At 47.3% G+C, this 57,671-nt stretch carries 52 protein-coding genes (2 of these 52 cut by a window edge); 33 read left to right on the top strand and 19 right to left on the bottom strand.

Features of this window, described 5'->3' with window-relative positions; translation table 11 throughout:
• The 3 genes in view from WCY20_RS04940 to WCY20_RS04930 are tightly spaced (at most 3 nt apart) and all read right to left on the bottom strand, a layout consistent with a single transcriptional unit that may run on beyond the window.
• A protein-coding gene (locus WCY20_RS04940) for an MATE family efflux transporter (RefSeq protein WP_345977466.1) crosses the window boundary here: on the bottom strand, positions 1 to 1,110 show its 5' portion. Its footprint begins 210 nt before the window's first position; only the first 1,110 of its 1,320 coding nucleotides appear in the window; it begins with the start codon at positions 1,108 to 1,110; the stop codon falls past the left edge of the window.
• A complete protein-coding gene (locus WCY20_RS04935) occupies positions 1,103 to 1,387 on the bottom strand; it encodes a hypothetical protein (RefSeq protein ID WP_345977465.1) in 285 nt (94 codons plus the stop codon). Before WCY20_RS04935 ends, WCY20_RS04940 begins: the two co-directional genes overlap by 8 nt.
• A gap of 3 nt (positions 1,388 to 1,390) precedes the next feature.
• Positions 1,391 to 2,632 (bottom strand): MFS transporter, encoded by a 1,242-nt coding sequence (locus tag WCY20_RS04930; protein WP_345977463.1) that lies wholly within the window; start codon positions 2,630 to 2,632, stop codon positions 1,391 to 1,393.
• 113 nt (positions 2,633 to 2,745) lie between these two features.
• On the opposite strand from WCY20_RS04930, the gene WCY20_RS04925 reads away from it, so the two are divergent.
• The 13 genes from WCY20_RS04925 to WCY20_RS04865 all read left to right on the top strand — a co-directional run bounded on the left by WCY20_RS04925 (position 2,746) and on the right by WCY20_RS04865 (position 16,294).
• A complete protein-coding gene (locus tag WCY20_RS04925; protein WP_345977461.1) occupies positions 2,746 to 3,963 on the top strand; it encodes an argininosuccinate synthase in 1,218 nt (405 codons plus the stop codon).
• Between the two features lie 136 nt (positions 3,964 to 4,099).
• The gene (locus WCY20_RS04920) at positions 4,100 to 4,819 is read left to right on the top strand and encodes a ferredoxin-thioredoxin reductase catalytic domain-containing protein (protein ID WP_345977460.1); all 720 of its coding nucleotides are present in this window, start codon (positions 4,100 to 4,102) and stop codon (positions 4,817 to 4,819) included.
• A gap of 223 nt (positions 4,820 to 5,042) precedes the next feature.
• Positions 5,043 to 5,489 carry a 50S ribosomal protein L9 gene (gene rplI, locus WCY20_RS04915; RefSeq protein WP_345977458.1) on the top strand — a complete coding sequence of 149 codons (447 nt, stop codon included), beginning with the start codon at positions 5,043 to 5,045 and terminating at the stop codon, positions 5,487 to 5,489.
• On the top strand, positions 5,482 to 6,375 hold the full coding sequence (gene era, locus WCY20_RS04910; protein ID WP_345977457.1) for a GTPase Era: 894 nt from the start codon (positions 5,482 to 5,484) through the stop codon (positions 6,373 to 6,375). Before rplI ends, era begins: the two co-directional genes overlap by 8 nt.
• A 378-nt stretch (positions 6,376 to 6,753) precedes the next feature.
• Positions 6,754 to 8,289: a hypothetical protein gene (locus WCY20_RS04905; RefSeq protein WP_345977455.1), complete on the top strand. Its 1,536-nt coding sequence runs from the start codon at positions 6,754 to 6,756 to the stop codon at positions 8,287 to 8,289.
• Entirely contained in the window at positions 8,286 to 8,918 is a 633-nt protein-coding gene (pilO, locus tag WCY20_RS04900) for a type 4a pilus biogenesis protein PilO (protein WP_345977454.1), read from the top strand. Before WCY20_RS04905 ends, pilO begins: the two co-directional genes overlap by 4 nt.
• Positions 8,918 to 9,337 carry a hypothetical protein gene (locus WCY20_RS04895; protein ID WP_345977452.1) on the top strand — a complete coding sequence of 140 codons (420 nt, stop codon included), beginning with the start codon at positions 8,918 to 8,920 and terminating at the stop codon, positions 9,335 to 9,337. Before pilO ends, WCY20_RS04895 begins: the two co-directional genes overlap by 1 nt.
• A 28-nt stretch (positions 9,338 to 9,365) precedes the next feature.
• Positions 9,366 to 11,027 carry a pilus (MSHA type) biogenesis protein MshL gene (mshL, locus tag WCY20_RS04890; RefSeq protein ID WP_345977450.1) on the top strand — a complete coding sequence of 554 codons (1,662 nt, stop codon included), beginning with the start codon at positions 9,366 to 9,368 and terminating at the stop codon, positions 11,025 to 11,027.
• A gap of 28 nt (positions 11,028 to 11,055) precedes the next feature.
• Positions 11,056 to 11,826 (top strand): ATP-binding protein, encoded by a 771-nt coding sequence (locus WCY20_RS04885; protein ID WP_345977449.1) that lies wholly within the window; start codon positions 11,056 to 11,058, stop codon positions 11,824 to 11,826.
• Complete coding sequence (locus tag WCY20_RS04880; RefSeq protein ID WP_345977447.1) at positions 11,819 to 12,754, top strand: CDC27 family protein; 936 nt, start codon at positions 11,819 to 11,821, stop codon at positions 12,752 to 12,754. Before WCY20_RS04885 ends, WCY20_RS04880 begins: the two co-directional genes overlap by 8 nt.
• The gene (locus tag WCY20_RS04875) at positions 12,751 to 13,299 is read left to right on the top strand and encodes a hypothetical protein (RefSeq protein ID WP_345977446.1); all 549 of its coding nucleotides are present in this window, start codon (positions 12,751 to 12,753) and stop codon (positions 13,297 to 13,299) included. Before WCY20_RS04880 ends, WCY20_RS04875 begins: the two co-directional genes overlap by 4 nt.
• Before the next feature lie 8 nt (positions 13,300 to 13,307).
• Positions 13,308 to 15,050: an ATPase, T2SS/T4P/T4SS family gene (locus WCY20_RS04870; protein WP_345977445.1), complete on the top strand. Its 1,743-nt coding sequence runs from the start codon at positions 13,308 to 13,310 to the stop codon at positions 15,048 to 15,050.
• Positions 15,047 to 16,294: a type II secretion system F family protein gene (locus WCY20_RS04865; protein ID WP_345977443.1), complete on the top strand. Its 1,248-nt coding sequence runs from the start codon at positions 15,047 to 15,049 to the stop codon at positions 16,292 to 16,294. Before WCY20_RS04870 ends, WCY20_RS04865 begins: the two co-directional genes overlap by 4 nt.
• A gap of 29 nt (positions 16,295 to 16,323) precedes the next feature.
• On the opposite strand, the gene WCY20_RS04860 is transcribed toward WCY20_RS04865, so the two are convergent.
• Positions 16,324 to 18,426, bottom strand: a complete 2,103-nt coding sequence (locus WCY20_RS04860; protein WP_345977442.1) for an ATP-dependent helicase — start codon at positions 18,424 to 18,426, stop codon at positions 16,324 to 16,326.
• A gap of 156 nt (positions 18,427 to 18,582) precedes the next feature.
• On the opposite strand from WCY20_RS04860, the gene WCY20_RS04855 reads away from it, so the two are divergent.
• The 3 genes from WCY20_RS04855 to WCY20_RS04845 all read left to right on the top strand — a co-directional run bounded on the left by WCY20_RS04855 (position 18,583) and on the right by WCY20_RS04845 (position 23,374).
• Positions 18,583 to 21,225, top strand: coding sequence for a valine--tRNA ligase (locus tag WCY20_RS04855; protein ID WP_345977441.1), 2,643 nt, complete (start codon positions 18,583 to 18,585; stop codon positions 21,223 to 21,225).
• A 2-nt stretch (positions 21,226 to 21,227) separates the two neighbouring features.
• The gene (locus WCY20_RS04850) at positions 21,228 to 22,766 is read left to right on the top strand and encodes a SulP family inorganic anion transporter (protein WP_345977440.1); all 1,539 of its coding nucleotides are present in this window, start codon (positions 21,228 to 21,230) and stop codon (positions 22,764 to 22,766) included.
• 164 nt (positions 22,767 to 22,930) lie between these two features.
• On the top strand, positions 22,931 to 23,374 hold the full coding sequence (locus WCY20_RS04845; protein WP_345977438.1) for a GatB/YqeY domain-containing protein: 444 nt from the start codon (positions 22,931 to 22,933) through the stop codon (positions 23,372 to 23,374).
• Positions 23,375 to 23,418: 44 nt separating this feature from the next.
• On the opposite strand, the gene WCY20_RS04840 is transcribed toward WCY20_RS04845, so the two are convergent.
• Positions 23,419 to 23,685, bottom strand: a complete 267-nt coding sequence (locus WCY20_RS04840; RefSeq protein WP_345977437.1) for a hypothetical protein — start codon at positions 23,683 to 23,685, stop codon at positions 23,419 to 23,421.
• Between the two features lie 293 nt (positions 23,686 to 23,978).
• On the opposite strand from WCY20_RS04840, the gene raiA reads away from it, so the two are divergent.
• Positions 23,979 to 24,536: a ribosome-associated translation inhibitor RaiA gene (gene raiA / locus WCY20_RS04835; protein ID WP_345977436.1), complete on the top strand. Its 558-nt coding sequence runs from the start codon at positions 23,979 to 23,981 to the stop codon at positions 24,534 to 24,536.
• A gap of 299 nt (positions 24,537 to 24,835) precedes the next feature.
• Here the strand turns inward: raiA and WCY20_RS04830 are convergent, their stop codons facing one another.
• Entirely contained in the window at positions 24,836 to 26,287 is a 1,452-nt protein-coding gene (locus WCY20_RS04830) for an acetyl-CoA carboxylase biotin carboxylase subunit (protein ID WP_345977435.1), read from the bottom strand.
• Positions 26,288 to 26,437: 150 nt separating this feature from the next.
• Here WCY20_RS04830 and WCY20_RS04825 point away from each other — a divergent pair, with 150 nt between their 5' ends.
• Entirely contained in the window at positions 26,438 to 27,313 is an 876-nt protein-coding gene (locus WCY20_RS04825) for a GyrI-like domain-containing protein (protein WP_345977434.1), read from the top strand.
• Between the two features lie 105 nt (positions 27,314 to 27,418).
• Here the strand turns inward: WCY20_RS04825 and WCY20_RS04820 are convergent, their stop codons facing one another.
• Genes WCY20_RS04820 through WCY20_RS04800 form a run of 5 tightly spaced genes read right to left on the bottom strand, consistent with a single transcriptional unit; the run spans position 27,419 to position 31,242 of the window.
• On the bottom strand, positions 27,419 to 28,111 hold the full coding sequence (locus WCY20_RS04820) for an OmpA family protein (protein ID WP_345977432.1): 693 nt from the start codon (positions 28,109 to 28,111) through the stop codon (positions 27,419 to 27,421).
• The gene (gene trpC / locus WCY20_RS04815; protein ID WP_345977431.1) at positions 28,108 to 28,902 is read right to left on the bottom strand and encodes an indole-3-glycerol phosphate synthase TrpC; all 795 of its coding nucleotides are present in this window, start codon (positions 28,900 to 28,902) and stop codon (positions 28,108 to 28,110) included. Before trpC ends, WCY20_RS04820 begins: the two co-directional genes overlap by 4 nt.
• On the bottom strand, positions 28,903 to 30,186 hold the full coding sequence (locus tag WCY20_RS04810) for a hypothetical protein (protein WP_345977430.1): 1,284 nt from the start codon (positions 30,184 to 30,186) through the stop codon (positions 28,903 to 28,905).
• The gene (locus WCY20_RS04805; RefSeq protein WP_345977428.1) at positions 30,179 to 30,559 is read right to left on the bottom strand and encodes a YkgJ family cysteine cluster protein; all 381 of its coding nucleotides are present in this window, start codon (positions 30,557 to 30,559) and stop codon (positions 30,179 to 30,181) included. The genes WCY20_RS04810 and WCY20_RS04805 overlap by 8 nt, the downstream gene beginning before the upstream one ends.
• Positions 30,547 to 31,242: a methyltransferase gene (locus WCY20_RS04800; protein ID WP_345977426.1), complete on the bottom strand. Its 696-nt coding sequence runs from the start codon at positions 31,240 to 31,242 to the stop codon at positions 30,547 to 30,549. Before WCY20_RS04800 ends, WCY20_RS04805 begins: the two co-directional genes overlap by 13 nt.
• A gap of 62 nt (positions 31,243 to 31,304) precedes the next feature.
• Between WCY20_RS04800 and kdsB the strand changes: the two genes are divergently transcribed.
• A complete protein-coding gene (kdsB, locus tag WCY20_RS04795) occupies positions 31,305 to 32,030 on the top strand; it encodes a 3-deoxy-manno-octulosonate cytidylyltransferase (protein WP_345977425.1) in 726 nt (241 codons plus the stop codon).
• Positions 32,031 to 32,033: 3 nt separating this feature from the next.
• Positions 32,034 to 32,609 carry a hypothetical protein gene (locus WCY20_RS04790; RefSeq protein ID WP_345977423.1) on the top strand — a complete coding sequence of 192 codons (576 nt, stop codon included), beginning with the start codon at positions 32,034 to 32,036 and terminating at the stop codon, positions 32,607 to 32,609.
• Positions 32,610 to 32,756: 147 nt separating this feature from the next.
• Here WCY20_RS04790 and WCY20_RS04785 read toward each other — a convergent pair whose 3' ends face one another.
• Both WCY20_RS04785 and rpsO read right to left on the bottom strand, forming a co-directional pair.
• Positions 32,757 to 34,133 carry a PKD domain-containing protein gene (locus WCY20_RS04785; RefSeq protein WP_345977421.1) on the bottom strand — a complete coding sequence of 459 codons (1,377 nt, stop codon included), beginning with the start codon at positions 34,131 to 34,133 and terminating at the stop codon, positions 32,757 to 32,759.
• A 374-nt stretch (positions 34,134 to 34,507) separates the two neighbouring features.
• Positions 34,508 to 34,783 carry a 30S ribosomal protein S15 gene (gene rpsO, locus WCY20_RS04780; protein ID WP_345977420.1) on the bottom strand — a complete coding sequence of 92 codons (276 nt, stop codon included), beginning with the start codon at positions 34,781 to 34,783 and terminating at the stop codon, positions 34,508 to 34,510.
• A 229-nt stretch (positions 34,784 to 35,012) separates the two neighbouring features.
• Here rpsO and WCY20_RS04775 point away from each other — a divergent pair, with 229 nt between their 5' ends.
• The 3 genes from WCY20_RS04775 (at position 35,013) to WCY20_RS04765 (ending at position 37,368) form a co-directional block, all read left to right on the top strand.
• Positions 35,013 to 35,417, top strand: coding sequence for an Rrf2 family transcriptional regulator (locus WCY20_RS04775; protein ID WP_345977418.1), 405 nt, complete (start codon positions 35,013 to 35,015; stop codon positions 35,415 to 35,417).
• Positions 35,418 to 35,460: 43 nt separating this feature from the next.
• Positions 35,461 to 36,537, top strand: coding sequence for a phosphoesterase (locus WCY20_RS04770; protein ID WP_345977416.1), 1,077 nt, complete (start codon positions 35,461 to 35,463; stop codon positions 36,535 to 36,537).
• A gap of 192 nt (positions 36,538 to 36,729) precedes the next feature.
• On the top strand, positions 36,730 to 37,368 hold the full coding sequence (locus tag WCY20_RS04765) for a Crp/Fnr family transcriptional regulator (protein ID WP_345977414.1): 639 nt from the start codon (positions 36,730 to 36,732) through the stop codon (positions 37,366 to 37,368).
• A gap of 10 nt (positions 37,369 to 37,378) precedes the next feature.
• Here the strand turns inward: WCY20_RS04765 and WCY20_RS04760 are convergent, their stop codons facing one another.
• From WCY20_RS04760 to pyrH, 6 genes are all read right to left on the bottom strand, one after another.
• Positions 37,379 to 38,818, bottom strand: a complete 1,440-nt coding sequence (locus WCY20_RS04760; protein WP_345977412.1) for an N-acetylmuramoyl-L-alanine amidase — start codon at positions 38,816 to 38,818, stop codon at positions 37,379 to 37,381.
• A 6-nt stretch (positions 38,819 to 38,824) separates the two neighbouring features.
• Positions 38,825 to 39,916, bottom strand: coding sequence for a nitronate monooxygenase (locus WCY20_RS04755; protein WP_345978219.1), 1,092 nt, complete (start codon positions 39,914 to 39,916; stop codon positions 38,825 to 38,827).
• Positions 39,916 to 41,115 (bottom strand): tyrosine--tRNA ligase, encoded by a 1,200-nt coding sequence (gene tyrS, locus WCY20_RS04750; protein ID WP_345977411.1) that lies wholly within the window; start codon positions 41,113 to 41,115, stop codon positions 39,916 to 39,918. The genes WCY20_RS04755 and tyrS overlap by 1 nt, the downstream gene beginning before the upstream one ends.
• Before the next feature lie 11 nt (positions 41,116 to 41,126).
• A complete protein-coding gene (locus WCY20_RS04745) occupies positions 41,127 to 43,280 on the bottom strand; it encodes a RelA/SpoT family protein (RefSeq protein WP_345977409.1) in 2,154 nt (717 codons plus the stop codon).
• 145 nt (positions 43,281 to 43,425) lie between these two features.
• Positions 43,426 to 43,641 (bottom strand): DNA-directed RNA polymerase subunit omega, encoded by a 216-nt coding sequence (locus tag WCY20_RS04740; protein WP_345977408.1) that lies wholly within the window; start codon positions 43,639 to 43,641, stop codon positions 43,426 to 43,428.
• 9 nt (positions 43,642 to 43,650) lie between these two features.
• Positions 43,651 to 44,361, bottom strand: a complete 711-nt coding sequence (gene pyrH, locus WCY20_RS04735; RefSeq protein WP_345977406.1) for a UMP kinase — start codon at positions 44,359 to 44,361, stop codon at positions 43,651 to 43,653.
• A gap of 505 nt (positions 44,362 to 44,866) precedes the next feature.
• Between pyrH and WCY20_RS04730 the strand changes: the two genes are divergently transcribed.
• From WCY20_RS04730 to edd, 10 genes are all read left to right on the top strand, one after another.
• Positions 44,867 to 45,871, top strand: coding sequence for a hypothetical protein (locus tag WCY20_RS04730; protein WP_345977404.1), 1,005 nt, complete (start codon positions 44,867 to 44,869; stop codon positions 45,869 to 45,871).
• A 293-nt stretch (positions 45,872 to 46,164) separates the two neighbouring features.
• The gene (locus WCY20_RS04725; RefSeq protein ID WP_345977403.1) at positions 46,165 to 47,841 is read left to right on the top strand and encodes a Na/Pi symporter; all 1,677 of its coding nucleotides are present in this window, start codon (positions 46,165 to 46,167) and stop codon (positions 47,839 to 47,841) included.
• Between the two features lie 211 nt (positions 47,842 to 48,052).
• Entirely contained in the window at positions 48,053 to 48,841 is a 789-nt protein-coding gene (locus tag WCY20_RS04720) for an HAD-IIB family hydrolase (RefSeq protein ID WP_345977402.1), read from the top strand.
• On the top strand, positions 48,831 to 50,150 hold the full coding sequence (locus tag WCY20_RS04715; RefSeq protein ID WP_345977401.1) for a DUF4147 domain-containing protein: 1,320 nt from the start codon (positions 48,831 to 48,833) through the stop codon (positions 50,148 to 50,150). The genes WCY20_RS04720 and WCY20_RS04715 overlap by 11 nt, the downstream gene beginning before the upstream one ends.
• The gene (locus WCY20_RS04710; RefSeq protein WP_345977399.1) at positions 50,143 to 51,354 is read left to right on the top strand and encodes a glycosyl transferase; all 1,212 of its coding nucleotides are present in this window, start codon (positions 50,143 to 50,145) and stop codon (positions 51,352 to 51,354) included. The genes WCY20_RS04715 and WCY20_RS04710 overlap by 8 nt, the downstream gene beginning before the upstream one ends.
• Entirely contained in the window at positions 51,351 to 53,069 is a 1,719-nt protein-coding gene (locus WCY20_RS04705) for a sugar phosphorylase (protein ID WP_345977397.1), read from the top strand. Before WCY20_RS04710 ends, WCY20_RS04705 begins: the two co-directional genes overlap by 4 nt.
• A gap of 31 nt (positions 53,070 to 53,100) precedes the next feature.
• Positions 53,101 to 53,931 carry a UTP--glucose-1-phosphate uridylyltransferase GalU gene (galU, locus tag WCY20_RS04700; RefSeq protein ID WP_345977396.1) on the top strand — a complete coding sequence of 277 codons (831 nt, stop codon included), beginning with the start codon at positions 53,101 to 53,103 and terminating at the stop codon, positions 53,929 to 53,931.
• Between the two features lie 28 nt (positions 53,932 to 53,959).
• Positions 53,960 to 55,423 carry a glucose-6-phosphate dehydrogenase gene (zwf, locus tag WCY20_RS04695; RefSeq protein WP_345977394.1) on the top strand — a complete coding sequence of 488 codons (1,464 nt, stop codon included), beginning with the start codon at positions 53,960 to 53,962 and terminating at the stop codon, positions 55,421 to 55,423.
• Positions 55,416 to 56,111, top strand: a complete 696-nt coding sequence (gene pgl / locus WCY20_RS04690; RefSeq protein WP_345977393.1) for a 6-phosphogluconolactonase — start codon at positions 55,416 to 55,418, stop codon at positions 56,109 to 56,111. Before zwf ends, pgl begins: the two co-directional genes overlap by 8 nt.
• Positions 56,108 to 57,671 carry the 5' portion of a phosphogluconate dehydratase gene (gene edd / locus WCY20_RS04685; protein ID WP_345977391.1) on the top strand. It continues 266 nt past the right edge of the window, so the window shows 1,564 of its 1,830 coding nt (coding positions 1-1,564); it begins with the start codon at positions 56,108 to 56,110; its stop codon lies off the right edge, out of view. The genes pgl and edd overlap by 4 nt, the downstream gene beginning before the upstream one ends.

The following is a 57,671-nucleotide window of genomic DNA, read 5'->3' as shown; positions in this document are numbered from 1 at the left end:
GCCGTTGATGACAAAAGTCATTGCCAGCGGCACCTGTGAGATACCGACAAGCTGCAGGTAGATCGATGCCGATGCGATCGTTGCGCTGTCCTGCGTAAAAAATCCGATGAAAAAGGCGGGAAAAAGGGCCATCACCAGACCGAGAAAACCCATCAGAAAGATCGCGACTTTGGTCGCATAGAGTCCCGTCTGATAGGCTGCCTCATATTTCTTAGCTCCGAGATTCTGGCCAACAAGGGCTGTTGCGGCAATAGCAAAGCCGAAACCCGGCATAAAGGCAAGCCCTTCAATGCGAAGCCCGACCTGATACCCCGCAATGGCCGCGGTGCCGTACGCTGTGATCACACCCACGAACAGGATAAAAGAGCTGACACTGATCAGACGCTCCAGCGAGGCGTGTTTGCCCACATGCAGTGCCCGGATCAGATCGGCTTTCGTAAAATGGTATATCAGATGCAGTTTGGCATCTTTGCGCGCCAAAAGAAAGAGATAGATCAACAGATTAAAGCCGTAAGCGATTATCGTGGCATACGCTGCTCCGGCAATGCCCATCGCGTCAAAACCGCCGTGGCCAAAGATCAGCAGATAGTTAAAGAGCAGATTAATCATGGCAGAGAAGATCTTGATATAGAGCGAGGAGGTCGTATCGCCCGCTGCCGAAAGCGCATTGTACATCAGTGCATCAAGAAAGATAAGCGGCAAGCCCAGCATAAGAATCCCGAAATAGTCCCGGCCGAATTCCGCCAACTCCGCTTCAGCACCCATCCACAGGTAGAAATTCTCGGCATTCAGAAAACCGAAGAGGCTGATCGGCAGCGAGAGCAACAGGGCAAAGAGGCCCAGGGAGTATAGAAGCGCAGAAGCGCGGTGGCGGCGCCTCTCACCGATCAGCCTGGCTATGACGGCATTGCCCCCGACAATATAGAGCGTCATGACTACATTAATGACCATCATAAACTGCATGCTCATCCCCACTGCCGCCAGGGCAGCGACATTGAGCATGCCCACCATGATCATATCGATCAGCAGCTGTAAAATATCAAGCAGATGTTTAAAAGCGGCAGGAAGTGCGAGCCCTAAGACCTCGCGAAGGTGGGTACGCTTACTCAAAGTATTTGGCGACCTCTTTCATCCCTTCGATGAGCGCCTCTTCACTCTCGTAAACCAGTTCAATGCGGTTATTTGGCACTTCGCCCAGAGGATCAATGTCAAATATCAGGACATAGGAGGCAATGGGGACTTCCTGTTTTTTCTCCATCTTTGCCCACTCCAGTGAGACCTGTGCCAATTCACCGTGTACATCTACCGTAGCGGCCGGGTAAAGCCGGGTCAGCTGCGTCAGATCGATACGTTTGCCCTGTGCTTCATAGATCATATTTTTTTTCATCGTTTATAGCTCCAATTCCGGCGATATTTTATCATCTTCAAAAGCAGTTTCACGAATATTGAAATTGTTTTTGATCCAGATGAAATAGAGTGCCGCCGCGGCAAAACTGCTGCCGAGCAGCATCGTGATCACCGAGAGAGAAACACCGGCCTCCACCAAAAAACCGATACCCAGCGAGACAACCGCAACGGTCAATAAGAACATCATATCGTTATAGGCGACCACACGGCCGTAATACGCTTTGTCGGTATGGTGCTGCAGCAATGTATAGGTATAGGACCAAAGCGTGGTCGTTGCAAACCCGACAAAGACCGAGGCAAGAAGCGAAAGGTAGAAGTTCTCTATCACCAGTGCCCAGACAATGATGCTGAGCGCCTGATAGAAGAGAAGATAGACAAGGCTCCTGTTGTTGACCCACTTTCCGATGAGTATCGGACCGAAGACCAGGCCGACGGCACGAAGGGAGTGCAGCAGCCCTATACCCAAGGCAACGGCAACCGCTTGCGCATAGTAGCGCTCCACCATCAGTGCGACCAGGGCATCAAAGGCAGTGAACCCGACAAAGGCGTGCAAGAAGATAAGATGTTTAATATGCGGTTCATTTTTTAAATAGGTAAAGCTCTCTTTGAACATTCGGAAAAAACCGCTGCTCTCTTTGAGCTTTGTCTCAGGAAAGAGAAGCGTCATCAGCAGAAAAAACGCGACGGTAAAAAGCAGTGCATCGAGTAAGAATGCGATCTTTACGCCCACAATGTAGACAACAAACCCGCTGACAGCCATCCCGAAAGTGTAGGAGAAAGACCAGATAACCGAGTGGATCTCATTGGCCTGTTTGAGCTTTTCATCATTCAATATCCGTGGCAGCAGCGACATTTCCAGCGTGAAATAAAAACTCGACGCGCCCATACGTATAAAGACCAATAAAAACAGCAGCCATAGCAGAGAAACATTATCAACCAGCATCAGCGGCAGCGTCGCGACTATCTCCAAGACCATCAGCAGTGCCATCAGCCGCTTGGGTGCGATCTTGTCGATCAAGACACCGCTGAAAGGCGCCTGCAGCACCCCCGGAAGAAAATGCAGTGCAGCCGTCATCGCGATGATACTTGCCGAGACATTGAGCTCGATCAAAAGGGTATAGATCGCAACATTGGAAAACCACGCCGCAAAATAGGCGATCAACTGAATCAATGAGAGGCGTCTGAGCAACGGCTCATCACGTAAAAGGGAAATATATCTGTTCATGAGCGCAAGCATAGCAAAGATGCATAAAAATGCTTCTTTATATTAACCTTTTTATTACCTTGTTTAAGGTAATATTGCGCAATTTATTTTACAACTCCCATGAAGGTTTTTAGATGAAAAAAGAAGTTAAAAAAGTTGTACTCGCCTACTCCGGCGGACTAGATACAAGTGTTATCCTCAAATGGCTGCAAGATGAGTATCAGTGTGAAGTCGTTACCTTTACCGCTGACCTTGGTCAAGGCGAAGAGGTCGAACCGGCCCGTGTCAAAGCACTTGAACTCGGTATCAAGCCCGAAAACATTTTCATCGACGACCTTCGTGAAGAGTTCGTAAAGGATTATGTCTTCCCGATGTTCCGTGCCAATACGATCTATGAGGGTGAGTACCTGTTGGGCACTTCCATCGCCCGTCCTCTGATCGCAAAACGCCAGGCCGAGATCGCCAGGATCACAGGTGCTGACGGCGTCAGCCACGGTGCGACCGGTAAAGGAAACGATCAGGTCCGCTTCGAGATGGGTTACCTGGGCCAGGATGCGACACTGACGATCATCGCGCCGTGGCGTGAATGGGATCTGAACTCCCGCGAAAAGCTGCTGGCCTATGCTGCGGAACACGGCATCAAGATCGAGAAAAAAGGTAAAAAATCCCCTTACTCTATGGATGCGAACCTCCTACACATCTCTTACGAAGGCGGTATCCTTGAAGATCCTAATGCCGAGCCGGAAGAGAGCATGTGGCTATGGTCAAATTCACCTGAAAACGCACCGAATGAACCGGAGTACATTGAGATCGGTTACCAAAACGGCGATCCGATAACACTAAACGGCGAAGCACTATCACCGGCGACGATGCTAAAAACCCTCAATGAGCTTGGTGGCAAACACGGTATCGGCCGTGTCGATATCGTCGAAAACCGTTTCGTCGGGATGAAAGCACGCGGCTGTTACGAAACACCGGGCGGGACCATCATGCTGAAAGCCCACCGCGCTATCGAATCGATCACGCTTGACCGTGAGGCAGCCCACCTTAAAGACGAGATGATGCCGCGTTATGCGAAACTGATCTACAACGGATTCTGGTTCTCGCCGGAACGTGAAATGCTTCAAGCCGCTATTGACAGCACGCAGACCTATGTCAACGGAACCGTCCGCCTTAAACTCTACAAAGGTAATGTTATTGTGGTCGGCCGGAAATCTGACGATTCACTCTTCAGTGCAGAGTATTCGACCTTCGAAGAGGATGAAGTCTACAACCAAAAAGATGCCGAAGGCTTTATCAAGCTTAATGCACTGCGCTTCGTCATCGCCGGCAAAACACGCAATAAAAAATAGTACCTTGCCCAGTATTCACTGGGCAATCTATCATCTTAAAGAACTCTGCTCCTGCTCTACCCATAATATTAAAAATCTTAATTCCTGATTTACAATTAACGAGCTATTATTCTTATAATTTATCTAAAGGTTTATCATGAGCACCATCAAAATCGATCCTGAATCACAAGAGTTTAAAGAGACCCTCGAAAAAACGATCCGCTTTACCGACAAGGTCGTCAAACAGTTCGGCTGGGCCTACAACCCCGATCCCGAGATCAACCAGGGTATTCAGTTCGGCCTGACACGTAACAAAATGATGCACGGCAAGCGCTACTGCCCCTGTTTTTTTGTCACAGGTGAACCGGATGACCGTGTCTGTCCATGCACGCCGGCTATTGAAAAAGAGATTCCGGAAGATGGTGTCTGTCACTGCCAGATCTTCTGTACACCCGAATACGCTGCAGCCCAGGCACAAAGCGAAACTATCGAAGAGGTCGTTCATCAACATTCGCGTGGCCTAAGCAAAAAAGAGTGTGCCATTCTTGTTGATAAAGACGAGCTCGACGGTGATGAAGTGATGGCTCTTCTTGAAGCACGTGAGCTGGGTATGGTTGATTTTAAACTTGTCGATGTACGTGAGCCGATGGAGTGGCAGATGGGCCATATCAAAGGTGCCGACAAGCTCATCCCGACCAGCAGTTTTTTCCAGGCATTGGAAGAGGCCAAACTCTCTCATGATGAGAACATCATCCTCTACTGCCATGTAGGCAGCCGCAGTGCACATTGTGCCCGTATCTTGAGCGATATGGGGTATAAAAAGGTCGGCAACATCACCTATGGAATCGTGTCATATCCCGGTGAAAAAGAGGCGTAATTGCCACCTAAAAAAGCATAAAATGGTGCCCTTCTTTGGTTGATGCACTGGCTTTTTTCAGGAAAAGCGGATGTATCAACCTCAAAAAACGCTCTCTTGATAGGCAGACGATATACCCAAGCGGGCCTTGTCTCTATCTCTTGCAAGCCACTTATTTATCGTTATCTCCTTTTTTACCTTCACTTGCTACAATATTACACAGAAATAAAATTTAGGAATATTGATGCAAGTACTACTGATCAAAGATGTTAAAGGGCTAGGTAAAGCAGGTGAAGTGAAAGAGGTCAAAGACGGTTACGGTAAAAATTTTTTAGTCGGCAAAGGCTTTGCAAAAGTTGCCACTAACGAAGTACTGAAAAAACATGCTTCAAACGAACGCAAAAAGGCAGAAGATGAAGCCAAAGAGATCGAAGAGCTGAAAGCACTTGCACAGAAACTGGACAAACTCAAAGTGACTGTTACAAAAAAGCTTGGCAGCAGCGGGAGTCTTTTCGGCGCAGTAACAAAAGACGAGATCGTACAGGCACTGCAAGAGCAGCATAACATTGAGATCGATAAAAAACATATCAACCATAAAGAGACCATCAAGGCAACAGGGAGTTATGATCTTGACTTCAAGCTTGGCCATGCCATGCATGCAACGATTCATCTAGAGGTAATCGGTGAGTAATACAGCAGAACACAAGGTCGGATTTGTCGCTCTCGTAGGGCGTCCGAATGCCGGGAAAAGCACCATGCTCAACTGGATCCTGGGTGAAAAGATCGCTATGGTATCACAAAAAGCCAATGCGACACGCAGAAGACTCAACGCAATCGTCATGCATCATGACGATCAGATCATCTTTGTTGACACACCCGGTCTGCATGAAAAAGAGAAGATGCTGAACCAGTATATGCTTGAAGAGGCACTCAAAGCGATAGGCGATTGTGATCTTGTTGTATATTTAGCACCGGCAAGCGATTCCATTAAACATTACCAGCACTTTTTAGAGGTCGACGGTAAAAACCGAAAGCATATTATCGCCCTCTCCAAGATTGATCAAGTCTCCCAGCAGGAGCTGTTAGAACGTATTGGTGAATACAATCAGTTTGCCTCAAAATTTGAAGCCTTGATACCGATGTCTGTGACAAAGAATGTCGGTAAAAACGATTTGCTTGACGTTATTGTCAAGCACCTTGACACTTCGCCTTATCTTTATGATCCGGAAGACCTCACAACAGAGATGATGCGTGATATCTACAGAGAGTTTATCCGCGAAGCAATCTTTGACAATATCAGTGATGAGATCCCTTATGAATCTGATGTCGTCATCGACAAGATCGAAGAGGACAAACGTGTTGAACACATTCGTGCCACGATCATTATCGAAAAAGAGAGTCAAAAGGGGATTATTATCGGTAAGGGAGGAGCGGCCATCAAACGTATCGGTCGAGACGCCCGAGCAAAAATTGAAAGACTCGGCGGCAAACCTGTCTATTTGGATCTATTCGTCTCTGTAAAAAAAGGATGGACTAACGACAAAGAGTTTTTACAGACACTCGGCTACAATCTTTAAAAAATCATGAGAAGACATACTTCTCATGTCTGTTAACATATCTGTTAATTTATTACTTTATTATGTTTAATAATAAACTGTTATATAGCTTCAAATAACTCTTGGCACAATAACATCACACTTCACAAATAGGCTATTTAGGCGTTTTGCGCGAAATTTGGACAAATTTGTTTATATATATCTTTTTTTAATAACATAAGAATATCTTTAAGTTTAAAATGGTTAAAATGGATTCAGTCACAGTCATTTAATAGGATTTCAATTTATTAGATAGACTGTTATTTCATTAATCTGTTTATATTTTATTATAGACGTGGAAAAGTTCAGTTTTAATTTATTTGAAGCTGAGCGCATAAATCATTCTTAGGATATAGTGCGATGAATAAAACGCAACAACCGACATTTACCAGTGTCCTTTCTCTAAATCCTTACAAAGAGACATATTATATTGGTTCATCCGGAAAATTAGAACAAGTTACCTCCATAAACTTCTCTAAAACCCAATATGCGATGTCTTTTTTAAATACCAACGATTTTCTCACTGCATTAATTGGCGTAAGTAAAAACATCCCGGACGAGGATTTGTCTTTTGCCATAGAGAGCAAGATCTATGAAGAGCTCGCACTTGATATGGCTGTTGAATATAATATTCAATTTATCGAATCAGGCCAACAATTAGATGACAAAGAACGTTATTTTCATGTCTTCATTGTTGATCCACTCACAATGGATGAAACGTTTGAAAACATCGTTGATAAGATCAAATACATTGATCAGATCGTACCGGTACCGCTTCTGCTTAAAGGACTGTACCAACGCGAAATCGTAACCGAAGTCGGCGTCCACTGTTATATCTATTTTCAAGACAATGACGCCTTTTTTACCATCTACAATGATCGAGAGTTTGTCTATACAAAATCATTGAAATATTCAATTAAGATGATGCATGAACGGTTTTGTGAACTTTATGGTGAGCAGATCGCCTATCCGCTCTTTATTGAACTTCTTTCAGGTGCCGGTCTCAGCTCTGACAACAGAGAATATCAACGCGATCTGATCAAATTGTTCGGCGAACTCTTTCTACATATCAATGATGTTCTAACCTATGCCAAGAGGGCATTTGAGCTGGAGTCTATCGACCAAGTCTATATCGGTTCGCAAATCGGTTCAATTGCAGGTCTTGATGAATATTCTCAAACCTACCTAGGCTTAATTTCAAAACCATTTGACTTTGACTACGGGTTTGATACGAATGGCCGGTATGTGGACCAGATACATCAATTGGTACACCTTTACACCATGACCGAAAGTGAAGAGCGGTACGAATGCAACTTCTCCCTTTATCCGAGACCGCCGAAATTTTTACAGCGAAACAGCGGTAAACTGATTGCAGTAGCCGGAGTGGCCCTGCTTGTTGCCTTTGCCTACCCGGTAGTCTTTTGGAGCATGACCTTCGCAGAAGAACTCAACAAAGCAATTTTGGATAGTGAATATGCTGAAGTGCATAATATTAAAACAACACGTGAAGCTACGATCAATCTCAAAACTGTAGAAAAAAATGCCGTTACCAAACTGGTTGAGGCGGAACAGACTGAATTAGATCGTCAAATGAATACCTTGTCCAAGATTCATGAAGTGAAAGTCAACTATCCTATGAAAGCAAAACTGACCACAGAATTTGCTGCAGACCTGAATAAATATCAGGTAAAATTACAGAAGCTCGCATATCATGAAACTGAGAATTTCAAAGGCTTCACTTTTTATATGATCTCTAAAAAAGATAAAGATATCACACGTCTGTTGGAGTATTTAACAGCCAAGAAAACGTCTCGTTTTCACTTCATGCTCGAAGAGATCCATTATGATGAAGAGAAAAAACATTACCTAAGTGAGATGAAGGCGGTGATAAAATGAGTGCTATATTAGAGAAGTATCTTTATGACATAGATCAAAGTTTTGCTCAGAAAAGTGACAAAGACATTAAAATGATCTATGCGATGGTTTTTGTCGTCCTTGTCACATTCTCCTATCTTGTCTTTTGGGAAAGCTCAGAACAGGGCTATAAAGATGCGTTAGCAGCTTCCCAGGCCGTACAGGCGAAAATAGATACAGATAGACAGTATTTGTTGATGCACCCGGAGAGTGAGATTGTTCGTTTGGATCAAGAGATCACTCAGCTCAACAATGAACTGGTTTCATTGAAAAGTGAAAATGCGTACATCAAGACAGAGATCGAAAAAATCCCTGAACTTTTTTATGACGAAGAGATTTGGGGTGAATTTATAGATTCTATTGCAGAAAATGCAAAAAAACATAAAGTTAAACTCAATTACTTTGCCAATAGATTGGCTGAGGATAAAACAAAATTCGGTCATGTCCTGAATATTGATATACAAGCTATAGGCCAATACCAAGATATGATCAGATTCATTAACGCCATAGAGAAGAGCAAGCTGGTAGTTGATCTTCACGATCTTAATCTTGAAGCGACAACGAAATTGAATTTAGATCTTAATTTATCAGTATGGGGGATCACATATTAATGAAAAAATTACTTTTATTATCACTACTGCCCTTAATACCGATTTCCTTGGTAGCGAGCACTGCGGACCATGAGACTATTAACAAGCAGATCATCGAGATAAAACCTCCTCGAAAAGGAGTAAGCAGTGTCGATGTTTTACGCGTCAAGAGTCCTTTTATTTTGTTACACAAGAGTAAAAATGGCGTTAAAACCACCTATGCTGTTAAACGAGAGGTCAAATTACCGCCGCTTAAACTTGAGTCCTGCATTAATAAAAATGTAAAGATCAATGGTAAATGGTACAAAGAAGGTGATAGAGTACGTCAATACACTATTGTCAATGTGTCGGCTACTGAAGCACTGCTTAAAAGCAAAACCAAAGAGCTGAGACTCTATCTGAATCAAAAAAACGACAAGATTCAATTCAAAGTAAACTAGAGCAATCTGGATAAAAGGAAGATCAAAAATGAAAAACTTAAATAAAAAACTGATTTCGTTCGCAGCCTCTGTTGTCTTGGCGACAGCGATGCAAGCAGACTGTACCTATGAGCTTTTTAGCATTTCATCTGCAAAAGGGACGACGATTGGTGAGTATGTCGATCAACTGACAACGGCTTGTGAGTACAGTCTTGTTGTTGCAGACAAAGAAACTGAAAAGATGATGGACAAGAAATTAAATAAAACCCATATCAAAAACCTTACTATTGACGAAGTTTTTGGGATTTTATTAACAGAAAACAATCTGAACTTCAGTATAGAGAATGGGATTTTGAGAATTTCCTATCTTAAAACAAAAACCTACAATATCGACTACATACTTTCGTCACGTAAAAGCCAAGGCTCCACGGATGTCATGCTAAGTTCAAGTTCTTCTCAAATCGGTCAAGGCAACTTGATGGGAAGCACATCCGGTATGACTGGATCTTCAGGCTCAACTCCGGATCCAATGAGTGCCAATAGCAGTGCCGGTGCAAATAAATCGGGAATTTCAATTGAATCGTCGGACGAGGTAAAATTCTGGGAAGAATTGGATCTTGAACTGCAACGCGTTCTTAACCGCCCTGAAGATGCTTATCAGGCTGAGGCACCTATCATTAACAGAAATGCCGGGCTGGTTACTATCTCTGCTACAGGCCGTCAGCAACAGCGTATAGATGAATATCTTAAAAAGCTGCAGAACAAGGTTCAAAGACAAGTCCTTATCGATGTAAATATGCTTGCTGTACTTTTTGATGACAAGTCATCTACCGGTATCGACTGGTCACAGCTCTATGCGCTTCAAAATTTTCAACTCGCTGTTGATTCAGTAAGTACAAACGGTAAATGGAGCGGAACATACACTCCGGTCGGGAATCTTGAGAGTATTGACACTCTCGCAAACAGAGCAGCAACTCTGGTTCAAATATCCGGCGGAGGTTCGATTACAGAAGTCATTAAATTCTTAAAAGAGCAAGGTGAAGTACGCTCGATTTCTAATCCGAAAGTACTCACCCTTAACAACCAACCTGCCCTTATTACTGTAGGTACAGAATACTTTTATATGATTGAACAGTCTCAGAACCAACAAGGTGCCGGTGGCGGTGTCGTCGCCACAACACAAAACAATATCGTCAACTCTGTTTTCGCCGGTGTTCTTTTGGATATCACCCCAGAGATCGCTGAAGATGGTTCTATTACAATCAAAGTCAACCCATCACTGAGTCAAACCCGGGTTCAGGTTTCAAGTGCTTCAGCAGAGCAAGAAAATCGCACCATGCCGCCTGACCTTGACCGTCGACAACTCTCAACTGTCGTAACAGTCAAAGATGGTAATCGTATTATTTTGGGTGGGCTGATCGGTTCACGTGAGAACTTCCAAACAAATAAAGTTCCATTGCTCGGCGACATTCCTGGTCTTGGCTATTTCTTTAAATATGAAGAAAAAATCCGCCAGGTCGAAGAGCTCGTTATTGTCATCGAACCGCATATCGTCAAACCACAAGGCAATACCTTGGAATTGCAAGATTTGGGATACACTTCAATGACAAAAGAAGAAGCTGGTTTAAAAGCAACATTTAGCGAAGATAGCGATGTCACACCAGATGCAGAAAAAGCACCTGAGAGTAAAGAGGCAGATGAGCAGCTCTAAAACCTTCCGCAATTGTAAAGACGTTTTTATGGACATTGTCGATGCAAAAGACTATGTCCAGCTTGACCGCAATGCCGCTGTCTATCATGGGCTTAAAGAGGCTGTAAAAAAGCCTCTGAAAATGATTCTTGTTTTTGGAAAACCGGGAACAGGGAAAAGTATGATGCTTAATAAGCTCTACAAAGAACTTTCTCCACAACAAAAAGTTACCTATATCCAGACACCCATTATTGACGAAAGCGAATTTTTCAAGGTCATGGCCTATGAGGTTTTTCAATTCAATTCACCATCTCCTCTTAATTTCACTCAGTTTATTGAGATTTCGAATTATTATGCAATGGAGACGACACCCATTGTAATTCTTGATGAGGCACAACTTTATTCGGAATCACTCATGGAGAAGATACGATTAATATCAGACTCCAGAAAGGTCAAATTCATTTTTGCATTACACAAAACTGAGAAAGAAGACCTAATAGCCAAGGAACATTTCAAAACACGTATTTGGGAGAGCCAAGAGTTACAAAATGCCACGCCGTCTGAGTTGACTATTTATATCCAGAAGAAACTCTTACGGGCCAACTATTTTGATATAGCCAATATGTTTACTGAAAAGAGTGTACGCCATATCCACCAATTCACCGATGGCAACTACCGTGACACGAATAAGTTACTTTATTCACTCTTTGAGATCTGCAGTTGGTACGAAGAGAACAGACCTTCTAAATTGAACTTCACATCCATGCCGACAAAACTGATAGAGATGGCTGCCATTCATATAGGGTTTATCGATGCTTGATGTATTAGAACTTGAAAAAAGATGGTTTCGTTACCGCTTAAAAAAAATATTGCCGTTGCTCATAACCGCTGTAATATTATTAACGGTCGGTACTGCAACTTCTTATCTTTATATTGCCTATCCCGACATGATAAAGAATCTCGTCGAAAACGAGCAGTCTGTAGTACAGAAAACACGTCCTATTGTAGAAACGAATATTACAATCAAGAGTGTTCCTCCTAAGAGATTATCGATAGATGATGAACAAAACATTCTAAGACCTTCTCTTAATTTTATGTACAACATTGAAGATCAGGTCATTAACTATACGAACACTGAAGTCATTAAAACTGCTTCTGCCGCTAAAGAAATAAAGACACAACAATCTGTTAAAGCCAAAAGCACACCAAAATCAGCCGTACAAACAGAGAAAAAGACAACAAGCGTGCCGAAGCAGCATACCAAAGTTGCCAAAGTACAGAAAAAGCAACCTACTGCGAAAAAAGTCGTCAAGGTAGCAGAACCTGTAAAAGAGGTCGTCAAGGTAGTTGAACCTGTAAAAGAGGTTGTTCTTGTTAAAGAGAATACGATTGTTGCCAAAAAAGAGCCTGAAACACTTTTCGTTCAAATCGATCACAAACAGATATCCGATAACGAGCTTAACAGCGTAATCAAACGTTTTGAAAAGCAGAACAAACCGGCTTTGAGCCTCTTTATAGCTAAAAAATATTACGAGCAAGGCAATTATAAAGAAGCCTATAACTATGCCTTGAAAACAAATAATCTTAACCCTGATATTGAAGACAGTATTCTTATATTTTGTAGATCCTTGGTAAAATTAGGCAGAAAAGAGGAAGCGGTCACAACATTACAGGCCTATTTACAAAAAACATATTCCGTTCAAGCGTCAATATTACTCAATGAAATTCAACTAGGAAAATTTAAATGATTAAACTAACATTTCTGTTCTTTGTCTCTTCTATGCTTTTACAGGCAGATACTAAACTCGAGACCTACAAACTCTATCAAGATGCAAAATATGAAGAAGCTTGTCAGAAGGGTGAGGGTATCCTCGAAGAGTATAAAGATGATGAAGAGTTTATCTCGCTCTATGCTTTTGCCTGTCTTAACGCCGATCACCTTGATAAACTCTCTATGCCGATCACTGCATTAAAAAAATCGAAGGAAGCGCGGGCCAATGCCGCTTACTTTTCTGTTATTCTGATGCAGAAAAAGCTTCTTATGTATTCACTTAGCGACCGATATGACTTGAAGCCTGTCAAACTTCCGACAACAGATTATGTTCTCTCAACAGTCTTTGACCTTTATGCAAAAGACACCAGTCCAAAAGACAGACGCCGTTATAACTATAGAGATCCTAATGATGCAAAAAAAAGTTATCGTCTTTTTGTCACAAAAAGCGCGCCTTCGCCTAAGATGGTTATAGAAGAATATTATGATAAGATTATGACACAACGTCATATCTATTGGTAGGATACAAAATGGATAGAGTTACCCATGACTTATTGGCACAAGGGCATATCTCAGAAGAGCAGATTGAACGTCTGCATCGTGTTGGGGTAAAAGATGATACCCTCCTCGAGACACTAACTAAAGTCGGTGCCGTTTCTGCAAACTTTGTTAAACGGTTTATTGTTGAACAGGTCCGTTCGGGACATTATGAGATTGCTATTATCAAGCAGTATCATTTTTTGGATGAACAAGCTGTTATGCAGTATCTCGGTGAAGTGATGGAGATACAATTTCTTGATCTTGACTCTATTGATATGGATTACAGGCTGGCCGACAGGATCCCGTTATCACAATTAAAACGTTTTAATGCTATTCCCATCAAAGAAAATGACCTATCGGTTACAGTTGCATTTGCAGACCCTCTGAATATCGAAGCACAAGAGGCGCTTCAACGCCTTTTTCCACGCAAGCCGATCGAAATTGCAGTCGCTACAGAGAAACAGATTCAGGCTTATCTCTTTAAAATTGAGCTGAAAGACAGTGTTAAAGAACTGGTTGTCAATATCCGGAATGAGTTAAACTCCATCGGGACTGACCAAAATAAAGATCAGGCACAAGCCTCATCCATCTTACAGCTTATAGATGTCATCTTAAAAGCTTGTATCAAAAACCGTGCGAGTGATATCCACATCGAACCTACCGAAAACAACTGTACCGTGCGCGGTCGTGTTGATGGCAAGCTCTCTGAGATATTCATCTTTGACAAAGATATCTATCCGCCACTCGCATCACGTCTGAAGATCCTGGCAAATCTTGATATTGCGGAAAGAAGAAAGCCGCAAGACGGCCGTTTTTCAGCACAAGTAGGTGATAGGGAATACGATTTCCGTTTCTCAACCTTGCCGATTATGTACGGTGAATCAATTGTTATGCGTGTACTCGACAAAGAGAAAGCGATGATACGTCTTGAAGATGCCGGTATGGATGAAGCTGGTTATCAAAAACTCCATAATGCCCTTAAAATGCCATATGGTATTATCCTTGTCACCGGACCGACGGGTAGCGGTAAAACAACGACCCTCTATGGTGCGCTCAACGAGCTGCGCAGTGTTGAAGAAAAAGTTATTACGGTCGAAGACCCTGTGGAATACCGGATGAACCTAATTCAGCAGGTCCAGGTGCAGGCCAGTGTCGGTCTCAGTTTTGCCGATGCGCTACGTTCAATTCTGCGTCAGGATCCGGACAAGATCATGATCGGGGAGATCCGTGACCAGGAGACACTTGAAATTGCTATTAAAGCAGCTTTGACAGGTCACTTGGTTATCTCTACCCTGCATACGAATGATGCCATCAGTGCGATACCGAGGATGGTTGATATGGGTATTGAGCCTTACCTCATCAGCGGTTCACTGGTTGCCGTTCAAGCGCAGCGTCTTATTCGTAAGATTTGTCCTTACTGCAAGACAGAAGATAATCTGCCACTCTCGGTCACAGAACAATATAAAAAATACTTGCCGGAAGGTACTGTTTTTTATAAGGGGGCAGGATGCCGAGAATGCAATGGCGTCGGATACATGGGCCGGGAGATGATCTCGGAGGTTCTGCCTATTTCGGAAGAGCTGTCAAGTATGATTGCGCGCAGTGCTTCGAAAGATGAGATAACAGAGCAAGCGGTCAAAGAGGGTTTTGAACAGATGTTTGCGAATGGTATGAAAAAAGTTGTTAGCGGCGCAACGACTATTGAAGAAATTTTAAGGGTGGCAAAAGTATGAAACATTTTACAGTAACGGTACTTGCTCGCGGGAAAAAAACAGAGCATAGATTATACGCTGAAGGCAAGAAAGAAGCCCACTATATGGCCAAGGTCAAATTTCCGGGCATATTAGTAAAAGTTGAAGAGAGTTCGCCCCCGCTGGAAGAGCAGTTTGCCCAGTTCAAAGCCAATCTTTTTAAAAATGCTAAAAAGAAAAAACTCAAACCGGATTCTCAAATAGCTGCGATCAACCAGTTGGCGGTTATGACCAATGCGGGTATTTCGATACATGATTCACTTGCGGAACTTGCCGATGCGACAGAAGATAAAACACTCAAAGAGATTCTGAGTAAATGTGGTGAGGATATTAATGCCGGTTCAAGTCTCTATAATGCAATGAACAACTTCCGATCTCAACTTGGCGGTCTTACGCTAGCGATGGTCGAGCTCGGTGAAAAGACAGGTAACATGGCTGAGGCATTGGCAAAACTTGCTGTCATGCTCGAAGAGATCCGTATGAATGTAATCAAATTTAAAAAAGCAATGGCCTATCCGCGTAATGTTATGATCGCAATGGCTGTTGCATTTAGTATATTGCTTTCTTTTGTTGTGCCTCAGTTTAAAGAGATCTTCGAACAACTTGGGGCGAATCTACCATTGCCGACAAGAATATTGATGTTCCTTTCTGATATGCTGACACAGTACGGTCTTTTTGTTTTGGCAGGCATTGCTGTTATCTATCTCGTCATTAAATATATGATTGATCATAATAGAGAGTTCCGATACGGTTTTCATCAATTTCTTCTAAGACTGTATTTAATAAAAGGCATTATTCTCTATTCAACACTAAACCGTTTTACTCTCGTCTTCTCTGAACTGGTCCGTTCCGGTATTCCGATAGCTGAAGCGCTTGATACCGCCATTAACATGACGGACAACCTCCCCTTAAAAGAGAAATTGACAACAGTGCGTAGTGCTGTTGAAAAGGGAAGTACATTGCACGAGGGTCTTGAAGAAACGGGGCTTTTTGAGAACATGATCATTTCAATGGTCTCGGCAGGTGAGCAATCAGGCCAGTTGGATACGATGCTCAACAAAGTAACAGAGTATTATAAAATGCGATTTGACAAAATCATCGACGGTCTGCAAGAAGCGATTGAGCCGGTTATGCTCGGTATTATTGCGGTGATGGTATTGATGCTTGCACTCGGTATTTTCTTGCCAATGTGGAGCTTGGGTGATGCGGCAATGGGACGTGGTTAGAAACACGTTCCCTTGAAAGGCAGTGGTTTCTACTCTGCTTTAGCCGCTTCTTCTTTCTCTTTACGCTTCTCTTCTTTGATCAGCATCTTTTTATAAACTTCGTCTTCTTGCATCATGCCCGCTTCATAAAGAAACTGCGAAGCGACAAAATCACTTTTTTTGATCTTGTCATATTTGGCAAAACTGAGGTACAAGACATCTTTTGCCCGTGTTACAGCCACATAAAAAAGACGGCGCTCCTCATCCAGACTGCCGCCGCGTACCATCAGCTTGCGGTTTGGAAAACGCCCGTCCATCAGGTCGATGACATAGACCTCTTTATACTCCAAACCTTTTGAAGCATGAATACTTAAGAGATGCACACCCTCCCCTTGGGTCAGATCCTGAGAGCCCAGTATCATCGCATTTAAAAACCGTTCATGTTCACTATAGGGACGTGTCAGCTCCACCAGTATCTGCGATTTATTGTGGATGCGCTCTGTCGACTCTTTTTTCTGCCGCTCATCAATAGTGCCGTCTGCCTGGAGAGCACGTTTGGAACTCAGTACATCGACGATGCCGTGATAAAACTCTGAGGTGCGGATCTTGCTGACAATGGTTTTTGGCTGTTTTAGTCCGTGGATCGACCGCAGCAGCTGCGTGAAATGGAAGAGGAACTTTGCCCCGTCTTTGGTAAGTTTGGGATGTTTGAGCACCGGGTTTTTAAGAAACTTCGCATCGAACCCCATGGCACCGAATCGTCCGGCTGAACCCAGCTCCAGGAAGTCGTCAAAGAGTCCCAGCTGCTGATTGAGCTTACGTTTTTCAAACGGGTTACTGATACTGGTATCCGGAGAGAATATCCCGTATAGAAGCGATCCCGAGCCCACATTCTGCAGGGCAATAAACAGTTCTTTGGCAATAGCGCTCCCGATACCCTTAGCAAATTCAAAAAGATGGATAAAGGCCATCATATCATTTTCATTGATCATCAATGTGTAGATATCTAAAATAGCTTTGATCTCTTTAGCATCAAAAAAACTGGTACCGCCGCGTCTTCGGCAGGCGACACCCTGCTCCCGCATTGCTGCTTCGATCCCGTCGGCTGTAGAGTTATTACGAAAGATGACCGCGATCTCTTCCCGGTCGGTCGAAGAGCTCTTGATCATCTCGGTGATGCCGTGATACTGATCAAAGAGTTCATCATAGACCAAAAGTTTCGGCGGCTGTGCTGCATTCTGGCGCGTCACTTCCAGCTCTTTGGGATAGATACGTTCGTTATGCGCAATCACACGGTTGGCAAGTGAAAGGATCGGCACCGTTGAACGGTAGTTTTTACGCAGCGTATGCACCTTCGCCTCTTCGTATTTCTTTGTAAACGAGCCGATGATCCCGATATCGGCGCCGTTGAAGGCGTAGATGCTCTGGTCGTAATCCCCCACGCAAAAGAGCGACGGCGGTTTCATCGCATCGACTAGGGAACCCTGAAGTGCGTTGGTATCCTGGTACTCGTCGATCAGTACCTCTTTGTACCCCAACTCCTTTTGTTCACATATGTTCCGCATCTGGATCAATAGGTCGTTGAAGTTTAAAAAACCGTACTGCAACTTCAGCTCTTCAAACTCATCCACCACGTCGGCGTAGATGAGTGCATAAATACGGTGATCGGGCTGTTTTTTGGTGATCCATGTCTCGAAGTCCTCGCTCATCTCCGTGTTTTGATAAAAGGAGTAGAGGTCATAAAGATAGTTTGCCCCGTAAGGCTCGCTCTCGCTGTTGAGATGCGAGAAAGAGCGCTTTTCAAAGACACTGCGAAAAAGGGTTTTGAGCTCGCGCTGCTGTTTCAATACCACCTTGCCGTTAAAGCGTTTCAGCCATCGATAGCTGATAGCATGGAAGGTACCCGCGTCGATCTTGCCGGCGGTCTGCTTGCCGAAATACTGGGCCACCCGCTCGACCATTTCGGCGGCCGCCTTGTTGGTAAAGGTCAGCAGCAGTATCTCTTCGGGTTTCACCCCGTTGGCCAGTAGATGTCCGATACGCCCGACGATCGTCGATGTCTTGCCTGTACCGGCCGAAGCGATGATGAGATTTTGGCCGTATGGCGTTGTTGCTGCCTTGTATTGATCCTCATTTAAACGTGAAAGTGGCAACAGGTTTCCTTTTTAAATCGTGAGATATTTCTGAGTGCAAGAGAAAATTCAAGACGGTAATGCGGTCAGTTATTTAGTCGAATTTTACCTCTTATTGGCTATGATTCGCCTAAATTTTACGAACTGAAAATATCATTTTGACAAAGGCGACCCCGTATGGCAGAAGAGACGAAACAAGCACCGACGACCTACGATCCGAAGACAATAGAAGAGCGCTATTACAAGATCTGGGAAGAGCGCGGATATTTTGAAATCGACGGCAACAAGAGTATCCAGCAGGAGAACAAAAACTTTGCGATCATGATGCCGCCGCCGAACGTCACCGGACGTCTGCATATCGGCCACTCACTCACCTTCACCCTTCAGGACATCATCACCCGTTACAAACGCATGGATGGCTACCGCACCCTCTGGCAGCCGGGAACAGACCATGCCGGTATCGCGACGCAAAACGTTGTGGAAAAGCAGCTTCTTGCCGAAGGAACGACAAAAGAGGAGCTCGGACGCGAGAAGTTTCTTGAGCGCGTCTGGAAGTGGAAAGAGGAGTCCGGCGGGATCATGGTCGGCCAGCTTCGAAAGATGGGTGTCTCCCCTGCCTGGAGCCGTGAGCGTTTTACCATGGACGAGGGGCTGAAAAACGCTGTTAAAGAGTCTTTTGTCCATCTCTATAACGAGGGGCTGATCGTCCGCGGCAACTACATGGTCAACTGGTGTACCCATGACGGCGCCCTCTCTGATATCGAGGTCGAACACGAAGAGCATGCCGGCAAGTTCTACCATATGAACTACCAGCTCGCCGACGGTTCGGGCCACATCACCGTGGCGACAACGCGTCCGGAGACCTACTTCGGCGACAGTGCTGTCATGGTCCATCCTGATGATGCACGCTATAAAGAGCTCGTCGGCAAAAAGGTCAAGCTGCCGCTGCTCGATCGCGAGATCACGGTCATCGCCGACGAACACGTCGATATGGAGTTCGGTACCGGTATTGTCAAGGTCACCCCTGCCCACGACCAAAATGACTACGAGGTCGGCAAACGCCACGACCTCGAGTTCATCACCGTCTTCGACGAAAAAGGGATCCTCAACGACTTCGCCGGCGAGTTCAAGGGACTCGAACGTCTCGAAGCGCGCGACATCATCGTCAAACGTCTTGAGGAAGAGGGCTTCATCGAGAAGATCGAAGACCACGTCCACCAGGTCGGCCACTGCTACCGCTGCCACAACGTCGTCGAGCCGTACATCTCCAAACAGTGGTTTGTCCGCTCCGAGGTCGCCAAGAAATCGATAGAGAAGACCAACAGCGGCGAAGCGCAGTTCTTTCCGCCGCACTGGATCAACTCCTACAACGCCTGGATGGGTGATCTTCGTGACTGGTGTATCTCCCGTCAACTCTGGTGGGGCCACCGTATCCCGGTCTTCTACTGCGACGACTGCGGCCACGAATGGGCTTCCCAGGAAGACGCACCGGCTGCCTGTCCGAAATGTGCAAGCAAGAACTTTACGCAGGATCCTGATGTGCTTGACACCTGGTTCTCCTCGGCACTTTGGCCGTTTTCGACACTGGGCTGGGGCAACGGAGACAGCGAGATGGACCGCACTTTCAGTTCCCAGGATCTGAAGGATTTCTATCCGAACTCCCTGCTGATTACCGGTTTCGATATCCTCTTCTTCTGGGTTGCCAGAATGATGATGATGGGCGAGACCTTTATGGAGAAACTGCCGTTCAACCACATCTACCTGCATGCCCTGGTACGTGACGAGCATGGCCAGAAGATGTCAAAATCCAAGGGCAATGTCATCGATCCGCTTGATATGGTCGAAAAGTACAGCGCCGATGCCCTTCGCTTCACTCTTGCCATCTCAGCCGCACAGGGCCGTGATATCCGTATGAGCCAGGAGAAGCTTGAACAGAGCCGCAACTTTACCAACAAACTCTACAACGCCTCGAAATTCCTGCAGATGAATGTCGAGACCTTTGCCGATCTTGCCGACACCGAAGTGAGTACACCGCTTGGCCGTTACATGCTGAGCCGCTACAATGTCGCTGTCGCCGAAACACGCGAGTTCATCGACGAATACCGCTTCAACGATGCGGCGACAACACTTTACCGCTTTTTGTGGAACGAGTTCTGTGACTGGGGTATCGAACTGAGTAAGGCGAGTAAGGAAAGTATCCCGGAACTCGGTGCTATCTTTAAAGAGTCGATGAAACTGCTTCACCCGTTCATGCCGTTTATGACGGAATACCTCTACCACAGTCTTTCCGGCAGCTCACTCGAAAATGGAGAGTCGATCATGATTACAAAGTACCCGACCAGTACTACAGTACATGATAATAATATCGAAGACCAGTTTGATATCATCATGGACACTATTATTGCAATCCGCCGTGCAAAAGTTCTCGTCGATATGGGTAATCAGCGCATAGAGAAAGCTTTTGTCAAAATTGATCCTTCTGCAGAAAATATGATGGCCCCATTCATAGAAAAATTGGCCAAAGTAGAAACAATTACATTTACGAATGAAAAAGTTCAAGATGCTGTTGGTGATGTTGGAAAGTATGTTGAAGTCTTCATTCCTACTGAGTCCATAGACCTGGAACCGATCATCAACCGTTTAACAAAACAGAGTGAGAAACTTGATAAAGAAATTGCCAAATTGAAAGGCATGCTAAGTAACAAGAAATTTGTTGACAATGCACCTGAGGCAGTTATCGCACAAAATGAAGCTGCATTGGAAGATGCACAATCTAAACAGCAGAAAATCATCGATCAGCTCGATTCACTACAAGGCTAGTTTTGTTCAATATCGCCAACTACTCCTCCAAAAATATCAAAAACGATATCCTTTCCGGGCTTGTCGTCGCCGTTGCCCTCGTTCCCGAAGCGATCGCCTTCTCGTTCATCGCCGACGTCAGCCCGATTGTCGGTCTCTACACCGCCTTCATCCTGGGTCTCATCACCGCGCTGATCGGCGGTAAACCGGGGATGATCTCGGGGGCGACAGGCTCCGTTGCCGTTGTACTCGTCGCGCTCAGCCTTCAGGCCAGTACCATGCTGAGCACGCAGGGGCTTAGCGGCGATGACCTCGCCTTTGGCGTGCTGCAGTATATCACCCTTACGGCCGTTCTTGCCGGCCTGCTGCAGGTCATGGCGGGTGTTTTCAAAATGGGCAAATTCATCCGCCTCGTTCCCCAGCCGGCGATGTACGGTTTTGTCAACGGTCTTGCCATTGTTATCGCTTTGGCACAGTTCAAGTTCTTTGAGGGCCAGGGCACCGAGATGTACCTGCTGGTCATCTCGACCATGCTGATCATGTACTTCCTGCCGAAGTACACCAAGGCTATCCCGGCCGGTCTGATTGCCATCATCGCACTTACCCTGCTGGTCTACTACGGTAACATCAACACCATCACCGTCGGCAACCTCACAGACCTGAGCCAGTTCAAGGGCCAGCTACCCTCTTTCCACATTCCGGACACAGTCTTGAGCCTCGACGCCATCATGATGGTACTTCCGTACGCCGTTATCGTCGCACTGGTCGGGCTTATCGAATCGCTTCTGACTCTCTCCGTGCTTGACGAGATGAGTGACTCCCGCGGTTCCGGCAATAAGGAGTGTATCGCACTGGGCAGCGGGAACATCACCTGCGGTTTTTTCGGCGGTATGCCGGGGTGTGCGATGATCGGCCAGTCCATCATCAACTACACCTCAGGCGGTCTCGGACGTCTCTCCGGCATTACGGCCGCCGTCGGCCTGATGCTGCTCGTCGCAACACTGACTGATCTGCTCAATGTCATCCCCGTTGCCGTTCTGGTCGGGATCATGTTCATGGTGAGCATCGGGACCTTTGAATGGAGCAGCGCCAGCCATATTAAACACATGCCAAAAAGTGACGCTTTTGTCATGATTGTCGTCACGGTCATTACCATCTTTTCCGACCTCGCCGTCGCCGTTATCTCAGGCGTTATCATCTCGGCATTGGTCTTTGCCTGGAAACATGCCCGTATCTTCTCGAAGACAAACGTCGAAGCGGACGGTACCAAGGTCTACGAACTTGACGGTCCCCTCTTCTTCGGTTCGGTGACCAGTTTCATGGACACCTTCACCATCGACCAGGATCCGCCGCGCGTCGTTATCGATTTTAATAACGCACGCGTGATGGACTCTTCGGGCATCGAAGCAGTCGACACCCTGACTAAAAAATACGAAGAAGCCGGCAAGAACCTTACTCTCCGACACCTTTCAAAAGATTGCAAGACCCTGATGAAAAATGCAGGACCGCACTGCACCTTCGAAGAGAATGACCCGACCTATAAAGTAGCGGTGAACTACTGATCAACACGCCGCCGTAATAATTCCCTCCGCTGCGCTAACGCTGGGTTTCCCTCGGCGGGATGCCCGCGCGCAGTTCTACCGCGCTATATTCTTCGCGCTTCTTAATCTCTACTTCACTATAATGTCATCACAAAACTAACAACTCTCTCTACTCAAGGAAAATCATGTCACTAAAAACACAGATCAACAACGAAATTAAAGAGGCGATGAAAGCCAAAGATACGGTACGCCGCGATGCGCTGAGACTACTCACCTCGGCTTTTAAACAGGTTGAAGTCGATGAACGTATCGAGCTTGACGACGCCGCTGTTCTCAAGATCATCCAAAAGCAGGTCAAGCAGCGCCAGGACGCGGCAAGCCAGTACAAAGATGCGGGTCGTGACGACCTATACGACAAAGAGATGGCCGAGATCGCCATCTACGAAGCCTACCTGCCGAAACAGCTTGACGATGCAGAACTTGAAACGCGTCTCAAAGAGATCATTTCCAAAGCTGGCGCCGAGTCTATGAAAGACATCGGCAAGGTGATGGGAATGGCTTCCAAAGAGCTTAACGGCATCGCCGACGGCAAACGCATCAACGAGTGTGCAAAAGCCCTTCTTTCCTAAGCTTTCGACTCACATCTATCTTCGCCGTGGCGAAGATCGCCACTTTATGCCGAATGGGCAGTGTTGAATGTATCGCATACCTTGCAGTGTTTCAGCCTTACAAGGTGCGGAAAAAACTCCCGCTTGAAACTGTCCCGATGCATCTTGATCTTGGCAAATTCAATCGCCTCGTCAATATTAAAACGTATCTCATTTTCAGAACCGAACACTTCTTTGCAACTAACAGGCGAATAGCTACTGATCCATTCACACAAGCGCACCGAAAGCTCCTGATCCAGTATCATCTCAACCTCTTTTGACGATATGAACATGTTATGCCCCTAAATTTTTGGATGTAGTCTAAACAGTTCATATTGCAGATCAGCTACTGAAGTGTATCAATGGCGTAACATATAATACAACATACTTTTTCACTTCGCTTACCTATTAGTCTTGGAACAGTGAGAGATTTTCATCCCTTGATCTCAGAAGTAATATTGCTGTTTTGGGATCACACTTTTGGTTTGGATTCGAAGTGTTGAAAACCGTCATCTACTCAAAGTTTGCATTTAGGCGATGATGCGATATAATCAAATATAGTCAAACAGTTAAAATGGAGGATAAGATGGATTTTCTTACTATTACCGGTCGGCAGGTGGAACTAACTGACGCCCTTAAAAGCCATATCGAAAACGCCGTTGAGCAGCTGAAAAAGTACAATCTTGACATCATTTCGGTCAGGGTTGTCGTCTCTTCTCAGGAAAACTGGCGAAACAATAAAAATGGTTTTGGCGTAGAATTTGTCATCAACATGGCCAGAAAAAACAGCGTTGTTGTCAAACAGATGGACAAAGATCTCTATGTCGCAGTTGATTTAGGAATAGAACGGGCAAAAAAAACCCTCAGACGCCACCATGACAAGATCACGGATAAAAGGATTAAAGAAGTAGAACGGCCCGAGGATCTCAAGGGTGCCGAGATCGCGGAAGACGAGATCAAAGAGTCTCTCGGTCTGGTTGACGAGGTCGTTCCCCACAATATGGACATTGACAAACCGACAGAGATAGCAGACGCAATCGATATCCTCAAGGGAAGCGAAAAGCACTTCATTGTCTTTGATGATCTCGACCACAACACCCGAGTCCTCTACAAACGCACAGACGGCAAGTTTGGAATCTACTAGAAGAGCTGAACGATAGAAGCGGCGTAGACACATCTCCAGCCGCTCTGCACACAAATCACACCTATTTCTGTTTTATACCCTACACACAGATCTACTGTTATCCGGCATCATTTTTATATCTGTTTATCCGCCAAATCAGACAATAGCGGAAACAGTTGTACGCCTATTCTTACTGACTTAACGGGTGTACCAAGAAAGAGGTGAAGACGAATTGGAGCAATGTCAAAGAAGGAATGGAGTAAGCTGCCTCCCTTTCCGAGTCGACCAGCTTGCTGCATGTATAGAAAGATATAAAAACCTTAATGCCGTATCTTTATATTGTTGCTTCTGATCCTCTCTATTAGAACGCTTATCTCTGACATCCGCCGCTCTTCCTCTTTTATATGGTCCAACGTCTCCATGTTGAAAAGAGGAAGCTTTGTATCCAGGTAGCCGGTGTCGAACCTCCCTTCTATAAAATCCGGATCCCTCGTGATTTCCCTGTGAAGGGGGATATTGGTCACGACCCCGTCGATATAGAACTCGTCCAATGCCCGCCTTGCCTTGTTGACGGCCCCCTCCCAATCCAGTGACCAGACGATCAGTTTCCCGATCATGGAGTCGTAATTTCCCGGGATCGTGTAACCGGCGTAGAGACTGGTATCGAGCCTGACACCCGGTCCGCCCGGTGCCATATAGTTGCTGATCTTTCCGACGGAGGGAAAAAAGTTTTTCTTCGGGTCCTCTGCATTGATACGGAACTCGATGGCATAGCCTCTAAAGACGACCTCGTCCTGCCGAAAACGCAGATGATCCCCCTCGGCGATCTCGATCATCTGCTGGATAATGTCGATACCCGAGATAAGCTCTGTCACCGGATGTTCGACCTGGACGCGCGTGTTCATCTCGATGAAGTAGATGTTATCCGCTTCGTCCACAAGGAACTCAATGGTGCCGACGCTTTCGTATCCCAGCTCCAGCATCGCTTTTGTCGACATCCTAAAGAGCGCCTGCCTGACCGCATCGTTGAGTCTCGGTGACGGGGCGATCTCAATCACCTTCTGATGACGGCGCTGAATGGAACAGTCCCTCTCACCGAGATGGACCACTTTGCCGTATTTGTCTGCGATGACCTGTACTTCAATGTGGCGCGGGTTCTCGACATACTTCTCGATGAACATCTCACCCCGTCCGAAATACTTTGTAGCTTCTGAAGTCGCTGACTCGAAGAGCGCATCAAACTCTTCTGCCGCCCTGACGATACGCATACCCCTTCCTCCGCCGCCGAAGGCCGCTTTGATGATGACCGGAAAACCGATCTCTTTGGAGATTTTTGCCCCCTCTTCCAGGCTGCTGACCGGCGCGTCAGTCCCTTCAAGCACCGGCACGCCGACCGCCTTCATCGCCACCTTGGAGGCCATTTTATCGCCAAAAAGGGCGATATGTTCTGCTTTCGGACCGATAAAGACAAGCCCTTTCGCTTCACAGGCTTCAGCGAACGCTGCATTCTCCGATAGAAAGCCGTACCCCGGGTGGATCGCTTCGCAGCCGGCTTTAAGCGCCAGCGAAATGATCCGCTCATAATCGAGGTAGGCCTCGATAGGGTTGCCAAGAATCGGGTAGCACTCGTCGGCCTTTCTAACCCAGATCCCCTCGATATCGACTTCCGAAAACATGGCAACACTTTTAATCCCAAGTTCCCTGCAGGCACGGATGATCCTGAGCGCGATTTCGCCCCTGTTGGCGACCAATATTTTTGTGATCTTTTGCATCTCTTTTCCACCTTTTTGCAATGATGGAAGTATTGTAGAATTTTTAAAGATTTATTTCTTCATTTTAACTGCTACTCTCTTGACTGCTATGTGCCTGAAATATGTTTCATATTTGTCTGTAAAATAGTCTATTATTGCTATAATATTCTCATGAAAAAAGCTACCCTGCAGAAACGGACCAAAATCGCCAATGATATCATGTACTATATCTACACCCATATTGACACCCATATCGATATCGAAGAGCTCAGTGCCGACCTCTCCGTCAGCAAGTTTCACATGCACCGTATTTTCAAAGAGGCCTTCGGCAAGAATATCTACGAAAGCATTAAATCCATCCGTCTGCAAAAAGCCTCGAACCTCTTATTGACCAACAAATATTCCACTATCTCCGACGTCGCGAACATCTGCGGCTACAGTTCGCACTCCTCTTTCATCAAGGCGTTCAAAGAACGTTTCGAAATGACACCGAAAGCGTGGCGGAGAGGCGGGTACAAGAGCTATTCCAACCAGATTCTGCAACAGTCGGAGATAGCTGGACGGTCAACAGCCGACTTCAGCGGCATGCAACCGACAATCGTTAAGATGCCGGCCATTGAAAGCTACTACATCCGCCATAAGGGCTACGGTCCGACGATCAGGCAGACCTGGCAAAAGCTGCAGACCTGGGCAATGGGCCAGAAGATCGGCGACTTTGAAGAGATCGCCCTCTTCCATGACAACCCCACTATCACCCCACTGGATGAGTGCCAGTATATCGCATGCATCGTTCCAAAGAATGCTAAAGAGGTAGAGAGCGACAGGCTTCCGAAGTTCAAGATCTCCGAAGGGATCTATGCCCGGTTCGACCTAAAAGGGGTCCACGGCGACAGCCTGAAGTTCATTCACTGGGTCTACCACGAATGGCTGCCTAAAAGCGAATACGAAACGACGACAAAACCTTCCTATGTCCTCTATCGAAGAAACAACTTTCTCTCCGACGACATGACCTTCGATCTAAGCTTTTACGTCTCTATACGGTTTTGACCGATATGCGCGCGTAATATGCTGTTGCTCTTTAGTAGAGGTTGAATAAAATATAATAGTAAAAGAGAGGGGCGACTGGCAAAAGCCGGCCAGAAAGTAGCGCTGCTACTGGTAAAGCTCGACCTCAATGCGACGGTTAAGCTCCCGTCCTTCGTCCGTCGCGTTATCGGCAATAAGTTCGCTATCACCTTTTCCGATCGCTTCCAGACGGTTGAAGTTGATCCCTTTACGGTTAAAGAGTTTCAGGACATCTTCCGCACGTTCTTGGGAGAGTTTCATATTGTAGTTACCGTCACCGACAGTCTCGGTATAACCGATAATCCTGACCTTGTATTCAGGATGCTCCTGCAGAAAGCCGACCGCCTTCTCGAGTACTAACATCGATTTGGGCGTGATCTCGTTGACCCGCGGCGCATAGTAGAGGCGAAACGAGACAAAGTCGGCACAGCCGTCGGCTTTGACCTTGGCGTGCGGCATCGAGTCGGGACAAGCATCTTCATAATCTTTGACACCGTCTTTATCACGATCAAAAGCACACCCCTTTTCATCGACCTGCACGCCGATCGGGGTATCTGTGCATTGATCTTTGCTGTCTTCGACGCCGTCATGGTCTTTATCCTCCATACCGCCTTCGAAATAGGTCGGCACGCTAAAAGAGGTTCTCCCCTCTTCTGCAGTGAAACGGGCTGAAGTGGCGCTGCTTTTAGGCGCTTTTTTAGGAGCAGCCTCCTCTTTCGGCGTTGACGAACAGCCTGTTGTGACGAACAACGTTAACGCAAGAAGAGAAAAATATTTCACTCACATTCACCGGTTTTCAGACAACGAAGTGCGCTCTCGACATCATCCTGGCGCATCAGTGATTCGCCTACAAGGAAGGCGTCCACACCCGCCTTGTGAAGATCTTCCAACTGGCCATGTTCATAGATACCGCTCTCGGCAACAATGATCTTGTTGTTTGGAATGAGCGGAATCAGCTCGTAGGAGAGGTTCATGTTCATCTCGAAGGTCTGGAGATTGCGGTGGTTGATACCGATGATATCGGCTCCGGCGAAGATCGCCTTGGTCAAGTCCGACTTGTCATGCACTTCGACAAGGGCCTCCATTCCCAGGTGACGCGTATAGTTCAACAGGTGCTTGAGCTCTTTACGCGATAGTGCTGCCGCGATGAGCAGCACAAAATCGGCACCATGGACCAGGGCCTCTAGAAGCTGATACTCCGAAACAATAAAGTCTTTGCGAAGCAGCGGGATTCCGACGTAACGGCGCAGGCCGGCGAGGTATTCAAGACTGCCCTGGAAATAGTGCGGCTCCGTCAGAACCGAGATCGCGCTCGCGCCGCCGCGCTCATACGCCTGTCCGATCGCCAGCGGGTCAAAGTCTTCACGGATGACACCCTTGGAAGGGCTCGCTTTTTTCACCTCGGCGATAATACGGTATTTGTCCTCTTCGGTCGACTTCAGATAGGGAATAACGTCGCGCGGCGCACGGGCATTAAAGGCAAGCGAACGGCCCAGCCACTCCATCGAAAACTCTTTTTCCCGAATAGCGAGGTCCTCTTTTGTCTTGGCAATAATCGCATCTAATATCATCTATTTTTTTCCTTTTTTACACTTTTTAATTGCTTTAAGATGGGCTTTGACCTCTTCATCGTCATCACCCATTATCTCGACCACACGCTTCATCAGCTCGTACGCTTTCTCACACTCGCCCTGTTTATAGTAACCCCAGGCAAGCGAATCGATGAAGTAACCCGAATCCGGCTCAATCGCCAAAGCTCTTTTGACATAGGCCATCCCCGCTTCAATGTCACGGTCATATTCGATCATGCAGTAGCCGAGATAATTAAGATAATACCCCTCTTCCTTGATCTCGACCACCTTTTTAAGATCACTGATGACACTGTCCAAAAGCTGCTTGTCATGTTTGTTTTTGGCGGCTTCGTAGGCAAAGATCGCTTTTTGACCGAGATAATCGATCTCGCCTGTCTCCTCATAGAGCTTTTCGGCAAGCACAACGGCCTCTGAAAAGCGCTTTTCTCCGGAGTATATCCTTAAAAGCAGTGCGTCATTACTGCCGGTACGCTCGAGAAACTTTGTCAGCTCAGGCACTTTTTTTGCATTCCAGTAAAGCTGGATCACAATTTCGGCATTCTGTGCAGTCGGGTCAAGGTCATAGAGGTGCGGATAGGTCCTCAATAAGCCCTCTTCATTGCGAAGGTCGCCATAAAGAGCAGCTAAACGTTTTGTTACGGCTAGAGAGTAACCAAAATGTTCGATGTGTTGTTCTAGACGTTCTACGGCTTCCATACGGCGATTCATATTGGTGTACATCAGCAGCGCGATCTTGTCCAGGATCTGCTCGGAGTAGTTAAGCCCGTAGCCTTTTTCCAAAACATCCAATGTCTTGTCATAATCTTTTTCGAGCAGATAGACCTCAGCCAATATGAGGTAGTTCTCTTCTGTCGGACTTTTCTGCACCAGCGTAAGAGCTTCTTCTTTTGCACTCTCTATCTCGTTGCCGGACAAAAGAGCAATAATAAAATAGCGTTGATCTTGCTCTGAGATCTCTTCACTGTTCTGACGCATCGACAAAACACGTTCAACAACGTCGTCGTAGTAGCGGCCATGGATCAACGCACCCATCGCCTGATCTCTGTAGAGTCCCTTTTTTGTTCTTTCATACAGGAGGTCATAATAACCAACAGCCTGCGCGTCATCGCCACGGTTCTGTGCATCGAGAGCAAAAAGTATCAAGGTGTTCTCATCGATGTAGAGAGGTTCTTCTTTCTTGGCTTCCGGATCGAGCAGTGAATGCGTCGTACAGCCGCTAAGAAGCATCAGCACTGCTAATGAGGAAAAAAGCAGTTTATGCATCGACAATTCCGGGGCACTCGCGTTTGAGTTCATCAAGATGGTTCTTGAAATAGTTCCAAAACGGAAAGGTTCGGCACTGAGTCGGACGCGCTTCATACACACCGCAACCCCCTATCTCTCTGTCATAGAAGATACAGTCATGCGACATGCCGACAATACGCTCTTTGAGTGAGAGCTTGTAGCCTTTTTTGATGAGATAGGTCGAACGAAAAAGCGCCTCGTCCATTTTTAGATGCTTTGCAAGAGCGGCTATCTCTTCCGGCGAGACGAAAATATTACCGCTCTCGCCTGTACAGCAGCGCCCCCCGCAGCTCTCGCAAGCCGACGGTGTAAAAGCAAAGTCAAAGCCCTCTTGGCGGATTAGATCTGACATCGTAGTGTATGCGTCCTCGCTTTGGAATAGATAGCCGCTGCCTCTTTCGAATAGTCGTCACCCTCGAAGGCAAAAAAAGGCGGCCAGACCTTCATCAGTGATTTTGAGTTTTTACGAGCATGGACCATCACTAAAGAGGCTTTTCTGTCACGCTTAGAATGGACGAATTGTACATCAACAACTCTTAATTTCGCGTTGTCCAGAGCGGCACAGAGAAGCCCGAACTGCTGGGCATCGTAACAGAAGATAAAATGGCCCTGCGGACGCAAAAGTGCCGCCGCTTTGTTGACAAAATCCGCTATCGGAAGATGGATGTTGTAACGTGCGGTATGGATCATCTCGTCATCGCTCCTTGACGCACCTTCATGATAGAAAGGCGGGTTCGAGACGATATACTCAAAACCCCGCGCATCTTCAAACTTCAAAAAGTCTGTTTGATGAAGCACATAGGGTATCTGGTTGACCTCGGCATTCTTGGTAGCCAGAAAGACAAAGGCATCCTGTTTCTCAACCGCTTCAAGATGCACGTTAGGGTTGTCCCGCGCCACGAGCAGACCGACCACACCGCTGCCTGCCCCCACGTCCAGCATACGGCCGCGCGGCTTAAACGAGGAGATGAAATCGTACAGAAAAAGAGAGTCACTGTTATAACGATATCCGCTGTCAGGCTGATAAAACAGCATTAATTCTCCTCATGATATAATGAGCAAAATTATACCCTACAAGGGTGAATACAAGGCAATTTATGATCATTATTCCGGCACGTATGGCATCGACGCGCTTTCCAAATAAAGTCCTGGCTGACATCGGCGGATTACCGATGGTAGTCCGTACGGCAAAACAGGTCATGCACCTTGATGATGTGGTCGTGGCCGCTGACGATGAGAAGATCATCGCAGTATGTAAAAGCCACGGTATCAATGCCATGCTGACCTCCACTACCCATAAAAGCGGGACGGACCGCATCAACGAATGTGCCCAGCTGCTTGACCTTGATGACAACGAACTGGTTATCAACATTCAGGCCGATGAACCCTTTATTGAAGGCGAAGTTCTTACCGCACTGATAGAGCGGCTCACGGCCCTCAAAGAGTCGGGGCGCTCCTTCGTCATGGGCAGCTGCTACAATGCCGTCAACGCCGAAGCGGCGGAAGATCCGAACCTTGTCAAAGTCATCATGGATGCCGAGCATAACGCCATCTATTTCTCCCGCTCACCGATCCCGTACAACCGCAGCGGGGCTGCGACCTACTTCGGCCATATCGGTATCTACGGTTTTACGAAAAAGAGTCTGAAGGAGTTCTGTTCTTTGGACGATGCGCCTATCGAAGACATTGAAAAACTCGAACAGCTGCGCGCTATCTATTACGGGAAAAAGATCTCTATGGTCAAAGTCTCAAGTACCGGCTTCGGCATCGACACCAAAGAAGATCTTGAACGTGCAAAAGAGATCTTCTTAAAAGAGAACTGAGGTTTGAGAACGCTTTTCCTGCTTTTCCCTCTTGTTCTGATGAGCGGCTGTATCCATGATATCTCCGTGGCACCTGAACTCTCCAAGATCATAAAAGAGCGGCCTGTCACCATTCATCGCACCGTCGCCTATTATATTCCGTCAGAGCTGTACGCTCTGCAGGTCACCACTCCGGGCGGTAACAATGATGAGCTGCGATACAGCCCCTATAAAGAGAGTGAAGCGGCACTTAAAAAAGTGCTTGGAAATGTCTTTACCGAAGTGCATCGGATCGATTCGCTTGATGATCCGAAGATCGGTGAGCACCGTATCCGTTTTATCTTCGTACCGCAGATCGAGACGATGTCCTACTCCAACTCGAATGTCGACTGGCAGCCGACCAAATTCAGTTTCATACTGAAAGTAAAGTTTCTGACAGTCGATAAGAAACGCTTTTATGAATCATATGCCCATGGGAAAGGGATCAGTAATTTCGGCCGTTACCAGGACAACCCTGCCTATGCTGTCGAGATCGCATCGCGTTCGGCATTTTTGCAGTTGCAGGATGAGATCATCAATCAGAGAACCCTCTTCCGCTAAACAGCCGCACAGCTCTTGGCATTTGAACCGGAGTTCGACAAAACCAGACCAAGCGGTCTCGCTGCGCGAAAGTGTCACGAAATAGGGACTAAAGACAATCGTGGAGTACTGCTGCCCTATCGACAGCAGAAGGGGGAGTAAATAGTACTATTGCAGATCCAGCATATATTTTTCAGCATACTTCTTATGCCAGTTACACTTTTTGGGCTTACCAAGCAAGGTTGTTTTAAAGCCTTTCTCTTCTACAGCACACATAATTTTGTCATATTTTACCAGTAACCAGACATTCCCAAACTTGTAGGCTTTTGTCGAGCCCTCTTTCTTGTCGATCTTTTCAGACGGCTGGCCACGCCTTGCTATATAGTCGTCAATACTTTCACCCGCTCTCGCATCAAAGGAACGTGTTTTCTTTGCCTTTGCGACAACAGGCTGGGCTCTTTTCTGAACAGGCTTCACTTTTTTTGTCACTGGCTTCACTGCGTTTGCCTTCGGCACGATTTTGATTCCGCTCGAGGCATAGGCACAGTGATTAGCGCCGTTGCAGACCTTGTACTTGACAACATATCTGCCCGCTTTTTCATAGCGGTGTTTCGGGTTTCGAACACCCGACGTTTTGCCGTCGCCAAAATCCCAGAGGTAACTTTCTATTTCGCTGCCGACACTGCGCGAACGGTTGTCAAAATCTACCTCTTCATTGACACTGTAGGACTTCTTGTCAAGAATAAAATAGGCTTTCAGGCTATTTTTTCCGGCTGTTTTCGGCACATTTTTACTTTTGATGACTAAGACGTCTTCGGTGCGAAAGGTACTTAGACCGGATTCATCGGTGACCTGAAGCGAGACATTGTAGCTGCCTTCTGTCGTATAACGGTGGACCGGTTTTTTCTTCTCGGACTTTGAACCCTCGCCGAAGTCCCATAGATAAAGCAGTTTTTTCGACTCATCTTGTACTTCCGCCGAAAAAACGATATCACAGTTGTAGTTTCTGTTATGGTTGCACGGATGCACTTTTATCTTGACAGAAGGGAGAACATTGATGGCATTTTCCAGACTCTTATAATCAAGCAAAAAAGGTTCTATGTCCATCGGGGCAAGTTTTTTCGCACTTTCGAGTTTCTGATTGAACTGCCGGCGTTCCTTCAGCATTGTCTTGATCAGGACCTTTTTATTGTTGTATTCAAAGACCTTTGCATTCTCATCTGCATACTGAATAATCTCTTGCTGTCTGTTTTTAAAAGCCCTGGTGTAGCGATCCCATCCTCTTTTCGTGATAAAGGCGTCATAACAGACCGTACCGTTGGCATCACGCTTTTGAACCTTGATATACGAACTCAGATCTTCCGCAATCAAAGGGTAGTTTTTGGTCAGTTCATTCACCGCATCGGCCTGGGTCTTCTCGCTGTCATCACCGCATGACGTAGCTGATGCATAGATCTTGGCGTAATCCGTTCTCGAGACAACATCCACCGCACAGCCTGAAAAAAGCAGTACAAAGATAGCACTTATAACACTAAAATATTTCATTATTACCCTTTACAAAAAATCACATTATACAAAAAAGAGGGCAGTAACCTAAACCCTCTCGTATTCTTCTTGCTGCACCTATCGCTGTTTCGAGAGGTTTGTCCGTTTTAATATCGGCGTTCACCAAAGCCCTTGCAATAGCTTCAGCTTTTTTATTTTGCCCATGATGCTTTCACATTTACGCTTAGCGCTGCACTCCGATATAAAAAATGGTTAAGCCGTCTCTACTCTCTCAAAATCAACGATCCGTTAAAGCAGGGATGTAGACTAACAAGGTATTGATTAAAACCAGCAAAGATGATAAAAATATGAGAAGATAATTATAACGTAAGGGAAAAAGAGGAAACAGCAACGCGAAAGCGTTGCATGCAAGATTAGATGTTGTCGCGGATAGAAAGTGCTTCGATTGTTTTAAGGTAGCTCTCTCTGTTTGTACGCTTAAGGTAACGCATCAAACGACGACGTTGACCGACAAGTTTAAGAAGACCAAGACGTGAAGCGTGATCTTTTTTAAATGTTTTAAGGTGTTCAGTCAATTCTGTAATACGAGCACTTAGTAGTGCGATTTGAACTTCTGATGAACCAGTATCTGTATCGTTTTTGCCGAATTTGCTTACAATTTCTTGTTTTTTCGCCGCATCTAAAGCCATAATAGCCTCCGTAAGGGTATATAAATTTCAATCATCAGCACGATTGCCGGGATTGTTGGACGCGAATTATAGCCAATTATTTCTTTATCAACAACACGATTCTCAAAAACCTCTTCAACGCCCCAATAATTAAAGATATATTACAGTATCCAGCCACTATCCCAACCCCTCAAAGCTCCATGTGCTATAATACCTGTGATTATAAAATATATTATTTGGATACTTTTACATGCTAATGACCCGTGCAAGCGAATACGCACTTTTATCACTTATCTTACTGGCCAAAGCAGATAAACCTATGGATGCCGAGACCCTCTCTAGAGAGCTCGACATCTCAAAAAGCTTTTTAGCAAAAATTTTACAGGCGATGGCGCGCAAAGGACTTCTGAACTCTTTCAAGGGGGCTCACGGCGGATTTTCCCTGGCTAAAGAGAGCTCCGAGATCTCGGTCCATGACATTATGTGCGCGGCAGAAGGAAAATCTCCCGCCGTATTCGACTGTGCCTCAAGTGAGAGCAAATGCCCATCCGAAAAGTCCTCTGCTTGCTCGATCTGGCCGTTTTTAAACCGTCTTCAGGGGAAAATAGACAATTTTCTCGAGCAGCTTACCCTAGCGGATATTTTAGAACAATAGTCCAAATCCTGATACAACATCCAGACAGCACCAAAGGAACCAATTGAAGCCTACCATCCATCACCTCTCCCACATCGACCTTGATGGCTATTCATGCCAACTTGTCATGGAATATACTCCATACAAAATCTATTCCTATAATGCCAACTACGGTGCCGAAGTCATCGAACGGCTCAATGAGATCCTTGACGTTCTTAGAAAGAGCGATGAACCTTCTGTTGTCTTTATCACCGACCTGAACCTGACTCTTGATGAAGCCAAATGGCTAAACCGTGAAGTCGAAAGGCTGAATGATGCAGGCAAACAGATTGAGATCATACTGCGTGACCACCACGGTAGCGGGCAAGAGTGTGCCAACAAATACGAATGGTATTTTTTGGACACCTCCAAGTGCGCCACAAAACTCACCTATGAGTACGCCAAAGCAACGTTTGAACTCGATGAGCCGGAGTGGATGTCAAAATTTGTCGCCGTGGTCAATGCCGTCGATCTTTGGCTTCAAGATGAAGTGGAAAACTTTGAATATGGTAAAGTCTGTATGCGTCTTGTCACCGAAACGCGTGAGCTCAACCGTGTTATCTTTGGCGATGAAGACCGGAAATACAAGGTTGCCCTGCTCAAAGAGGCCGCTCAAATGGTCAATATGGCCAATGCCAATATCATCCTCGACGAAAAAATCCATGCCCTAAAAAAAGATTTTTTCCGTGAAAACGACGATGATACCCTGGATAATCTGGCCACACGCTTTATCGTCAAGATGCTTGGTGCGAAAACAGATTATATGACCATTTACTATAAAGGGTACAAAGGCTTTCTATCCTACGGTGTCGGCAACACCTCCATCATCGGAAACGGCTTTTTAGTCGCTTACCCCGAGTATGACTTTATCGTCGATGTCTCGACCCGCGGCACCATGAGCCTGCGTGCCAACAACCAGGTCGATGTCTCGCTTATCGCCAAAGAGTGGGCCGGCGGCGGCGGCCATCCCAACGCTTCAGGCGGCCGTATTCAGGGCTTTAAAGAGCAGTTCCGATATGACAAGGTAAAACTTCAGATCGAGAACCTTATTCACGCAAAAGAGGCTGTTGCCGGAAAACTGGAGTACAAAGCGGTCGGATAAAAGGGTGCATTGACAATCGCACTGCTTACTTTATATGGCTGAATATCACGCACTCTTCGACAAGACTGACCTCTGTAAAGCTGCACCTCTCTATCATTTATCGGTTCCTATTCAGGCCCAGTGAAAGATTATTTGACATAGCCTCATCTTGGATGAATGCTATAATCAACACCATAAAAACAAAAGTGAACAATGACGAAATTACAGCAGCATTATTTTTTTGAAGAGCTGAGCGAAGAGGCTATTCGTAAACTGGAACGAATTTCGAAAAAAACCACCTATCAAAAAGGGAGTATCCTCTTTTATGAAAAAGAGAAGCCTACTTCTTTGCTTTTTTTGGCAGAGGGGGTTGTAAAGGTCTACAAGACCGATCAAAAGAACAGTGAAGTGGTCATGCGGCGTTTTCACGCCCCGATCTTTATTGCTGAGATGGCTACTTTAGAGCAGATCCCCTATCCTGCTTCAGCCTCATTTGAGACAGACGGGGCAGTCATATCGATCGACTACAAACGCTTTAAAGAGCACTTTATGGACGATCCCAAGATCGCTTTCTCATTTATCAAGTCGCTCTCGCGCAAGATCAAAAACCTCGAAGAGGTGATCGATCTCAATATCGTTCTCGACACGACCGCCAGACTCGCCAAATATCTTTACGAGAATGAATCCCTTTTAGGCGAACTCAAAAACTATCAGCTCGCGGAAGATCTGCATATGACACCCGAGACCCTCTCGCGTACACTTAAAAGGCTCTCCATCCTGGGGCTGCTCGAAAAAGGCAGGCACGGTTATCTAATCACCAACCGTGAAGGGCTGCGCGTTCTGTTTGAATAGCAGATACTCTCTAACGACGTTCTTTATTTATGAAGTACTGTTCAACCCCATCGGCCAACCCTTCCGCAAATGCCTGCTGATAACGTTTATTTATCAGCAGCTGCACCTCTTTGGGATGAGAGACAAAGCCGACCTCCACCAGTGTTGCAGCTGACGTGGCACCGACAAGCACCCAGAAGTTTCCGCCTGCCACTTTCGCATCTTTGACCTTGAAACGTTTCTCTCTAAGGCGGCTGACGACATTCTGTCCCAGATCGATCGCCAGAAAGTTGGATTCTCTTACCTTTATCCGGCTTTGTGTTGCACTCAAAAGTTCACTGAAACTCCGGTCCATCGCCTTGTAATCAGCAGAGTTCTCCTGTCTCTCCAAACGGCTGGAACGTTTCGAACCCTTTTTCGGATCGAGATAATAGATCTCGATACCGGATGCTTTACTCGCCTTCTTCTTCGGTACCGAATTGGCATGAATGGAGATAAAAAGATCCGGATTGTTTTTTCGGGTAAACTTGGTACGCCATTTCAAGGTAAGCGTTTTGTCTGTGTCACGCGTCATCCTGACCTTGTAGCCCTGATTTCGCAGTACTTTGGCCAGGCGGTTGGAGATCTGTAAAACGATATCTTTTTCCAGATGCCCTTTATAGCCGACTGCACCGCCGTCTCGGCCGCCATGTCCCGGGTCAATAATGATCAGCTTATCTTTCTTTGTCACACGCGGCATCTGTTTTGCTTTAGGTGCATAGACTTTACTTACCCCGAGATTGATGACCAGAGAGTTTCCCTCATATCTGAAACGCGGGTTCAACGCATTTTGGCTCTCGATGACGATACGGATGGTATCGCGTTTATATTGGGAGATGGTAATACGTTTGATCTCTTTATGTTTGATAACCGGCTTTTTATGCACAATAGCGTGGACATCGAAGATATAGCGATACCCTTTCTTTCCCTCTGGTCGGAGTTTAAAGTAGTTGATATCACTTTTTTTCAAGGTAAAATCAAAATCGAGGACAAGGCTACTCCCTTCCCAGGTAAACCCGGATAGAGCATGTTGGGAGCGTATCTTTACCTTCTTCTCTTTCACTTTTTCCTGTTTGATCTTTTCCGTCTTTGTCGCCTGGGAGACAGCACTTTTTTCATCTACCGTCTTTTTTGTTGAAGGATTTCTCGCCATTTCGGACTCGACCACCGCAAGCTTCTTCTCATATTCATCGACATCGATATGGAGTTTTTCACCGGCAATGACGATACCGTTCAAACAGCGTTTTTGTGTCTTGATATCCCCGTTTATCAACGCTTTTAGATAATGGCGTTTATAGGTGTCATAGGCTTTGAAAAGGTTGGATTTGGAAGAGGAATAGAGGTTCTTTTTTGCACTGTCGAGCTCTGTTTTGGTCGAAGCCGCCAGCAGCAGAGAGGCAAAAAACAGAAAAGAGGCTAGAAGACGCAACATCCTGCGCTATTCACCCTCTGTCAATTTTACCATCAACTCTTTGACTGAAAGAAGTTCCGTCAAACGGTACCCGTTTGTACCCGAGAAGAAGAGTCCCAGTTCGGTATTGCCTTCATAGGCATCGCTGAGACGGTCGGCGATACAAAAACCGACCTCTTTGGCTTCAACGCCGCGGTTACACGGTGCGACACAGTTTGAGATACATTTGATGTCCGGACCGGTCCGTGTCTCGACTAGCGAGGTAAGGTTTGTACGCACACCCCGAGCCGGGTAGCCGACCGGGGATTTCATCAGAATGATATCCTCTTCTTTGGCATCAAGCAGTACTTTTTTGAAGTTGGCGTGGGCATCACACTCTTTCGTTCCGATAAAACGTGTTCCCATCTGAACGCCGGATGCGCCCAGTGCGATCATCTGATCAATGTCATTTTTATCCCAGATACCACCGGCCGCAATCACAGGGATGTCACCCCACACTTTTGCCTCTTCGACTACCGGGGCAACCAGGTTTTCGAGCTGATTCTCCTCCATAGCACACTGTTCATAAGTAAAGCCCTGGTGGCCGCCGCTTTTCGGGCCCTCAAGGATAACCGCGTCAGGAAGACGGTTGTAACGTTTCTGCCAGCGTTTGTTAATGATCTTCAGCGCCTTCGGCGAAGAGACGATCGGTACAAGCGCGACATCGGGATAGCCCTCGGTAAATTCCGGCATATTGGTCGGAAGTCCCGCCCCGGTAATAATGATATCAAAACCGATCTCACAGGCGTCACGTACAACACGCCCGTAATCATTGATAGCATACAGGATATTGACACCGAGAGGCTTGTCTCCACAGATCTTTCGCGCATTGTCATGGATCGCTTTGAGTCCGTCTTTTGAGTAGAAGTTCTGCACGTCCAAAGGACGGTCAGCTACCAGTTTGTGGGAGAATGCTTTGTTATTGTAGTACCCTGTGCCTACTGCGCTGACAATACCGAGACCACCCTCTTTTGAGACATTGCCTGCAAGTTGATCCCAACTGATACCGACACCCATACCGCCTTGTACAATAGGTTTCTCAATAATATACTTTCCAATTTTCAATGGTGCTAATGCCATCATCTCACCTTTACTCGTGCAAACTTGCGTTTCCCTACTTGCAGGACATACTCGCCACTCTCAAGTTGTAACTGCTCATCCGATACTTTTTGTTGGTCTATTTTAACAGCACCTTGCTTAATGTCACGTCGTGCTTGCGACGTTGACGGCTCCATTTTACACTCGTGCAAAACCTTGGCGATCCAGATCGGTCCTTCGAACGCAAACTCTTCGAGATCGGTCGGGATCTGGCTTTTTGCATGTACCTTGTCAAACTCGGCTTTGGCAGCTTGCGCCGCCTCATCAGAGTGAAAACGTGCGGTGATCTCCTGGGCAAGGTCCTCTTTGACCTTTTTAGGATGCAGGGAGCCGTCTTCAACACCCGCTTTGATCGCTTCGATCTCTTTGAGTGTTTTGTCGCTCAAGAGCTCATAGTAGCGCCACATAAGCGCATCGGAGATACTCAGTATCTTGCCGAACATATCGTTAGGCTCATCTTCGACACCGATATAGTTGCCGAGGCTCTTGCTCATCTTTTGAACACCGTCGAGACCTTCAAGAATCGGCATCATCAAAACGGCCTGCTCTTTTCCGATCTCATAGCTTCGCTGCAGATGGCGGCCCATCAAAAGATTGAACTTCTGGTCGGTACCCCCGATCTCGATATCGCTTTTCAGATGCACGCTGTCATACCCTTGCAAAAGCGGATAGATGAATTCACTGATCGAGATAGAGACACCGCCTTTATAGCGCTTTTCAAAATCATCACGTTCGAGCATACGGGCAACATTGAACGTGGTCGTCAGTTCCAACATACCGCTCGCACCTAAAGGGTTGATCCACTCGGAGTTGAATACCACTTCCGTCTTTTCCGGATCAAGTATCTTGAAGACCTGCTCTTTATACGATTCGGCATTCTTTGCGATATCCGCCGGCAACAGTTTTTTACGCGTCTCGCTTTTACCGGTAGGGTCACCGATCTGTGCCGTAAAATCGCCGATCAGAAACTGAACTTTCGCACCAAACTTTTGAAATGTAGCCAGCTTGTGCAGCAGTACGGTGTGGCCAAGGTGAAGATCGGGCGCGGTAGGATCAAAACCGGCTTTTACGGTGTATGTTTTGCCCTCTTCTAAATAGCCTTTCAAGAGCTTTTCAATACGCTCATTGTCTATTATCTCAGCCGTGCCTCTTTGGATCTCCTGGAGTGCTTCTTGAATCATTTCTATCCTATCTATTTACTTCGATACGCATCGTCGGTGCGAAAAAACTGTATGACTTTAATTTTTTGCTCTATTTTACCGCGCAGACGGTTAAGATCGCCTTCTGGAGACTGAAATTCCAGTTCACAGTACTGGATATGTTCCCCTTTCTCTTTTCCCAGTTCAATACTGTTGATATCTATGTTCAATTTGACAAGATAGGTCAAGAAACCGGCCAATGCACCTTTGGCATTCTGCATGCTGACGATCATGTTGTATTTAAAGATACGTTCTTTCCGCCAACGGACAAACAACATCGGCACCTCGTCCTCCATCATCTTCGCGGCATGTTTGCACATCTTGTGGTGAACATGGGCCTTGCCGTCTTGATTGAAGGCAACGATCTCATCACCTGTTTTCGGATGACAGCAGTAGTCAAAGACAACATCCGAGACACTCTGGTTTGAGAATATCTCGAGTGAGCCGAAGTTGTACTTTTTAAGTTTAAAGCGGTGTGAAGCCAGAAAACGGGTAAAACGTCCTGCCGCACGAATATCATGTACATAACTGTTAACGACCTCTTTAAGATAATCGATATCATGTGCCAGCCGGACGCGGTTGTCGATCGTGTTGTTCTCGTGGCACCACTCTTCTATACGCGATACCTTCAATCCCAATATCCCGACCAGTATCAACAAACCGCTTCTGTTGTCGATGCTGCGGATGCGCTGGTTGCAGTTGGCACGGATATTGCTCTTTGCCCGGGATGTCTTGACCGCATCAAGCCAGGAACATCGCGTGATCTTCTCCTGCGCTGTCTGAATACCTACGATATCGCCGTTATGCAGTTCGCTGAGCAGTGAAGCTCGCTCTTTGTTGATCAGACAGTACTCCGCACTGTCGCCGATCTCCGAATGCACCGCATAAGCGAAATCCAGTGCGACCGCACCGCGAGGCAGTGTGTAGGGTTTTCCTTTTGGCGAAAAGACGGTAAGGTCTTCACTGTAAAGGTCGTTTTTTATCAATTCGTAAAAATCTTCGACCGACTCGTTTTGATACTGCAGATTGTTAAGCCAATCCAGGTTGATAGAGTTGCCCCCGCTTTTATATTTCCAGTGCGCCGCAACGCCAAGCTCGGCGGTATGGTGCATCTCGAAGGTCCTGATCTGCACTTCCAATATCGAGCTTTCATGAAATATACTGGTATGAATGGTCTGGTAGCCGTTCTCTTTGGCTATCGCAATATAATCTTTAAAGCGTGATGAGAGCGGCTGAAAATTCAGATGGACGAGGCCCAGTATCTTATAACAATCGACCGGTCTTTTCACCAGGATCCGTACCGCCAAAAGGTCCAGTATCTCATCGATTCCGATCCCCTTTCGCTGCATCTTCAGGTAGATCGAATAGTGGTGTTTCACCCTGCTCGTGATCTCAAAATCTTCGTGCATAAAACCGTTTTGCAAAATAAGCTTTGTTATGGCCTGCTGAAAGGCATTGAGTTTCAGCTCAATCGCATGATAGTTCTCATCCAGGTAGTCGGCAATTCTCTGTTCTTCGTGAGGAAAGACATATTTGAAGCTCAGATCTTCTAAAAGGTTTTTTACGAAAGAGATACCAAGACGATGCGCGACCGGAGCGTAAACAACCAGGGTCTCTTCGGCAATGCGTTCCTGTTTATGGACAGGCAGTGCATCAAGCGTCAACATATTGTGCAGGCGGTCACAAAGTTTTACCACCAGAACACGGACATCTTCGATAGAAGCCAACAACATCTTGCGGAAAGAGAGTGCCGAGACGATCAGTCGTTCGTCGGATGACGAGCTGACAAGATTGGCGTCGCGGATTGAATCGATCTTCGTCAACCCGCCGACCAGATGCGCCACATCATCACCATAACGCACTTTGACCTCTTCAATGGATACCGATGTATCTTCAACCACATCATGCAAAAGCGCCGCCATGACCATCGCCTCATCTTCCGTTATCTTGGCGACAATAGACGCAACCAACATCGGATGGATGATGTAGGGTTCACCGCTTTTTCTAAACTGTTCAACATGGGCACTTGTTGCAAAGGCCAGGGCGTCACTGATATTCGAGTTAATTGTAATCGCTTCTGACAGTAACGCGTAAGCACCATCTACCGTAGAGACACCTTGAATGGCGGCAATATCGACTTGATCCATTCGAATCCTTATGTGTTAATCATTTGAATTATAGCAGGGGTACATTAAATAATTTTTTTGCAGAAGATGACAATTGAATGTTACATTTGAAAAGTAGCGGGAAAGCGTAAAAAAGTCTTACAATGAGGTGCGAAACCTCATCAGGTCAGTCGTTGTCGACAAAACCTTTGATAGAGACAACACCTTCGGAGATCTCCATAAGAGCAAGGTCAGCTGCCTTCATTGTTTTAAGGTCTACATTAAGTTTGCTTTTCGCACCGTTTAGCAGTTGTTCTGAACGTTTTGCAACCGCGATTGCAAGTTGGTATGGGTCGATATTAGCCGTTTGAAGTGCTTTTGCTGTCAATTCTTCTGTTCTCATTATATTTCCTTATTTTACTATTGAACAATTTGTATGATTGCCGTTGATAATCTCTAAAAGATTACCTGCTTTAAACATGTCACAGACAATGATCGGTAAAGCATTGTCTTTTGCCAGTGCGATCGAGGTGTCATCCATTACTTTGATATGCTCACTCAAAGCTTCATCATAACTGATCGTGTCGAGTTTTACCGCATCGTCATATTTGTTTGGATCTTTATCGTAGACACCGTCAACTTTGGTCGCTTTGATGATCACTTCGGCACCGATCTCAACGGCACGAAGCGTCGCAGCCGTATCCGTTGTAAAAAATGGGTTACCTGTTCCGGCTGCAAAGATCACGACACGCCCTTTTTCAAGGTGACGCACCGCCCGGCGCTGAATATACGGCTCTGCGATCTGCTCCATTTTGATAGCAGTCTGTACACGTACCTTCATACCGGCATGTTCACACGCCTCCTGCATCGCAACGGCATTGATGACCGTCGCGAGCATCCCCATATAATCACCTGAGGTACGGCGGATGATCCCGTCTTTGGCAGCGCTAACACCACGAATAATATTCCCGCCGCCGATGACAATACCTACTTCAATGCCGCCGTCAACAAGGGATTTAATCTCATTTGCGATATATTTCAGGATCTGAGTATCAATACCGTGACCATTCTCGCCTGCTAAAGCTTCACCGGAGAACTTCACTAAAACACGCTTAGAACCCATTCGATACCTCTTTCTTTCATTTTAAAAAATCAGTGGATTATACTTAAATGTTGCTTTAAGATCGCTTTGATTCTGTACTAAAACCGATGAAAGAGAGCGAAAGCACTGCGGTACTTGACACTGCAACGGCAGACGCTGAACGTTATAATGTAGATAGCAATTCTGAAAGCACCTCTGCGCGCTGCAAAGCATCGCGACGGAACTTTTTACTGATCCTGATGCAGTAGGACGAAATCAACTTGTTGCCTATGAATTGATCATCCATGACAGACCGCACCGCATAAGGCCCCTCTCTTTTATAGGATTATCTAATAATCGACAGTCTCTTATCGAAACTATTATGTTAGAATAGGCCTTTAGAACGTGCTTCATTTTGAAAAGAGTAAAAAGTGAGGTACAATTTTCAAAAATTCCTGATTATCGTTCTTCGATATAAGTTTAAAGAGAGTCTGTTTTGCGTATTTCCTTTCTATTGCTATTTTTAAATGCCCTGTTCTTTAACCAAATGGCCTTTGCTGTTGATGATGTCAAACTCAAGAGTGCCCTATTAAAAGCGATTAAAAATCATGACACGGCAGCGGTAAAAGCCATTGCCGACGGCGGGCATGAAAGTATCGACAGAGATGATGTGCTGCAAGAGAAGATATATATCTATCTTGAAGCGGAAGATGAGCGTATCCGATTGGCCAAAGAGAAGGCGAAAGCCGACGTTATTGCAGCCCAGAAAAAAGCCAAAGCTGATGCTGCCGCTGCACAGAAAGCGGCTGAGGAGAAGGCGAAATCCGATACCCTGGCAAAACAGAGGGCCCAGCAAAAAGCTAAAGCTGACGCTGTCGCGGCACAAAAAGCAGCTGAGGAGAAGGCGAAAGCCGATGCGCTGGCCAAGCAAAAAGCAGCTGAGAAAAAAGCAGCTGAGAAAAAAGCTCGGGCAGATGCTCTAGCCGCTAAAAAGGCAGCGGAAGAGGAAAAGAGAAAAAAGGCCTTGGCTGCCCAAAAAGAGAAAGAGAGAAAGGCCGCAGCGGAGCAAAAGCGTAAACAAGCCGCCGCTGAAAAAAAAGCAGCTGCCCAGAAAACGGCAGCTGCCAAGCCGGCACCTAAGCCGTCCGTAAAAACAGCACCCAAAGTTGTTGTTCCAACCGTTGTTGCAGCACCGGCTGCTGCTGCCGCTGCACCATCTGCGGAAAAGATGACAGAAGAACCGGCTATTATTTCTGACAAAAAACTTATCGGTACATGGAAACAGTTAAACAGTACGAAGGTCACTACGTTTGCAATCAATCAAGACGCAAGTTTTAACCTTGAAGAGGTAGAAGATGACGGCACGTTAACTCTTTTAGGAACATGGAAAAGTAATAAGAATATCTTTATGCTGAGTATTAAAAAAGTACAACGCAATGCGCACTCGCGCAAGACCGATATCCACCGAATCTATAAAATAGAAATCCTCAGTAACCATCGTCTTGTTCTCCGTGATCAGCGCAACCGTATCGCCTACGATCTAAAACGTTAATAAGGGTAAAGCTACGCCCGCATCTTTTCGTCGGCCGTTCCTCCGCCGACGATCGGGGTCTTACGATTGTCCGGTTTCCTGTACGCTGGGAAGTTAGCCTTCAGCATTCTTTATGTGCCATTTTAACAATAGAACACCAAAAAAACATCCCCCTCTTGCAACGTTTGTCTATCAAAATCAGTCAGGCAGATCGCGCCTTTCTATTTGCGCTACAATAAGCAAGAAGATTACAATGATAAACTATTTTCGCACCATGCTCTCCCGGCATGTTTTTGCGTAAAAGGAACCATGAGATGCAGTATCTCTCGCTTTGGATCGAAGCTTTTGCCGGGCTCGGTCTTTTTCTGTTCGGTATGCTCTATCTTGAATCACAGATCAAAGCCTCCGCCGGACGGGCCTTCAAACATTGGGTTCACAAGACGACGAGCACCACCTTCAAAAGCCTGCTGACCGGTCTCTCTGCGACGGCTCTGTTTCAGAGCTCTTCAATTGTCTCTCTGATGGCGCTCTCCCTTGTCGGTGCGCAACTGATCAACCTCGAGAGTGCCATAGCAATGATCTTCGGCTCCAACATCGGTACGACCGTGACAGCCTGGATCGTCGGTCTTGTCGGCTTTAAGATGGACATCAAGATCATTGCCTACGTCATGATCGGTATCGGCGGTCTCGGCGGTGTCATGGCCGACAGCGAGAGCCCCTGGAAAAGCCATTTCGGCGGGATGGTCGGCTTCGGGCTCATCTTTCTCGGACTGGAAGGGATGAAAGAGAGTTTTTCCACCTTCGCAGAAAACTTTGACATCAGTGCCTACCGTCTTGACAATGTCTACTGGTATACCTTGATCGGTTTCACTATCACGGCGGTCATCCAGTCCAGCTCAGCTTCCATTGCGATCATTCAGAGTGCCCTATTCGCACAGCTGATCGGGTTCGAAGCGGCGGCAGCCTTTGTGATCGGCGCCAATATAGGGACCACCGCGACCGTAATACTGGGATCATTCGGGGGGACATCCGATAAAAAACGGACGGCACTGGCCCATCTCTTTTTCAACTTCTCGACAGGGATTGTCGCACTGGCCGCACTGACGCCGCTGGTCTGGCTGACCCTGCATATCATTCCGGCCGCTGATTCTGTGATCCAGATCGCACTGTTCCATACCATCTTCAATATTCTCGGTGTCACACTCTGGTTTCCCTTTATTGCACCGCTTTCGCTTTGGCTGCACCGTTTTTTCATAAAAGAGCCGCACTACGTCACCAGATACATTCACAATGTGCCGCTTGACATCCCCGATGTCGCACTTGACGCCTTGCGTACAGAAGTGATGCGCCTTGAAAAAAAAGTCGAAGAGTTCGCACTTCTGGCGATCAACATCCCACCGCCGAAAGTCCTGGAAGAGAATGTTTCACGGAAAAAACTTCTGGACCTCTACCAGGAAAATCTCGGTCTTACATACGGCAAGCTTTATGACAATATCCGCCGTCTGGAAGGCGAGATCTTTCGTTACATCACACAGCTTTCGCTCAAAAACGCTGCCGCAGGTTTTCAGGAGCAGATCGCATCGCTTGCCGAGCATACGACGCATCTAGCCTCTGCCGCCAAGGCGATCAAAGACATGCTCTACGACATCGACAGGCTCTACAATGCTCAGAGCACTCAGGAACAGAGTTTTTTACGCAACCTGCGCTACCAGGTCCTCAGCAGTGTAAAGGCCTTCGAAAAGGCGAGGAAAAACGAAAACCATGCCATGGAGGAGATGGAGGCCGTCTACAGACAGATCGCTGATTCACACAAGAACAATATGACGCTCATCAACGATATCGCCGCCAACCGCGCCATCGCTTCAGAGATGACGACCATCGCCGTCAACGATCTGCATCTCAGTAAGAACTTCACCAAAGCACTGCGCAAAATACTGCGCCTGCAAAACACCCGACAGGCTGCAGACGACAATAGTCCTGCATTACCATAACAGATTGCTGCCGGCGCCCCGATAGAGCATGTGATCTTTCTTGACAGCTGACCGGCTGCCCCCCAGACATCACTCACTATTCGCATCTTGACCATACTTGTGTCGCTTACACGCCTTAATGAAGACCATCCATACTATAATTAATAGAGTATGTTTAAAATATATACAATAATTAGTTTGATAAACGATCAATAAAGGCTATAATTTTTGCATGTTAAATAAAAAGCCGACGAAGAATATCCTGGTATTTACCGACCTTGATGGAACACTGCTCGATCATGACAGCTACAGTTTTAAACCGGCTTCCCACATGCTTGATTTTCTCAAACACAACAATATCCCGCTTATTATCGTGACCAGTAAAACAAAAAGTGAGGTTCTGCAGCTGCAAGAAGCGCTCGGCATTACCGCCCCTTTTATTATCGAAAACGGTGCCGGTATCTATCTTCCTAAAGAGGAAGGGCATCTTATAATCCCTCTCGGCAAGCGCTATGACCAGACACGCCGCGCCTTTGTCAAGTATGCCGAAGAAATCCCCATGTACGGTTTTTCAGACATGCAGATCGACGAAATCGCTGAACGCACGTCACTCTCCCCGGATAGAGCCTATCTTGCCAGTCGCCGCGACTTCAGCGAACCCTTTGTCCTTGATAAGGATGAGGATCTTCAAAAACTCAGAAAGATGGCTGAAAAAGACGGCTTTGACGTCGTCAAAGGCGGCCGCTTCTATCACCTTATCACCAAAGGTCAGGACAAAGCCGCTGCTATCCGCAAAGTGATCCAACATTACGAAAATCTCTACGGCACAAGCGTTACGAGTATCGCTCTAGGCGACAGTGAAAATGACCTGACGATGCTGCAGAGTGTCGATGTTCCTATCTTGATACCGCATCCTGACGGCAGCTATATCCCCTGCGATATTCCGCACCTTATCAAAGCGCCTTTTCCCGGCCCAGAAGGGTGGAATTCGGCACTAAAAGGCTACCTACATGTCCAATAAAAAGCTGTTGCACCGCACCTTTAACGCCCTGATCGAAGAGATCAGACCGGACAACCTGATCGCACAGCAATGCCGTTATGAAAATGATGTCTTTAGCGTGCACGGTCGTGATTATCCGCTTCAAACGTACAAAAACATACACCTGCTGGGCTCCGGAAAAGCGGTTGTACCGATGGCAAAAGCCTTACAATCCATCATGGGTGACAGGATTGCACAGACCCTGATCGTTGGCGCCTATGAGAACGATATAGAACTTGACAATACCCGTTACATAAAAAGTACCCATCCTCTCCCCTCGCAACAAAGTATCGACGCGGCTAAAGCGCTTCGAAAACAGCTTGAAATCCTGCAGGAAGATGACTTTTTCATCTACCTCCTCTCCGGCGGAAATTCGGCTATGGTCGAACTTCCCGAAGCATCGATAAGCCTTGAAGACTTTCAAAAAACAACGGCGCTGATGTTAAAAGGCGGTATGCCCATCGAAGAGATCAACAGTGTCCGCAAACATCTCTCGCAAGTCAAAGGCGGTAAACTGGCAGAATGCACCCAGGCCAAAGGGCTGGTCCTTGTCCTTTCGGATGTACTGGATGATGACCTCCATGCCATCGGTTCGGCACCGCTCTATTTTGACACGACCACCTTTAACGATGCCATAGTATCGCTTGAGAAGCATGCCCTGTTTGATCACTTGCCAGAGGGGGTGCAAACCTTCTTAAAAGAGGGCGCAGAAGCAAAACATCCGGAGACACCGAAGTCGGAGAACACCAACATTCACCATATTATCCTCGGTTCCAATACCATCGTACTGAACAAGGCAAAGGCCCTTATGGATAAAGCCGGTATTCCCGCAACACTTTCGAAGAAACCGTTAGAAGGGGACGCCACTGAACTGGCGCGTGAACTGGTGACGTTTGCACGAAACTATCAAGGTGAACGACACTGCTTCATCTTTGGCGGTGAAGCCACTGTCACTGTCCGGGGCGAAGGCAGCGGCGGACGCAACCAGCATCTGGCACTTTCTGTTTTACTGCTTCTTGACGGTGAATGCGACGTCACTTTTTTAAGTGCGGCCACCGACGGTGTCGACGGGAATTCAGATGCAGCCGGGGCACTTGTCGACATGCACAGCCGGGTCTATGCCCTCGCACATGAGATCGATCCGCAGCACTACCTTGAGACCTATGACTCCAACACCTTTTTTTCAAAGACAGGCGAACTTCTTATCACGGGGCCTACACACAACAACCTGCTCGATATCGTCATGATGTTGATCGAACCTACACCTCAAAAAGGAGAGAACAATGGCTGATTTTTTTCAAAACGGCGTCATCACCACCCTACAAAAACTTGGGGACCGTTCCCTGGAAGATATGGAATCCGAGTTAGTCGAATATGGTAAACGACATCGTATGGTCCTTCTGCTGCCGGCACTCTACTCGGAGTTTGAAACGCCGGCTATGCACAAGATCATTGAAGAGCTCAAAGGTGTCAACTACCTTTACAAGATCATTCTCGGGCTTGACCAGGCCACCGAAGAACAGTTTGAAGAGGTCAAGGCACTTATGTCCGTTCTGCCGTGCCAGGTCGACGTTCTCTGGAACGACGGTCCGCGAATCAAAGAGCTTTATGCAGAACTGACAGCCGAGGGGTTCCCCGGTCTGGATACACCCGGCAAAGGGCGTAATGTCTGGACCATGATAGGTTATGGCCTGACCGATCAGGACGCCTACGCTTTTGCACTGCACGATTGTGATATCGTAAACTACACGCGTGAGGTTCCGGCACGTCTCTTTTTCCCCATTGTCCACCCGGCACTGGATTTTGAGTTTAACAAAGGCTTCTACTCGCGCGTCACGGACAAGCTTCACGGCCGTGTGACACGTCTCTTCTACTCACCGCTGGTCCACTCGCTGGTCAAGGTCTTCGGAAACAACCGCTACCTTGATTACATGGAGAGTTTCCGCTACTCACTCTCCGGCGAGTTCGCCTTTATCCGTTCGCTGGGCCGGGGGATCAGTATCTCACCGACGTGGGGGCTTGAGGTCTCGACACTGAGCGAGGTCTATAAAAACACCTCCAACCGCCGTATCTGTCAGACAGAGATCATGGAGAGCTACGAACATAAACACCAGGAGCTCGGAAGCCAAGACTCCGGCGGCGGCATCTATAAGATGTCCAACGACATTGCAAAAACACTTTTCAGAGTCCTGGCCCAAGAGGGGGTTGTTTTCTCCCGGGCTTCGTTTAAGACGCTTCTGGCGACCTACTTTCAAGAGTCCCGCTTTGAGATCTCAAAATTCAACGCATTAAGCAAGCTCAACGATCTCAAATACAACCGTGAAAAAGAGATCAATGCCGTTGAGGCCTTTGAGGGTGCCATCAAAGCAGCCGCGGAAGAGTTCTACAAAGACCCGATGGGTGTCCCCTCCCTCTCCCCGTGGATCACCGTCCGATCGGTCCTGCCTGGATTTTCAGAAAAATTTGCAGCGTATGTCGAAAAGGATAATGCATGAAGCACATCTCCGATCCCGACCACACTATCAACAGACGCTTGCACAAACTCTACTCTCCCGAAATAGCAGAACGTGCCGTCAATGATATCATCGACCTTGTCTTTAAATACAAACAGCGTATCACCTCAAAAGAGTACCATCTGAGTGAAAAGGATATCATCCTTATCACCTACGGCGACCAGGTCAACCGTAACCACGAAGCCTCGCTGCAGACGCTTTACAGTTTTTTGGAGAATCACCTGCATGGCATCGTGAACTCTGTCCACATTCTCCCTTTTTATCCCTCATCATCGGACAGCGGATTTTCGGTTGTAAACTACTCTGCGGTCGATCCGCATATGGGTTCATGGCGCGAGATCGAAACCATCAGCGCCCACTACCGTCTAATGGTCGATGGTGTCATCAACCACGTCTCCCAGTATTCCGACTGGTTCAAAGCCTTCCTCGCCGGCGACACCTACTTCAAGGATTTTTTTACGGAGGTCGACCCGGCTGTCGACTTGAGTAAAGTGGTCCGCCCGCGTGCGACGCCGGTTCTGAGCGAGTTCGTAGACAACGAGGGCAAGATCCATAACATCTGGACCACCTTCAGCAGAGACCAGGTCGATCTCAACTACAAAAACCACCGTGTCCTGCGCAATGTACTGGATGCACTTTTCTACTACATCGAAAAAGGGGCGACACTGATACGGCTTGATGCCATTGCGTTCATCTGGAAAGAGATCGGTACCGAATGCGTCCACCTTCCCCAGACCCATGAACTTATCCAGTTGATGCGTGAGGTCTTGCACGAAGTGGCACCCGAGGTGATCATCATCACCGAGACCAATGTCCCCCACCATGAGAATGTCTCCTATTTCGGAAGCGGTGACGATGAAGCGCAGATGGTCTACAATTTTGCCCTGCCGCCGCTGCTGCTGCACGCAATCATGCACGGCGATACGACCACCCTCACTTCCTGGGCACAGACCCTGACCCTGCCAAGCAATAAGGTCTGCTTTTTCAACTTTACGGCCAGCCACGACGGTATCGGTCTGCGTCCTGTCAAAGGGATACTCACTGAAGAAGATATTGACTATATGGTCACCGCCATTCAAGAGCATGGCGGTCTGGTCTCATACCGGGCCGAAGAAGACGGTTCACAGAGTCCATATGAGATCAACTGCAGTTATATCGACGCATTGACGCATCCTGACGAAAGTGACGTGATACGATTCAAGCGAATGCTGTTGTCACAGGCGACAGTCTTGGTTATGCCGGGTGTTCCGGGCATCTACTTTCACTCGCTTGTCGGTTCGAGAAACTATCACGACGGGGTCAAACACACCGGTATCAACCGTGCTATCAACCGTGAAAAATACCACATCGACTGGCTGGAGAACGAACTCTCGACACAGGGCACGCTTGCCAAGACCATGCTCGACAGTTACAAACGTCTGATCTCAATCCGTATCAGTGAAAAAGCCTTCAACCCTTTTGGCCGTTTTCGCTTTTATGATCTTGACAAACGTCTCTTTGTTGTCGATCAAAGCTGCTGTGAAGAGACAGAGTATGTTTTGGCCCTGCATAACTTCTCCGATGAAAGTGTCACGGTGAAGCTCCCGGACGAATTCAACTTGCCGTTAAAAGACCTGCTCTCAACGTATGAGGTTGACACGGCCAAAGAGGTCACCCTTGAACCGTATCAGATAATGTGGCTGAGAGGCGAACACTAATGATGAAACAAACACTACAAAAGGATTACCAATGATTACAAAATGTCTATTCCCTGCCGCAGGTTACGGAACACGATTTCTGCCTGCTACCAAAGCGATGCCTAAAGAGATGCTGCCGGTACTGACCAAACCGCTTATCCAGTACGGTGTCGAAGAGGCGATGGAGGCCGGATGCAACGTCATGAGTGTCATTACCGGTCGCGGTAAACGCGCTATTACGGACCACTTTGACATCTCATACGAACTTGAACACCAGATCGAAGGCTCTTCCAAAGAGGCCCTGCTCGGCGGCATCCGTAACATCATCGACAAGTGCACCTTTACCTATACCCGCCAAAACGAGATGAAAGGCCTCGGTGATGCCATCTATAAAGGCAAGGTTCTCGTCGGCGAGCAGGACCCTTTCGCCGTGATACTCGCGGACGACCTCTGCGTCAACCCCGAAGGTGACGGCATTCTCAAACAGATGGTCGAGCTTTACAACAAGTATAAGTGCTGCATCGTCGCAACCATGGAAGTCCCGCTCGAAGAGGTCCACAAATACGGTGTCATCGAAGGGAACATGATCGAAGACGACGTCTATATGGTCTCCAACATGGTCGAAAAACCCGACAACGACAAGGCACCGACCAACCTCGCCGTTATCGGCCGCTATATCCTGACCCCGGATATCTTCAAAGTCATCGAGAAGACAAAACCGGGCAAGAACGGTGAACTTCAGATCACCGATGCCCTCTGTACACAGGCCAAAAAAGGGATGGTCATCGCCTATAAATTCAAAGGCAAGCGCTTTGACTGCGGGAGTGTCGACGGTTTTGTGGAAGCGACCAACTACTTCTACGATCTGGAAAAAGAACAATAGCCCAACGCATCGCGTAAAAGAGGAAAAAATGAGTGAACTGGAAAATCTTTGTGACATCATGATCTTCGGAGGACACGGTGATCTGGCATTTCGCAAGCTGATGCCGGCACTCTATTTCCTCTACAGCGACGGTTACCTCACGGCAAACGCCCGTATCATCACCCTGAGCCGTGACCATATGGACTGCAGCGAGCATATCGCACTGGTCGAAACAAAACTTCAGGAATTTCTGCCTGAAGGGGCGTTCGAACCCGAAAAATTTGAACGCTTCAAAAAGCAGCTCCGTCTCGTAACCGTTGACTTTACCGACAGCCAAAGCTATAAAGGGCTCAAGGAACTGTTGAACGAGCATCCCGAACGCGAACGCGTCAATTACCTGTCAACTTCGCCAAGCTTTTTCGGCAGTATCTGCCAGTCACTCAGCCAATGGGAGCTTATTACCGAGAAAAGCCGGGTCGTTCTCGAAAAACCGATCGGCCGCGACCTCCAGTCGTCACAGGTGATCAATAAAGAGGTCCTTAAATATTTCGACGAGAACCAGATCTACCGCATCGACCACTATCTCGGCAAAGACACGGTACAGAACATTATGGCGCTGCGTTTTTCCAACCGATTTTTCATGCCGCTGTGGTCCTCCGACAACATCGACCACGTCCAGATCACCGTCGCCGAAAGCGTCGGTGTCGAAGGACGCTGGGGCTATTATGACGAATACGGCGCCATGCGCGACATGATCCAGAACCACCTGATGCAGCTGCTCTGCCTTGTCGCGATGGAGCCGCCGTGTTCGCTAGAGGCCGACAGTACCCGTGACGAAAAGGTCAAAGTCCTCCGTTCGCTCCGCCCTATGACACCGACCGACATCGAGCAGAAAAGCGTCCGCGCCCAGTACACCAGCGGTTCAAACGGCGGGGAGGCCGTCCCCGGCTACCAGGAAGGCGAAGGGGTCGAGAACAGTACGACCGAAACCTTTACCGCCCTGCGCGTCGATATCGACAACTGGCGCTGGAACGGGGTACCGTTTTATATCCGCAGCGGCAAACGAATGCGCCAGCGCTACTCCGAGATCGTGATCCAGTTCAAAACCGTACCCCACTCCATCTTTGCCAACAACGGCGCCTGCATCTCCGAGAACCAGCTGGTCATCTCCCTGCAGCCCAAAGAGAGTATCCGTCTCAAACTGATGAACAAGATTCCGGGTCTGAGCGAGAACATGCACCTGCAGCAGGTCGAACTCGAACTTAACGCCCCGATGAACAACCAGCGCAAACCGGAAGCCTATGAACGGCTGCTGCTGGATGTCATCCGGGCCAACCCGACGCTCTTTATGCGCCTGGACGAAGTCGAAGCCGCATGGAAGTGGACCGACGCCATCATCAAAGGCTGGGCGGCCAATATGACACCGATGAAAAAGTATAATGCCGGCACCGACGGGCCGAGTGCGGCGATCCATCTCATTGCACGTGACGGAAGGAGCTGGCACGATGAGTAAATTTGTACATGCATTTACAACACAATCCAAGTTGCTTGAGGACTTAAGTCAACAGATAGCCTACGATCTGAAAACGGCGATCCGCCATTATGCCAGAGCGACCATGCTTGTCTCGGGCGGAAGTACCCCGAAACCGCTTTTTGAAGTGCTGCGCCGTATTGACCTGCCGTGGGAAAAGGTCAGCATAGGACTCTGCGATGAACGGTGGGTACCGCCCACCCACAACGACAGCAATGAAGGCTTTGTCAAAAAACACCTTCTGCAAGAGCGTGCCGGCAAGGCGCGTTTTGTCGGGATGTACACGGAGGGGCTCTCTTTGAAGGAGGCGCAAGAACACTGTTCACAAACCTATCGAAAAGAGCTTTACCCTTTTGACGTCACACTGCTAGGAATGGGAAAAGACGGCCACATCGCCTCGCTTTTCCCTGAAAGCAGGCAACTCGACCACGCCTTGGACCTCACAAACAAAAAATTCTGCATCGCTGTCGAACCGGAGACAGCACCGCACAGCCGTATGAGTCTGACACGTACTGCGATCCTGAGTGCCCGGCATCTCTACCTTCACTTCGAGGGCAAAGAGAAGCTTGCCGTCTATCAGGAGGTGATCAAGGGCGAGGATATGCATACGCTGCCTGTGCGCTCTGTCCTGCAGCAGGACCTCACCGACATAAAGGTCTATTTCCGATGAATGAAATTATCCAGAGCGTCACCGATGCGATCATCAAACGCTCGCAAAAGAGCCGTGTTCTATACAAAGCGCGCATTGACGCGGCGCAGGGGCACGGCGTCAACCGGACAACCCTCGGCTGCAGCAACCTCGCTCATGCGATGGCACCGATGAGCACAGAAGAGAAAGCGGCCCTCTCACATGATACGGCCGCCAACATCGCCATTGTTACCGCGTACAACGACATGCTCTCCGCCCATGAACCCTTTAAACTCTACCCGCCCCTGATCAAACGGGCCTTAATGGATGTCGGTGCGACGGCCCAGGTCGCCGGCGGTGTTCCTGCCATGTGCGACGGGGTGACCCAATCCCAGCCGGGCATGGAGCTGAGCCTTTTCAGCCGTGACAATATCGCCATGGGCACCGCTATCGCCCTCTCGCACAACGTCTATGACGGCGCACTCTACCTCGGCGTCTGCGACAAGATCGTGCCGGGTCTGCTCATCGGCGCCCTCTCTTTCGGCCATCTTCCCGCCATTTTCATCCCGGCAGGGCCCATGCCTTCAGGTATCTCCAACAGCGAGAAATCGCTGATACGTCAGGAGTTTGCCCAGGGCAAGGTGAGCGAAGGTGCCCTGCTCAAAGCCGAATCCGCCTCCTATCACAGCAGCGGCACCTGTACCTTCTACGGTACGGCAAACTCCAACCAGATGCTGCTGGAGATGATGGGGCTGCAGCTGCCCAACAGCTCTTTTGTCAACACCGATACGCCTCTGCGCGATGCCCTCACCCGGGACGCCGCACAGCGTATCGTCGGTATGACGGAGAGTTCAGGGAACTACAAACCGATAGGCCGCATCATTGATGAAAAAAGTTTTGTCAACGCCATCGTCGGGCTGATGGCGACAGGCGGTTCAACCAACCACACCATCCACCTCATTGCTATGGCCAAAGCGGCCGGGATCATCCTCAACTGGGATGATTTTGATGCCGTCTCCAAGGTAACGCCTCTGCTCTGCAAGATGTATCCTAACGGACAAGCCGATGTCAACCATTTCCGAGAAGCAGGCGGTATGAGCGTCGTGATCCACCAGCTTTTGGATGCCGGCCTGGTACATGACGATGTCGAGACCATCGTCGGCAGAGGCTTGCGAAACTACGTCGTCGAACCGCAGCTTGACAGAGGAAAGGTCGCCTTTTCAGAAGGGGCGAAAACCTCCAGGGACACCGGTGTCATCGGCTCCGCCGACACACCGTTCAGCCATGAGGGCGGTTTGAAACTGCTTACCGGGAACCTTGGCCGGAGCGTTATCAAAACCTCGGCCCTTAAACCCGGACAGCTCTTCATCGAAGCACCCGCGATCGTCTTCGAATCCCAGGAAGCGCTTCAACGTGCCTTTAAGGCGGGAGAACTCGAACGGGACTTCATCGCCGTCGTCCGCTACCAGGGGCCCAAAGCCAACGGGATGCCGGAACTTCACGGGCTGATGCCGCCGCTGGGTGTCTTGCAGGACAAAGGCTTCAACGTGGCCATCATCACCGACGGGCGCATGTCCGGTGCTTCGGGCAAAGTGCCTTCGG

This window comes from Sulfurimonas sp. HSL3-7 (assembly GCF_039645985.1).
GTDB lineage: Bacteria > Campylobacterota > Campylobacteria > Campylobacterales > Sulfurimonadaceae > Sulfonitrofixus > Sulfonitrofixus jiaomeiensis.
The sequence above is the reverse complement of the archived record's forward strand: the minus strand, read 5'-3'. Positions and strand labels throughout refer to the sequence as shown.

Excerpts from the sequence above, each read along its gene's own strand:
- WCY20_RS04935 (WP_345977465.1), bottom strand. The coding sequence starts at position 1,387 with ATGAAAAAAAATATGATCTATGAAGCACAGGGCAAACGTATCGATCTG.
- WCY20_RS04930 (WP_345977463.1), bottom strand. The coding sequence starts at position 2,632 with ATGAACAGATATATTTCCCTTTTACGTGATGAGCCGTTGCTCAGACGC.
- WCY20_RS04925 (WP_345977461.1), top strand. The coding sequence starts at position 2,746 with ATGAAAAAAGAAGTTAAAAAAGTTGTACTCGCCTACTCCGGCGGACTA.
- WCY20_RS04920 (WP_345977460.1), top strand. The coding sequence starts at position 4,100 with ATGAGCACCATCAAAATCGATCCTGAATCACAAGAGTTTAAAGAGACC.
- rplI (WP_345977458.1), top strand. The coding sequence starts at position 5,043 with ATGCAAGTACTACTGATCAAAGATGTTAAAGGGCTAGGTAAAGCAGGT.
- WCY20_RS04905 (WP_345977455.1), top strand. The coding sequence starts at position 6,754 with ATGAATAAAACGCAACAACCGACATTTACCAGTGTCCTTTCTCTAAAT.
- pilO (WP_345977454.1), top strand. The coding sequence starts at position 8,286 with ATGAGTGCTATATTAGAGAAGTATCTTTATGACATAGATCAAAGTTTT.
- WCY20_RS04895 (WP_345977452.1), top strand. The coding sequence starts at position 8,918 with ATGAAAAAATTACTTTTATTATCACTACTGCCCTTAATACCGATTTCC.
- mshL (WP_345977450.1), top strand. The coding sequence starts at position 9,366 with ATGAAAAACTTAAATAAAAAACTGATTTCGTTCGCAGCCTCTGTTGTC.
- WCY20_RS04885 (WP_345977449.1), top strand. The coding sequence starts at position 11,056 with ATGGACATTGTCGATGCAAAAGACTATGTCCAGCTTGACCGCAATGCC.
- WCY20_RS04880 (WP_345977447.1), top strand. The coding sequence starts at position 11,819 with ATGCTTGATGTATTAGAACTTGAAAAAAGATGGTTTCGTTACCGCTTA.
- WCY20_RS04875 (WP_345977446.1), top strand. The coding sequence starts at position 12,751 with ATGATTAAACTAACATTTCTGTTCTTTGTCTCTTCTATGCTTTTACAG.
- WCY20_RS04870 (WP_345977445.1), top strand. The coding sequence starts at position 13,308 with ATGGATAGAGTTACCCATGACTTATTGGCACAAGGGCATATCTCAGAA.
- WCY20_RS04865 (WP_345977443.1), top strand. The coding sequence starts at position 15,047 with ATGAAACATTTTACAGTAACGGTACTTGCTCGCGGGAAAAAAACAGAG.
- WCY20_RS04855 (WP_345977441.1), top strand. The coding sequence starts at position 18,583 with ATGGCAGAAGAGACGAAACAAGCACCGACGACCTACGATCCGAAGACA.
- WCY20_RS04845 (WP_345977438.1), top strand. The coding sequence starts at position 22,931 with ATGTCACTAAAAACACAGATCAACAACGAAATTAAAGAGGCGATGAAA.
- WCY20_RS04840 (WP_345977437.1), bottom strand. The coding sequence starts at position 23,685 with ATGTTCATATCGTCAAAAGAGGTTGAGATGATACTGGATCAGGAGCTT.
- raiA (WP_345977436.1), top strand. The coding sequence starts at position 23,979 with ATGGATTTTCTTACTATTACCGGTCGGCAGGTGGAACTAACTGACGCC.
- WCY20_RS04830 (WP_345977435.1), bottom strand. The coding sequence starts at position 26,287 with ATGCAAAAGATCACAAAAATATTGGTCGCCAACAGGGGCGAAATCGCG.
- WCY20_RS04825 (WP_345977434.1), top strand. The coding sequence starts at position 26,438 with ATGAAAAAAGCTACCCTGCAGAAACGGACCAAAATCGCCAATGATATC.
- trpC (WP_345977431.1), bottom strand. The coding sequence starts at position 28,902 with ATGATATTAGATGCGATTATTGCCAAGACAAAAGAGGACCTCGCTATT.
- WCY20_RS04810 (WP_345977430.1), bottom strand. The coding sequence starts at position 30,186 with ATGCATAAACTGCTTTTTTCCTCATTAGCAGTGCTGATGCTTCTTAGC.
- WCY20_RS04805 (WP_345977428.1), bottom strand. The coding sequence starts at position 30,559 with ATGTCAGATCTAATCCGCCAAGAGGGCTTTGACTTTGCTTTTACACCG.
- WCY20_RS04800 (WP_345977426.1), bottom strand. The coding sequence starts at position 31,242 with ATGCTGTTTTATCAGCCTGACAGCGGATATCGTTATAACAGTGACTCT.
- kdsB (WP_345977425.1), top strand. The coding sequence starts at position 31,305 with ATGATCATTATTCCGGCACGTATGGCATCGACGCGCTTTCCAAATAAA.
- WCY20_RS04785 (WP_345977421.1), bottom strand. The coding sequence starts at position 34,133 with ATGAAATATTTTAGTGTTATAAGTGCTATCTTTGTACTGCTTTTTTCA.
- rpsO (WP_345977420.1), bottom strand. The coding sequence starts at position 34,783 with ATGGCTTTAGATGCGGCGAAAAAACAAGAAATTGTAAGCAAATTCGGC.
- WCY20_RS04775 (WP_345977418.1), top strand. The coding sequence starts at position 35,013 with ATGCTAATGACCCGTGCAAGCGAATACGCACTTTTATCACTTATCTTA.
- WCY20_RS04765 (WP_345977414.1), top strand. The coding sequence starts at position 36,730 with ATGACGAAATTACAGCAGCATTATTTTTTTGAAGAGCTGAGCGAAGAG.
- WCY20_RS04760 (WP_345977412.1), bottom strand. The coding sequence starts at position 38,818 with ATGTTGCGTCTTCTAGCCTCTTTTCTGTTTTTTGCCTCTCTGCTGCTG.
- WCY20_RS04755 (WP_345978219.1), bottom strand. The coding sequence starts at position 39,916 with ATGGCATTAGCACCATTGAAAATTGGAAAGTATATTATTGAGAAACCT.
- tyrS (WP_345977411.1), bottom strand. The coding sequence starts at position 41,115 with ATGATTCAAGAAGCACTCCAGGAGATCCAAAGAGGCACGGCTGAGATA.
- WCY20_RS04745 (WP_345977409.1), bottom strand. The coding sequence starts at position 43,280 with ATGGATCAAGTCGATATTGCCGCCATTCAAGGTGTCTCTACGGTAGAT.
- WCY20_RS04740 (WP_345977408.1), bottom strand. The coding sequence starts at position 43,641 with ATGAGAACAGAAGAATTGACAGCAAAAGCACTTCAAACGGCTAATATC.
- pyrH (WP_345977406.1), bottom strand. The coding sequence starts at position 44,361 with ATGGGTTCTAAGCGTGTTTTAGTGAAGTTCTCCGGTGAAGCTTTAGCA.
- WCY20_RS04730 (WP_345977404.1), top strand. The coding sequence starts at position 44,867 with ATGGCCTTTGCTGTTGATGATGTCAAACTCAAGAGTGCCCTATTAAAA.
- WCY20_RS04725 (WP_345977403.1), top strand. The coding sequence starts at position 46,165 with ATGCAGTATCTCTCGCTTTGGATCGAAGCTTTTGCCGGGCTCGGTCTT.
- WCY20_RS04720 (WP_345977402.1), top strand. The coding sequence starts at position 48,053 with ATGTTAAATAAAAAGCCGACGAAGAATATCCTGGTATTTACCGACCTT.
- WCY20_RS04715 (WP_345977401.1), top strand. The coding sequence starts at position 48,831 with ATGTCCAATAAAAAGCTGTTGCACCGCACCTTTAACGCCCTGATCGAA.
- WCY20_RS04710 (WP_345977399.1), top strand. The coding sequence starts at position 50,143 with ATGGCTGATTTTTTTCAAAACGGCGTCATCACCACCCTACAAAAACTT.
- WCY20_RS04705 (WP_345977397.1), top strand. The coding sequence starts at position 51,351 with ATGAAGCACATCTCCGATCCCGACCACACTATCAACAGACGCTTGCAC.
- galU (WP_345977396.1), top strand. The coding sequence starts at position 53,101 with ATGATTACAAAATGTCTATTCCCTGCCGCAGGTTACGGAACACGATTT.
- zwf (WP_345977394.1), top strand. The coding sequence starts at position 53,960 with ATGAGTGAACTGGAAAATCTTTGTGACATCATGATCTTCGGAGGACAC.
- pgl (WP_345977393.1), top strand. The coding sequence starts at position 55,416 with ATGAGTAAATTTGTACATGCATTTACAACACAATCCAAGTTGCTTGAG.